Origin of the sequence: Xanthobacter wiegelii, from assembly GCF_043193855.2 — a bacterium.
In the GTDB taxonomy this organism is placed as follows: domain Bacteria; phylum Pseudomonadota; class Alphaproteobacteria; order Rhizobiales; family Xanthobacteraceae; genus Xanthobacter; species Xanthobacter flavus_A.
Map to the genome: position 1 here is coordinate 57,672 of NZ_CM195529.1, position 55,017 is coordinate 112,688.

General features: G+C 68.7%; 53 protein-coding genes (2 of these 53 running past the window's edge). 23 read left to right on the forward strand and 30 right to left on the reverse strand.

The annotated features are described in order from the left end of the window. The 4 genes from lnt to trmB all read left to right on the forward strand — a co-directional run. A protein-coding gene (lnt, locus tag V5F63_RS00285) for an apolipoprotein N-acyltransferase (protein WP_394028441.1) crosses the window boundary here: on the forward strand, nt 1-939 show its 3' portion. The gene continues 636 nt to the left of window position 1, outside the view; only the last 939 of its 1,575 coding nucleotides appear in the window; the start codon falls outside the window, past its left edge; the stop codon is at nt 937-939. A gap of 99 nt (nt 940-1,038) precedes the next feature. Beyond that, nucleotides 1,039-1,446, forward strand: coding sequence for a helix-turn-helix domain-containing protein (locus V5F63_RS00290; protein WP_209486970.1), 408 nt, complete (start codon nt 1,039-1,041; stop codon nt 1,444-1,446). A gap of 107 nt (nt 1,447-1,553) precedes the next feature. Further along, nucleotides 1,554-2,747: a methionine adenosyltransferase gene (gene metK, locus V5F63_RS00295; RefSeq protein ID WP_209486972.1), complete on the forward strand. Its 1,194-nt coding sequence runs from the start codon at nt 1,554-1,556 to the stop codon at nt 2,745-2,747. A gap of 99 nt (nt 2,748-2,846) precedes the next feature. Then, nucleotides 2,847-3,602 carry a tRNA (guanine(46)-N(7))-methyltransferase TrmB gene (gene trmB, locus V5F63_RS00300; RefSeq protein ID WP_394028440.1) on the forward strand — a complete coding sequence of 252 codons (756 nt, stop codon included), beginning with the start codon at nt 2,847-2,849 and terminating at the stop codon, nt 3,600-3,602. Between the two features lie 23 nt (nt 3,603-3,625). Here the strand turns inward: trmB and V5F63_RS00305 are convergent, their stop codons facing one another. From V5F63_RS00305 to hemE, 9 genes are all read right to left on the reverse strand, one after another. After that, nucleotides 3,626-4,492: an SDR family oxidoreductase gene (locus tag V5F63_RS00305; protein ID WP_394101246.1), complete on the reverse strand. Its 867-nt coding sequence runs from the start codon at nt 4,490-4,492 to the stop codon at nt 3,626-3,628. Continuing rightward, complete coding sequence (gene olsA / locus V5F63_RS00310; protein WP_348634397.1) at nt 4,489-5,451, reverse strand: lyso-ornithine lipid O-acyltransferase; 963 nt, start codon at nt 5,449-5,451, stop codon at nt 4,489-4,491. The genes V5F63_RS00305 and olsA overlap by 4 nt, the downstream gene beginning before the upstream one ends. Further along, nucleotides 5,451-5,834, reverse strand: a complete 384-nt coding sequence (locus tag V5F63_RS00315) for a Fur family transcriptional regulator (protein WP_394028491.1) — start codon at nt 5,832-5,834, stop codon at nt 5,451-5,453. Before V5F63_RS00315 ends, olsA begins: the two co-directional genes overlap by 1 nt. 153 nt (nt 5,835-5,987) lie before the next feature. Next, nucleotides 5,988-6,464 carry a GNAT family N-acetyltransferase gene (locus V5F63_RS00320; RefSeq protein WP_394101247.1) on the reverse strand — a complete coding sequence of 159 codons (477 nt, stop codon included), beginning with the start codon at nt 6,462-6,464 and terminating at the stop codon, nt 5,988-5,990. After that, the gene (tsaB, locus tag V5F63_RS00325; RefSeq protein ID WP_209490074.1) at nt 6,461-7,144 is read right to left on the reverse strand and encodes a tRNA (adenosine(37)-N6)-threonylcarbamoyltransferase complex dimerization subunit type 1 TsaB; all 684 of its coding nucleotides are present in this window, start codon (nt 7,142-7,144) and stop codon (nt 6,461-6,463) included. The genes V5F63_RS00320 and tsaB overlap by 4 nt, the downstream gene beginning before the upstream one ends. A 128-nt stretch (nt 7,145-7,272) precedes the next feature. Beyond that, nucleotides 7,273-7,833, reverse strand: coding sequence for a NifU family protein (locus V5F63_RS00330; RefSeq protein ID WP_209486980.1), 561 nt, complete (start codon nt 7,831-7,833; stop codon nt 7,273-7,275). A gap of 245 nt (nt 7,834-8,078) precedes the next feature. Next, nucleotides 8,079-9,350, reverse strand: a complete 1,272-nt coding sequence (gene rho, locus V5F63_RS00335; protein ID WP_209486985.1) for a transcription termination factor Rho — start codon at nt 9,348-9,350, stop codon at nt 8,079-8,081. 291 nt (nt 9,351-9,641) lie between these two features. Then, nucleotides 9,642-10,064, reverse strand: a complete 423-nt coding sequence (gene hemJ, locus V5F63_RS00340) for a protoporphyrinogen oxidase HemJ (RefSeq protein ID WP_209490076.1) — start codon at nt 10,062-10,064, stop codon at nt 9,642-9,644. A 29-nt stretch (nt 10,065-10,093) separates the two neighbouring features. Next, nucleotides 10,094-11,140, reverse strand: coding sequence for a uroporphyrinogen decarboxylase (gene hemE, locus V5F63_RS00345; RefSeq protein WP_394028437.1), 1,047 nt, complete (start codon nt 11,138-11,140; stop codon nt 10,094-10,096). Nucleotides 11,141-11,477: 337 nt separating this feature from the next. On the opposite strand from hemE, the gene V5F63_RS00350 reads away from it, so the two are divergent. The 5 genes from V5F63_RS00350 (at nt 11,478) to dnaQ (ending at nt 15,230) form a co-directional block, all read left to right on the forward strand. Beyond that, nucleotides 11,478-12,332, forward strand: a complete 855-nt coding sequence (locus V5F63_RS00350) for a pyruvate, water dikinase regulatory protein (protein WP_209486988.1) — start codon at nt 11,478-11,480, stop codon at nt 12,330-12,332. Between the two features lie 105 nt (nt 12,333-12,437). Continuing rightward, complete coding sequence (locus V5F63_RS00355; protein ID WP_209486990.1) at nt 12,438-13,037, forward strand: Maf family protein; 600 nt, start codon at nt 12,438-12,440, stop codon at nt 13,035-13,037. Continuing rightward, a complete protein-coding gene (locus tag V5F63_RS00360) occupies nt 13,034-13,882 on the forward strand; it encodes a shikimate dehydrogenase (protein ID WP_209486992.1) in 849 nt (282 codons plus the stop codon). The genes V5F63_RS00355 and V5F63_RS00360 overlap by 4 nt, the downstream gene beginning before the upstream one ends. Nucleotides 13,883-13,885: 3 nt before the next feature. Then, complete coding sequence (gene coaE, locus V5F63_RS00365) at nt 13,886-14,485, forward strand: dephospho-CoA kinase (protein WP_394101248.1); 600 nt, start codon at nt 13,886-13,888, stop codon at nt 14,483-14,485. Between the two features lie 22 nt (nt 14,486-14,507). Next, entirely contained in the window at nt 14,508-15,230 is a 723-nt protein-coding gene (gene dnaQ, locus V5F63_RS00370; protein WP_394101249.1) for a DNA polymerase III subunit epsilon, read from the forward strand. A gap of 201 nt (nt 15,231-15,431) precedes the next feature. Here dnaQ and V5F63_RS00375 read toward each other — a convergent pair whose 3' ends face one another. Beyond that, nucleotides 15,432-17,444, reverse strand: a complete 2,013-nt coding sequence (locus V5F63_RS00375; protein ID WP_394101250.1) for a thioredoxin domain-containing protein — start codon at nt 17,442-17,444, stop codon at nt 15,432-15,434. Between the two features lie 139 nt (nt 17,445-17,583). Between V5F63_RS00375 and mnmE the strand changes: the two genes are divergently transcribed. The 5 genes from mnmE to V5F63_RS00400 all read left to right on the forward strand — a co-directional run bounded on the left by mnmE (nt 17,584) and on the right by V5F63_RS00400 (nt 23,450). Continuing rightward, complete coding sequence (gene mnmE / locus V5F63_RS00380) at nt 17,584-18,894, forward strand: tRNA uridine-5-carboxymethylaminomethyl(34) synthesis GTPase MnmE (RefSeq protein WP_394101251.1); 1,311 nt, start codon at nt 17,584-17,586, stop codon at nt 18,892-18,894. A gap of 100 nt (nt 18,895-18,994) precedes the next feature. Next, a complete protein-coding gene (gene mnmG / locus V5F63_RS00385; RefSeq protein ID WP_394101252.1) occupies nt 18,995-20,872 on the forward strand; it encodes a tRNA uridine-5-carboxymethylaminomethyl(34) synthesis enzyme MnmG in 1,878 nt (625 codons plus the stop codon). A 43-nt stretch (nt 20,873-20,915) separates the two neighbouring features. Next, nucleotides 20,916-21,572 (forward strand): 16S rRNA (guanine(527)-N(7))-methyltransferase RsmG, encoded by a 657-nt coding sequence (gene rsmG / locus V5F63_RS00390; RefSeq protein WP_394101253.1) that lies wholly within the window; start codon nt 20,916-20,918, stop codon nt 21,570-21,572. A 103-nt stretch (nt 21,573-21,675) separates the two neighbouring features. Next, nucleotides 21,676-22,530: a ParA family protein gene (locus tag V5F63_RS00395; RefSeq protein ID WP_394028429.1), complete on the forward strand. Its 855-nt coding sequence runs from the start codon at nt 21,676-21,678 to the stop codon at nt 22,528-22,530. A 26-nt stretch (nt 22,531-22,556) separates the two neighbouring features. After that, nucleotides 22,557-23,450: a ParB/RepB/Spo0J family partition protein gene (locus tag V5F63_RS00400; RefSeq protein WP_394101254.1), complete on the forward strand. Its 894-nt coding sequence runs from the start codon at nt 22,557-22,559 to the stop codon at nt 23,448-23,450. A 106-nt stretch (nt 23,451-23,556) separates the two neighbouring features. Here V5F63_RS00400 and V5F63_RS00405 read toward each other — a convergent pair whose 3' ends face one another. Continuing rightward, entirely contained in the window at nt 23,557-24,021 is a 465-nt protein-coding gene (locus V5F63_RS00405) for a Ros/MucR family transcriptional regulator (RefSeq protein ID WP_209487016.1), read from the reverse strand. A 692-nt stretch (nt 24,022-24,713) separates the two neighbouring features. Between V5F63_RS00405 and recR the strand changes: the two genes are divergently transcribed. Continuing rightward, the gene (recR, locus tag V5F63_RS00410; protein ID WP_394101255.1) at nt 24,714-25,319 is read left to right on the forward strand and encodes a recombination mediator RecR; all 606 of its coding nucleotides are present in this window, start codon (nt 24,714-24,716) and stop codon (nt 25,317-25,319) included. Nucleotides 25,320-25,347: 28 nt separating this feature from the next. Here recR and V5F63_RS00415 read toward each other — a convergent pair whose 3' ends face one another. The 6 genes from V5F63_RS00415 to murD all read right to left on the reverse strand — a co-directional run bounded on the left by V5F63_RS00415 (nt 25,348) and on the right by murD (nt 33,796). After that, on the reverse strand, nt 25,348-26,151 hold the full coding sequence (locus tag V5F63_RS00415; RefSeq protein WP_245327280.1) for an outer-membrane lipoprotein carrier protein LolA: 804 nt from the start codon (nt 26,149-26,151) through the stop codon (nt 25,348-25,350). A 196-nt stretch (nt 26,152-26,347) separates the two neighbouring features. After that, the gene (locus V5F63_RS00420) at nt 26,348-28,765 is read right to left on the reverse strand and encodes a DNA translocase FtsK (protein WP_245327874.1); all 2,418 of its coding nucleotides are present in this window, start codon (nt 28,763-28,765) and stop codon (nt 26,348-26,350) included. Nucleotides 28,766-28,839: 74 nt separating this feature from the next. After that, nucleotides 28,840-30,090, reverse strand: coding sequence for an aminotransferase class I/II-fold pyridoxal phosphate-dependent enzyme (locus V5F63_RS00425; protein ID WP_394101256.1), 1,251 nt, complete (start codon nt 30,088-30,090; stop codon nt 28,840-28,842). A 56-nt stretch (nt 30,091-30,146) separates the two neighbouring features. Continuing rightward, nucleotides 30,147-31,100: a bifunctional riboflavin kinase/FAD synthetase gene (locus V5F63_RS00430; protein WP_394101257.1), complete on the reverse strand. Its 954-nt coding sequence runs from the start codon at nt 31,098-31,100 to the stop codon at nt 30,147-30,149. Nucleotides 31,101-31,219: 119 nt separating this feature from the next. Then, on the reverse strand, nt 31,220-32,113 hold the full coding sequence (locus V5F63_RS00435; RefSeq protein ID WP_209487024.1) for a TIGR01459 family HAD-type hydrolase: 894 nt from the start codon (nt 32,111-32,113) through the stop codon (nt 31,220-31,222). Nucleotides 32,114-32,224: 111 nt separating this feature from the next. Beyond that, a complete protein-coding gene (gene murD, locus V5F63_RS00440; RefSeq protein WP_394101258.1) occupies nt 32,225-33,796 on the reverse strand; it encodes a UDP-N-acetylmuramoyl-L-alanine--D-glutamate ligase in 1,572 nt (523 codons plus the stop codon). A 202-nt stretch (nt 33,797-33,998) separates the two neighbouring features. On the opposite strand from murD, the gene V5F63_RS00445 reads away from it, so the two are divergent. Next, complete coding sequence (locus V5F63_RS00445) at nt 33,999-34,220, forward strand: YgaP family membrane protein (protein ID WP_209487028.1); 222 nt, start codon at nt 33,999-34,001, stop codon at nt 34,218-34,220. A 75-nt stretch (nt 34,221-34,295) separates the two neighbouring features. Here the strand turns inward: V5F63_RS00445 and mraY are convergent, their stop codons facing one another. The 7 genes from mraY to V5F63_RS00480 all read right to left on the reverse strand — a co-directional run bounded on the left by mraY (nt 34,296) and on the right by V5F63_RS00480 (nt 42,509). After that, nucleotides 34,296-35,381 carry a phospho-N-acetylmuramoyl-pentapeptide-transferase gene (mraY, locus tag V5F63_RS00450; protein WP_209487033.1) on the reverse strand — a complete coding sequence of 362 codons (1,086 nt, stop codon included), beginning with the start codon at nt 35,379-35,381 and terminating at the stop codon, nt 34,296-34,298. Nucleotides 35,382-35,388: 7 nt separating this feature from the next. Continuing rightward, a complete protein-coding gene (locus V5F63_RS00455) occupies nt 35,389-36,849 on the reverse strand; it encodes a UDP-N-acetylmuramoylalanyl-D-glutamyl-2,6-diaminopimelate--D-alanyl-D-alanine ligase (RefSeq protein ID WP_209487035.1) in 1,461 nt (486 codons plus the stop codon). Beyond that, on the reverse strand, nt 36,846-38,342 hold the full coding sequence (locus tag V5F63_RS00460) for a UDP-N-acetylmuramoyl-L-alanyl-D-glutamate--2,6-diaminopimelate ligase (protein ID WP_394101259.1): 1,497 nt from the start codon (nt 38,340-38,342) through the stop codon (nt 36,846-36,848). Before V5F63_RS00460 ends, V5F63_RS00455 begins: the two co-directional genes overlap by 4 nt. A 90-nt stretch (nt 38,343-38,432) precedes the next feature. Further along, on the reverse strand, nt 38,433-40,379 hold the full coding sequence (locus V5F63_RS00465) for a peptidoglycan D,D-transpeptidase FtsI family protein (protein ID WP_394101260.1): 1,947 nt from the start codon (nt 40,377-40,379) through the stop codon (nt 38,433-38,435). An 11-nt stretch (nt 40,380-40,390) separates the two neighbouring features. Further along, complete coding sequence (ftsL, locus tag V5F63_RS00470; RefSeq protein WP_394028420.1) at nt 40,391-40,996, reverse strand: cell division protein FtsL; 606 nt, start codon at nt 40,994-40,996, stop codon at nt 40,391-40,393. A 5-nt stretch (nt 40,997-41,001) separates the two neighbouring features. Further along, a complete protein-coding gene (gene rsmH / locus V5F63_RS00475) occupies nt 41,002-42,039 on the reverse strand; it encodes a 16S rRNA (cytosine(1402)-N(4))-methyltransferase RsmH (RefSeq protein ID WP_394028419.1) in 1,038 nt (345 codons plus the stop codon). Continuing rightward, a complete protein-coding gene (locus V5F63_RS00480) occupies nt 42,036-42,509 on the reverse strand; it encodes a division/cell wall cluster transcriptional repressor MraZ (protein WP_209487041.1) in 474 nt (157 codons plus the stop codon). Before V5F63_RS00480 ends, rsmH begins: the two co-directional genes overlap by 4 nt. 332 nt (nt 42,510-42,841) lie before the next feature. Here V5F63_RS00480 and V5F63_RS00485 point away from each other — a divergent pair, with 332 nt between their 5' ends. Then, nucleotides 42,842-43,834, forward strand: a complete 993-nt coding sequence (locus V5F63_RS00485; protein WP_394028418.1) for an SPFH domain-containing protein — start codon at nt 42,842-42,844, stop codon at nt 43,832-43,834. Nucleotides 43,835-43,840: 6 nt separating this feature from the next. After that, nucleotides 43,841-44,284: an NfeD family protein gene (locus V5F63_RS00490; RefSeq protein WP_394101411.1), complete on the forward strand. Its 444-nt coding sequence runs from the start codon at nt 43,841-43,843 to the stop codon at nt 44,282-44,284. A 19-nt stretch (nt 44,285-44,303) separates the two neighbouring features. Here V5F63_RS00490 and V5F63_RS00495 read toward each other — a convergent pair whose 3' ends face one another. From V5F63_RS00495 to V5F63_RS00505, 3 genes are all read right to left on the reverse strand, one after another. Continuing rightward, nucleotides 44,304-46,961 (reverse strand): TIGR02302 family protein, encoded by a 2,658-nt coding sequence (locus tag V5F63_RS00495; RefSeq protein WP_394101261.1) that lies wholly within the window; start codon nt 46,959-46,961, stop codon nt 44,304-44,306. Nucleotides 46,962-47,052: 91 nt separating this feature from the next. Next, nucleotides 47,053-47,877, reverse strand: a complete 825-nt coding sequence (locus tag V5F63_RS00500; RefSeq protein ID WP_394101262.1) for an RluA family pseudouridine synthase — start codon at nt 47,875-47,877, stop codon at nt 47,053-47,055. Then, on the reverse strand, nt 47,837-48,406 hold the full coding sequence (locus tag V5F63_RS00505) for an O-acetyl-ADP-ribose deacetylase (RefSeq protein ID WP_394101263.1): 570 nt from the start codon (nt 48,404-48,406) through the stop codon (nt 47,837-47,839). Before V5F63_RS00505 ends, V5F63_RS00500 begins: the two co-directional genes overlap by 41 nt. A gap of 83 nt (nt 48,407-48,489) precedes the next feature. Between V5F63_RS00505 and V5F63_RS00510 the strand changes: the two genes are divergently transcribed. Beyond that, nucleotides 48,490-49,017: a hypothetical protein gene (locus V5F63_RS00510; protein ID WP_209487055.1), complete on the forward strand. Its 528-nt coding sequence runs from the start codon at nt 48,490-48,492 to the stop codon at nt 49,015-49,017. Nucleotides 49,018-49,050: 33 nt separating this feature from the next. Here V5F63_RS00510 and V5F63_RS00515 read toward each other — a convergent pair whose 3' ends face one another. Together V5F63_RS00515 and V5F63_RS00520 are read right to left on the reverse strand one after the other, a co-directional pair. Then, nucleotides 49,051-50,091 (reverse strand): patatin-like phospholipase family protein, encoded by a 1,041-nt coding sequence (locus V5F63_RS00515; RefSeq protein WP_209487057.1) that lies wholly within the window; start codon nt 50,089-50,091, stop codon nt 49,051-49,053. 16 nt (nt 50,092-50,107) lie between these two features. After that, nucleotides 50,108-50,890: a 3-hydroxybutyrate dehydrogenase gene (locus tag V5F63_RS00520; protein ID WP_209487063.1), complete on the reverse strand. Its 783-nt coding sequence runs from the start codon at nt 50,888-50,890 to the stop codon at nt 50,108-50,110. A 279-nt stretch (nt 50,891-51,169) separates the two neighbouring features. Here V5F63_RS00520 and V5F63_RS00525 point away from each other — a divergent pair, with 279 nt between their 5' ends. The 4 genes from V5F63_RS00525 to V5F63_RS00540 all read left to right on the forward strand — a co-directional run bounded on the left by V5F63_RS00525 (nt 51,170) and on the right by V5F63_RS00540 (nt 54,645). After that, entirely contained in the window at nt 51,170-51,634 is a 465-nt protein-coding gene (locus V5F63_RS00525; protein WP_209490089.1) for a Fur family transcriptional regulator, read from the forward strand. 116 nt (nt 51,635-51,750) lie between these two features. After that, on the forward strand, nt 51,751-53,079 hold the full coding sequence (gene ispG / locus V5F63_RS00530; RefSeq protein ID WP_245327285.1) for a flavodoxin-dependent (E)-4-hydroxy-3-methylbut-2-enyl-diphosphate synthase: 1,329 nt from the start codon (nt 51,751-51,753) through the stop codon (nt 53,077-53,079). Between the two features lie 100 nt (nt 53,080-53,179). Next, nucleotides 53,180-54,100 (forward strand): DUF2076 domain-containing protein, encoded by a 921-nt coding sequence (locus V5F63_RS00535; RefSeq protein ID WP_394101264.1) that lies wholly within the window; start codon nt 53,180-53,182, stop codon nt 54,098-54,100. A 179-nt stretch (nt 54,101-54,279) separates the two neighbouring features. Further along, nucleotides 54,280-54,645, forward strand: coding sequence for a helix-turn-helix domain-containing protein (locus V5F63_RS00540; protein ID WP_209487067.1), 366 nt, complete (start codon nt 54,280-54,282; stop codon nt 54,643-54,645). A 73-nt stretch (nt 54,646-54,718) separates the two neighbouring features. Here V5F63_RS00540 and V5F63_RS00545 read toward each other — a convergent pair whose 3' ends face one another. Next, nucleotides 54,719-55,017: the 3' portion of a hypothetical protein gene (locus V5F63_RS00545; protein WP_245327286.1), read on the reverse strand. 142 nt of this gene lie beyond the right edge of the window; 299 of the gene's 441 nt are visible here — the last part of the coding sequence; its start codon lies off the right edge, out of view; it ends in the stop codon at nt 54,719-54,721.

Genomic DNA, 55,017 nt, shown 5'->3' on the forward strand with positions numbered 1-55,017 from the left:
GGCAGCTGGCGGCTCGCGACGACGCCGGTTGAGACCGTTCCCGGGGTGGCGCTGCGGGTGATGCAGCCGAACCTCTCGCAGGACAAGAAATTCGCCTACGACCGGCGCGAACAGATTGTGAAAGACTATCTCGCGCTCAGCGCCAGGAAGAGCGACACCTATCCTGCCGGGCTCGCCGACGTGACCGCGCTGATCTGGCCGGAATCTTCGTTTCCTTTCATCTATGAGCGCGAACCTTGGGCTGCCGAGGCCATTGCCGCCGTTTTGCCGCCCAACGTGACGCTGGTGACGGGGGCGGTGCGCTACGACCTGCCGCCGCCCGGCCAGCGATCGCCTTTCTTCAATTCCATCAGGGTGATGGACCACAGGGGGCGGGTGCTGGAGAACACCGATAAGGTGCATCTCGTGCCGTTCGGGGAGTATCTGCCGTTTCAGGCTGAGCTTGAGGCGCTGGGGTTGGAGCAACTTACGCGTGTGCGCGGCGGTTTCTCCTCCGGTCCGGAGCTGGTCCCCCTCAGGATACCGGGACTACCCCTCGCCGCGCCGCTTGTCTGTTACGAAATTATCTTTCCCGGAAAGGTAGTTCCGCGGGGTCCGCGGCCGGACTGGATGCTCAACCTGACCAATGATGCGTGGTTCGGCCTGACGCCTGGCCCGTACCAGCATTTCGCTCAGGCCCGCATGCGCGCGGTCGAGGAGGGACTGCCGCTGGTGCGGGCGGCGAACACGGGCATCTCAGCCATCATTGATCCCGTGGGGCGTATTGTCGCATCACTTGGTCTCGGCCGGGAGGGCTTGGTGGACGGTCCCCTGCCAAAGGCGCTGGAAACGGTTTCTCTCGCTGCCAAGCTTGGCGGTATAATTCTTTTTGCTCTTCTGGCCGCGGCCCTCATTTTAGCGGCCATACCGCTTTGCGGTTGCATTACACGCAAAGGTTGATCGACGCATACCGATTGTATGCCTATGTTCGCCGGCAATCAGGGCAGCCTTCGCGATGCGAAGTATCGAGTAATCTTTTCCGACATAGCCGGAGAGACCATGGTCAAGAAGGCGCCGAACCCTATTGATAAGCACGTTGGCTCGCGTGTCCGCATGAGGCGGATGATGGTGGGAATGAGCCAGGAAAAGCTGGGCGAGCATCTGGGCATCACCTTCCAGCAGATCCAGAAGTACGAGAAGGGCACGAATCGCATCGGCGCGAGCCGCCTCCAGCAGATTTCCATTGTCCTCGGCGTTCCCGTCGCCTTCTTCTTCGAAGGCGCTCCCACCGTCGGCCCGGAAGGTGAGGGTTTCTCGGAAGAACAGTCCCCCGCCTATGTCTCCGACTTCCTCGCCACGTCCGACGGACTGACGCTCACCCGGAACTTCATGCGGATCTCCGACGCCCGCGTGCGGCGCCGCATCGTCGATCTGGTGATCGCCATCGCCGGCGAAACGGAGGCGTGAAGCGTTCGTTTTGGCGAACGATTTCGCGCTGACGACCTTGACCGCCCGCCGCTGCGTTGCGAAAAAGGGTTGCCGCACCGTGGCGCGGGCGAAACAGGGGCCGTCTTATGGCGCGTCAATCGTATCTTTTCACGAGCGAATCGGTTTCCGAGGGACATCCGGACAAGGTCTGTGACCGGATTTCCGACGAGGTGGTCGACACCTTCTTCCGCACTGCGGAAACGGAAGGCTGGGACCCGAGCCAGATTCGCGTTGCCTGCGAGACGCTGGCCACCACCAACAAGGTGGTGATCGCCGGCGAGACCCGCGGCCCGTCGTCCATCACCAAGGATCTCCTCTCCCACGCCGCGCGCCTTGCCATCAAGGACATCGGCTACGAGCAGGACGGCTTCCATTGGGAAAACGCCGACATCGACGTTCTGCTGCATGCCCAGTCTGCGGACATCGCGCAGGGCGTGGACATCGCCGGCAACAAGGATGAGGGCGCCGGCGACCAGGGCATCATGTTCGGCTATGCCGTGCGCGAGACCCCGGAGCTGATGCCGGCCCCCATCTTTTATGCCCACAAGATCCTGAAGGTGCTGGCGGACGCCCGTCACTCCGGCGAGACCCATGCGCTTGGCCCCGACGCCAAGAGCCAGGTCACCGTGCAGTACGAGAACGGCAAGCCGGTCGGCGTGACGCAGATCGTGCTGTCCACCCAGCACATGGACGAGCACCTCACGTCCCACGACGTGAAGTCCATCGTCGAGCCCTACATCAAGAAGACCCTGCCGGACGGCTGGGTGACGGACGCCACCGTCTGGCACGTCAACCCCACCGGCAAGTTCGTCATCGGCGGTCCCGACGGCGACTGCGGCCTCACCGGCCGCAAGATCATCGTGGACACCTACGGCGGTGCCGCACCGCACGGCGGTGGCGCCTTCTCCGGCAAGGACCCGACCAAGGTGGACCGTTCGGCCGCCTATGCCGCGCGCTACCTCGCCAAGAACGTGGTCGCCGCCGACCTCGCCGACCGCGCCACCATCCAGCTCGCCTATGCCATCGGCGTGTCCGACCCGCTGGCGGTCTATGTAGACCTCCACGGCACCGGCAAGGTGGACGAGGCGAAGCTTGAGAAGGTGCTGCGCGAGGTGATGAACCTGCGCCCCCGCGGCATCCGCGAGCATCTCGGCCTCACCAAGCCGATCTACGCCCGCACCGCCGCCTACGGCCATTTCGGCCGCGCGCCGGAAGCGGACGGCGGCTTCTCCTGGGAGAAGACCGATCTCGTCGACGCGCTCAAGTCGGCCGTGGCCTGAGCCTCAAGGGCTGCCACGTCGCATCTTGATGGCACCTGAGTTGACCCGCCGGCCGGATTGCCCCGCAGTCCGGCCGGTGCCTTTTTCAGCATGACGCCCATGAGCCCAGACCCGACCCAGCACCGCGCAGACCCCGACGATCGAGGCGGACCCACGGACCTCCTCGCCGGAGCCGAGGCTGCGGAGGCGCGCGGCGCCTTCTACGGCCGGCGCATCGGCAAGACGCTGCGCGGCCTGCAACAGGATGCGCTCGCGCATCTTCTGCCGCGCTACAGGCTCGACCTGGATGCGGCCGTCGCACCGGCCGACCTCTTCACCGCGCCAAGGCAAGGGTACTGGCTGGAGATCGGCTGCGGCTGCGGCGAGCACCTGATCGACCACGCGGCGCGGCGGCCCGACATGGGCTTCATCGGCGTCGAGCCGTTCCTCAACGGCCTCGCGCGGATGCTGGTCGATCTCGATGCCCAGGCCCTCGCGAACGTAAGGGTCTTCGACCTCGACGCGGCACTGCTGCTCGACCGGCTGCCCACGGGAAGCCTCGATGGGGTGGACCTCTTCTATCCCGATCCCTGGCCGAAGAAGCGGCATTGGAAGCGGCGCTTCGTGCGCCCGGACAATCTCGACCGGTTCGCCCGGGTCATCCGCCCCGGCGGCGTGTTCCGCTTCGCTTCCGACGTTCCCCATTATGTCGGCTGGACGCTCGCCCATACCCGCGCGCACGGCGCATTCACATGGCAGGCGGAGCGCGCCGACGACTGGCGCACGCCTTATCCGTTCTGGCCGGGTACGCGTTACGAGGCGAAGGCCGTGGCGCACGGCCGCGTGCCGACTTACCTCACCTTCGTGCGGCGCTAGTTCGTGCGGCGCTTGGCAGGCGCTCACTCACCGGCGGTGTGAAGCGCGGACAGGCCTTCGCGATAGGTCGGATGGCGCAGAATGACGCCGAGCTCTTCCTTGAGCCGGGCGTTGCCGACGCGCTTGTTGCCGGCCCAGAAGGAGAGCGCCATGGGGCTCATCTCCCGCGCTGCCTGATCAAACGGAATGGCCGGCGGCGGCTCCATGCCCAACAGGCTCGCGGCGTAGACGATGGGATCGCCGGGCGGGGCGGGCAGGTCGTCGGTGACGTTGATGACCCCGTCATAGCGGTGGGCGATGGCCGCGCGGATGGCGCAGACGATGTCGTCCACATGGATACGGTTGAACACCTGCCCGGGCTTGTCGATGCGCCGCGCCTCACCGGCCCGCAGCTGGACCAGCGCATTGCGGCCCGGACCATAGATGCCGGCCAGACGCAGCACCGCCACGCGGATGCCGTGCCGCAGGCCGAAAGCCTGCCAGTCGGCTTCCGCCCTCAGCCGGCGTTCGAGGCGCGCGCTGCCGGCGCGTGGCGGCGTGGTCTCATCGACCCAGGCGCCATCGTGGTTGCCGTACACCCCGAGCGTGGTGAGATAGATCACCTGCTTCAGCCGGCCGGCGGCAAGAATTTCCGCACCGCAGCACAGGATCGGGTCGCCGGTTTCGTCCGGAGGAGCGGACGCGAGAAGGATCCGCGCATCGCCAAGAGCGGCGGCCAGCTCCGGGCCGAGCGTCTTCCCGTCGAAGACGAACGCCTCCACATCCCGCGGAAAGGCGGACAGGCGCGCCGCATCCCGCGCGGTTCCGATGACGCGGCCGAAGGCGGCCCGATCCTCGGCCAAGAGGTGCCGGGCGCAATAGCCGAAGCCGATGGCGGCAAGCGAGATCATGACCCGTTGATGCCGGAGGTGGGCGTATCGGGCAAGAGCTGCTGCACTGGCTGAGGCGTTGCCTGATCGTCCGCCCGCCCGGCGAGGGCGCTGGCGCACAGCCGGCGTACCGTCGCCTCGCTCTCGCGCGTGACGCTCTTGCGGTCATGGGCGGCATCGAGCCGCACCGGAGCGCCGAAGCTCACCTCCACGTCGATGGCACCGTGGCGCAGAACGTCCATCAGGTGAGGGGCAAGCTCCATGTCGCCGAACCAGGCCGCCACTGGCCTGTGGCTGCGGCCCATCGGCAGGCCCTGAAGGCGCACGTAGGAGACGGCCAGGGGCTGAACCACCACCTCCGTCCCGGCGGCGAAGGCCTCGCGCGCGGCACCCACCAGAGCCGTGCGGAACGGCAGCACGCGGTTGCCGTCGCTCGACGTTCCCTCCGCGAAGAGCACCACGGGGTCACCGTCGGCGAGGCGGCCGGCGATCTCCCGGTTCACCGCGCCCGTGGCGTGGCGGCGCTGGCGATCAACGAAGACGGTCCGCTGGAATTTCGCGAGAAGGCCGATGAGAGGCCAGCCCGCCACTTCGCTCTTCGCCACGAAGAACAGGGGCGTCAGGGAGCCGACCACCGGAATGTCGAGCCAGGAGGCGTGGTTGGCGAGGATCAGTAGCGGCCGGTCGGCGGCCGGCGTCCCGCGCACATGCACGCGCACGCCGATCATCCGCAGCAGGATGCGGTGATAGAGCCGCGGGATGTGGCGGCGGGCATCGAGGCCGAGCTTGAGCGAGATCCATTGCGCGGGAATGCCCGCCAGGGTCACCGCGCCGACGACCGACAGCACACCGGCGAGCCGGAGGCGGTCCATCAGGCGCGAGACGCCGGGCTGTTCCGGACCGAGGGGCGCGAGTCCCGCCGGCGGATGGGACTGACCGTCGCTGGGAGCGGGCGCCGCGGGCGGCCCGCCGGGGGACATCACGGCTTCTCGTCCTCGTCGAGGGGCACCGCGTAAAGCTCGAGGCGGTGGCCCCGCAGCTTGAAGCCCAGCTCGCGGGCGATCTGCTCCTGCAACGCCTCGATCTGTTCGGAGCGGAATTCGATGACCTGGCCGGACCTGAGATCGATCAGATGGTCATGGTGCTCGTCGGGCATCTGTTCGTAGCGGGCGCGGCCGTCGCCGAAGTCGTGCCGTTCTATGATGCCGGCATCCTCCAGCATCTTCACGGTGCGATAGACCGTGGAGATGGAGATGTTGTCGTCGATGGCCACGGCGCGGCGGTGCAGTTCCTCCACGTCGGGATGATCCTGCGCGCCCGACAGCACGCGGGCGATGACCCGGCGCTGCTCGGTCATCCGCATGCCCTTGGCGAGGCAGGCTTCCTCAATGAGGCTGATCTTTCCGCTCAAGCGGACCTCCGCGACGACCCGGGGACTTTCCCCTGCCTTATCGCGCCGCCGCTTCAGCGCCGCAAGGGGGCGGACAAAGGCTCGCCGATGCTCGGTTGCCGCAACTCAGAAGTCACGACGCAGCAACAGCGCGTCGGCCCCGCCCGCATAATAACCGCGCCGGCGGCCGACCTCTGTATAGCCAAGGCGGGCGTAGAGCGTGCGGGCGGCGGCGTTGCCCGCCTCCACCTCCAGGAAGGAGGTTGAGATGCCTTCCACGGCGAGGCGCGCGAGATGGAAGGACACCAGCGCCCGTCCGATCCCGCGGCGGCGGCGGTCGGTGACCACGGCAACGGTGAGGATTTCCGATTCGGGCGGCACGGCATGGGAGAGGATAAAGCCCACCGGCGGCTTGCGGGGGCCGAGCGTCGCCACATGGGCGCGCACCGCGCGGTCGGCGAGGAGACGCTCGAACTCGTCGGCATCCCAGCCCCGGGCGAAGGCGCGGGCGTGGATTGCGGTGAGCTGGGGAATGTCTGCCGCCGTGGCGACCCGCAGCAGCGGCGGGCGGGGCGGAAACAGACGGTCGAGCAGGCGCTTCATCGGCGGGCGATGCGGGCCTTGTCCTGCGGTTTGGCATCCGGTGGCCGCAGGTAGAGCGGGCGCGGCTCGGCCGCTTCGGGATCGGCCACCGAGCCCAGCCGGGCGACCCACGCCACGTCGGGCGCCGGCGTGTCGTCGACCAGCTCCGGCAGCTTTTCGGCCGGCGGCCAGGCATCGGCCACGAGATTCGCCCCCGAGCCGACGATGCGCACCGCGCCGATGGCCACGGACCGCGCTGCCTCCCGCACGCTGGTGATGCGCGGGGCGATCAGCGTACGCCCGCCGACGCCGAACATCTGCAGGAAGACATGGCCATGGCGGGCATCGATGGCCGAGACCACGGGCACCGCATCGTCATGGGCGAGATAGGGCGCTGCGAGCGCGGCCAGCGTCGTCACGCCCAGCACCGGCCGATTGGCGGTGAGGCCGAAGCCACGGGCGGCCGACAGGCCCACCCGCAGCCCGGTGAAGCTGCCGGGACCTACCGTCACCGCGATGCGGGCGAGATGCTCGAAATCGATGCCGGCGGCGCTCATCACCTGCTCGACGAGCGGGATGAGCGTTTCCGCATGTCCCCGCTCCATGAGCAGCGAATCGCCCGAGACGATGCTGTCCGTCTCGGTGTCGAGCACCGCGGCGGAGCAGGCGGCAAGCGCCGTGTCTATGGCGAGGACATACATGAACGCGGGCACCCCGATCGCCGCCACGATCAACCGAAACCGTGGCGGGGGGAAGCGGCCCGGCACGCTCACTTTCGGGAAAGGTTAACGCTACCGTTCCCAAATACCACTGATCCGCCTCGCGGGGTTCAGACGGCGCGGACTTCCGCCACTTCCGGCACGAAATGCTTCAGCAGGTTCTCGATGCCGTTCTTGAGCGTGGCGGTGGAGGAGGGGCAGCCCGAGCAGGAGCCCTTCATGTTGAGGAATACCACGCCATCCTCGAAGCCGCGGAAGGTGATGTCGCCGCCGTCATTGGCGACCGCCGGGCGCACCCGCGTCTCCAGCAGTTCCTTGATGGTGGCGACGATCTCGCCATCCTTCGCGTCGAAGAACTCCTCGCCGTCGCCCACCTCCGGCTTCACCCCCTCCGACAGCACCGGGGCGCCGGACATGAAGTGCTCCATGATGGCGCCGAGGATGGCGGGCTTGAGCTGCGGCCATTCGCTGTCGGCCTTGGTCACGGTCACGAAGTCCGAGCCCAGCATCACCGCCGATACGCCGCGCACATCGAAGAGCCGCTGGGCGAGCGGGGAGAGATCGGCGTCCTCGGCCGAGCGCAGGTCGAGAACACCCTCGCCGAGCACCGAACGGCCGGGCAGGAACTTCAGGGTCGCCGGGTTCGGCGTGGTTTCCGTCTGGATGAACATGGCCAATCCTCAAAAGAAACGGCGCGGGGAAAACCCGCCGGTTTCTTCCAAGATAGGGAGGACGCCGCCAAACGGGAAGGGAGCGATCCGGGATCGTCCCGAATTGACACGCCCTGCCTGAGCGTCGCCGAACGGGAGCGGAACGAAGGGGGCGCGAATCACGCGCCGGGTCTCGTTGCCTGTTCGTTCCTGACCAACCGGGCCGGGACAGGCCCGGCCCGTCGAGTGAGGGCGCGGAAGCGCCCTCAGGTATTCATGGAATCGAAGAAGTCCTGATTTTTCTTCGTCTGCCGCAGCTTGTCGAGCAGGAACTCGATGGCGTCGACCGTGCCCATCGGGTTGAGGATGCGGCGCAGGACGTACATCTTCTTGAGCGTGTCGGCGGGGACCAGAAGCTCTTCCTTGCGGGTGCCGGACCGGGTGATGTCGATGGCCGGGAACACGCGCTTGTCGGAGACCTTGCGGTCGAGAATGACTTCCGAATTGCCGGTACCCTTGAACTCCTCGAAGATCACCTCATCCATGCGCGAGCCGGTCTCGATGAGGGCGGTCGCGATGATGGTGAGGGAGCCGCCTTCCTCAATGTTTCGCGCCGCGCCGAAGAAGCGCTTCGGCCGCTGGAGGGCGTTGGCGTCCACGCCGCCGGTCAGCACCTTGCCGGAGGACGGCACCACGGTGTTGTAGGCGCGGCCGAGGCGGGTGATGGAATCGAGGAGAATCACCACGTCGCGGCCATGCTCGACAAGGCGCTTGGCCTTCTCGATCACCATCTCGGCCACCTGCACATGGCGCACGGCCGGCTCGTCGAAGGTGGAGGAGACCACCTCGCCCTTCACCGAGCGCTGCATGTCGGTGACTTCCTCGGGCCGCTCGTCGATGAGCAGCACGATCAGGAAGCATTCCGGATGGTTGGCGGTGATGGACTTGGCGATGTTCTGCAGCAGCACCGTCTTGCCGGTGCGGGGCGGCGCGACGATGAGGCCGCGCTGGCCTTTGCCGATGGGCGCCACGATGTCGATGATGCGCGGCGAGAAGTCTTTCTTGCTGCCCGCGGGCTCATCGTGTTCGAGCTTGAGCCGCTCGTCGGGATAGAGCGGCGTGAGATTGTCGAAATTGATCTTGTGCCGCGACTTCTCAGGGTCCTCGAAATTGATCGTGTTGACCTTGAGCAGCGCGAAATAGCGTTCGCCCTCCTTGGGAGAGCGGATCTGCCCCTCCACGGTGTCGCCGGTGCGCAGGCCGAAGCGGCGGATCTGGGAGGGGGAGACATAGATGTCGTCGGGGCCGGGCAGATAATTGGCCTCGGGGGAGCGCAGGAAGGCGAAGCCATCCTGCAGCACCTCGACGACGCCCTCGCCAATGATCTCCGTCTCGGTGGCAGCCAGCTGCTTGAGGATGGCGAACATCAGCTCCTGCTTGCGGAGCGTGCTGGCGTTTTCCACCTCATTCTCCTCGGCGAAGGCGAGGAGCTCGACGGGGGTCTTGGACTTGAGGTCTTGAAGTTTCACTTCCCGCATAAGGGAAAGCCTCGATGGGTATTGGGGGGCCGGGAGCCGATCGGTCAGGATCGGGGTCGGCTGGTGGAGGGAAGGACGGGATCGCAGGTCTTCAGGGGAAGCCGGGGCACGCAGCTCGCCGCCTGACGCGCCGGACGGACCAAGACGGCTCCACCAGGACAGCGTCTTCAAGACGACGCCAAGAGCGGATGCCGGACCGAAAGGAAGCGCGTTCGCCTGCGTTTGGGAAAGCACGCGCAAGATAGGCGCGCCGTGAAGGCCGCGCAAGTCCCCCTTAAGGCGAGGGTCGTATCAAAACGGTTTGACCACAACCAGGATGACGATGCCGATCATCAGCACCGTCGGCACCTCATTGGCGATCCGGTAGAAGCGCGCCGGCCGGACGTTGCGGTCTTCAGCGAAGTCGCGCACCCAGCGCACCAGGAAACCGTGCATCGCGGACATGGCCAGGACCAGCGCGAACTTGGCGTGAAACCAGCCGGCCCTGTACCAGCCGCCCTCATAGACCAGCCACAGACCGGCGAGCCAGGTGACGATCATCGCCGGGTTGATGATGGCCTTGAGCAGCCGGCGCTCCATGACCTTGAAGGTCTCCGACTGCACCGATCCGACCTCGGCCGCGCAGTGGTAGACCATCAGGCGCGGCAGATAGAGCATCCCCGCCATCCAGGCGATGACGGCGATGATATGCAGCGCCTTGATCCACTCATACAGCATTGAAACCAAAGCCTTATCTGTTTCGTTCAGCGAACGCGGCGCACCAGCTCGACGAACTTTTCCACATGCTCCAGCGGCGTCTCGGGACGGATGCCATGGCCGAGGTTGAAGATGTGGCGCACCCCGTCGAAATCGGCGCGGATGCGCTCCACCTCTTCCTCCAGCGCGGCACCGCCGGCGATCAGCCGCAGCGGATCGAGATTGCCTTGCAGGGCCACGTCATCAGAGAGCCTTTGCCGCGCCGCGCGGCGATCGGCGGACCAGTCGAGACCGATGCCGTCGATCCCGACATCGGCGATCTGTTCCAGCGCCTCCAGCGTCGCCCCCTTGGGGAAGGCGATGATCCGCACATAGGGATGGCGCTCCCTCAGCCCCGCGACGATGCGGCGCAGGGGCTCGGCGCACCAGCGCTCGAACGAGGCAGGATCAAGCACGCCGGCCCAGGTGTCGAAGATCTGCACCGCGTCGGCGCCGGCTTCGACCTGTCCGGACAGATGGGTAATGGAGGCATCCACCAGACGGTCGATCAGTTCCTGGAACAGCTCCGGCTCGCGCAAGGCGAGGAGCCGCGCGGGGGCCTGATCGTCCGTGCCCTGGCCCGCCACCATGTAGGTCGCCACCGTCCATGGCGCCCCGCAGAAGCCGATGAGCGCCGTCTCCGGGGAGAGCTGCGCCCGCACGTCGGCGATGGCCTCATAGACCGGGCCCACCTTGGCGGGATCGAGCGTTTGCGAAAGCGCCGAGAGCGCAGCCCGGTCCGCCACCGGCGTCAGGCGCGGACCCTCGCCGACCTCGAACCGCAAGCCGGTGCCGAGCGCGTGGGGGATGACGAGGATGTCCGAGAAGATGATGGCCGCATCGAAGCCATAGCGGCGGATGGGCTGGAGCGTCACCTCGGCGGCGAGGCGAGGGGTGTAGCAAAGGGTCAGGAAGTCGCCGGCCTCAGCCCGCACGGCGCGGTACTCCGGCAGATAGCGGCCGGCCTGGCGCATCATCCAGAGCGGAGGCGGGTCCTGGATCGTGCCGTCGAGAACCGAGAGAAAGCGCGATCGCGTGGCAGGAGAGCGGTCCATCCCGTCCCTTCAATCAAAGAGAGATATTTTTAAAAGAGAGAGTCTTTGTTGTCTTAACGGTTGATTAACCAGTTGCCGGCTCGCCGACAACCGATCCACAGCGGAACCCATAGCCGACACGCGACTTGCCGCGGATGCGAAGCCGGCGAAAGGCAGGTTAACAAAGGATTAACGCACCCCCTGCGAAAGGCCGTCCACATCGACGCACAGGGCGGGACGGGAATCTCTCCCGCAAGGTGATCGTGTGGATGGATTTCGCACTTATCCAGAGGCCGCCCTTGCACGGGGCTAAAGCGCGTGCCTTCCTCAACAGCCTTCCACAGGAGCGGTGGACAAAGTGACTCAGTCGAAGCCGGGCGAGGCCTATTTCCACCTCCACCTCGTGTCGGACGCCACGGGCGAAACCCTCATCAACGTGGGCCGGGCGGCCAGCGCGCAATATGCGAACGTGCTGCCCATCGAACACGTCTATCCGCTGGTTCGTTCCATGAAGCAGCTGGAACGGGTGCTGAGCGAGGTGGAGTCCAATCCGGGCATCGTCCTCTTCACCCTCGTGGACAAGGACATCCGCGCCCGGCTGCGGCAGCGCTGCGAGGAACTGGGCCTGCCGCATCTGTCCGTGATGGCGCCGGTGGTGCGGCTGTTCCAGTCCTATCTCGGTGGAGAGCCGACGCCGCGGGTGGGCGGGCAGCACGCTCTCGATGCGAGCTATTTCAAGCGCATCGACGCGCTCAACTTCACCGTCATGCACGATGACGGGCATCTCACCGACGACCTCGAGCATGCGGACGTGGTGCTGCTCGGCGTCTCACGTACGTCCAAGACGCCGACCTCCATCTATCTCGCCAATCGCGGGATCAAGGCGGCGAACATCCCGCTTGTGCCCAACGTGCCGCTGCCGCCGAACATCGAGAAGCTGAAAAAACCGCTGGTGGTGGGCCTCGTCGCCAGCCCCGAGCGCATCGTCGAGATCCGTCAGAACCGGCTCCTCGGGCTCAATGCCGTCGAGACGGGTTCATCCACCTACACGGACCGCGAGGCCGTCTCCGAGGAACTCGCCTTCTCCCGCCGCCTGTGCGCGCGCAACGGCTGGCCGCTGATCGACGTGACCCGGCGGTCCATCGAGGAGACGGCGGCCAACATTCTCAGCCTCTACAGCGACCACAGGCGCCGTTCCATCGCCGAAACCTGAGGCGGCACCTTATCGGGCGGCCTCAAGGTTTGCATCGCGGGCGCAGGCGTGAGATCAGCGCAGTGCGTCATTTTCTGACGGCAGCGCAACAGAGGAGAGACGATCGTGTGGCGTGGCGAACAGCCGCTCGTGCTCGCGTCCAAGAGCGCGACCCGGTTGACCCTTCTCGTGCATGCGGGCGTGCCCGTGGAAACCGTGGCTGCCGACGTGGACGAGCGCGCCCTTCAGGACGCTGCCGGTGACACCGATCCGGCCGGGATCGCCCTTCTCCTCGCGCGGGCCAAGGCGTTGTCCGGCTCAAAGGCGGCGCCGGGACGCCTGGTTCTGGGCGCCGACCAGACCCTGGCGCTGGGGCCGAAGATCTACCACAAGCCGGTGTCGGTGGAGGCCGCGCGCAAGCAGCTCCTGGAACTCGCCGGCCAGACCCACGCGCTGCATTCGGCGGTCGCGGTGGCGTTCGACGGCGAGGTCTTGTTCGATACCGTGGTGAGCGCCTTCCTCACCATGCGCCCCATGACCGATGAGACCCTCTCCGCCTATCTCGCCGCTGCGGGTCCGCGCGTGCTGACCTCGGTGGGTGCCTATCAGCTGGAATCAGTGGGCGTGCATCTGTTCACCCGTGTCGACGGGGATCACTTCACCATCCTCGGCTTGCCCCTGCTGCAGCTTCTGCCCTTCTTCCGGGAACAGGGGCTGCTGCCATGACGATCCGGGCCTGTGTCACCGGCCAGCCCGTCACCTATTCCCGCTCGCCGCTGCTGCATGGCTACTGGCTCAAGGCCTATGGCATCGACGGCGCCTATGAGCGCGAGGAGGTGCCTCCCGAGACAGCGGCGGACTTCTACCGGAACCTCGCCGCGCGGGGCTATGCCGGCTGCAACGTGACACTGCCCAACAAGGAGATCGCCTTTTCCGTGCTCGACGAGGCGGACGAGAGCGCGGCGGCGCTGGGCGCGGCCAACACCCTCTGGCTGGAGGGCGGCAAGCTGCATGGCGCCAGCACCGACGGCTATGGTTTCATCGCCAATCTCGACGCGTCCGCTCCGGGCTGGGACGGCGCGCGCAATTGTGCCCTCGTGATCGGCGCCGGCGGTGCGTCTCGCGCCGTAGTCCATGCGCTGGTCGGCCGGGGCTTCGACCGGGTTGTGCTCGCCAACCGCACGCTGGAGCGGGCGGAAACGGTGGCGGCGCTGTTCGGTCCGACCGTGCGTCCCCTCGCTTTCGATCGGATCGCCGAGGTGATGGGCGAGGCGGATATCCTCGTGAACTGCACCTCGCTGGGGATGAAGGGCTCGGAGCCGCTCACGCTCGATCTCAAGAAGCTCCGAGGCGAGGCGGTGGTGAGCGACATCGTCTACGTGCCGCTGATGACGCCGCTCCTGAAGGCGGCCTCTGCGGCCGGCTTCCGCACCGTGGACGGGCTCGGCATGCTGCTGCACCAGGGCGTGCCCGGCTTCCGGCGCTGGTTCGGCGTGACGCCGGAGGTGACGCCGGAGTTGCGCGCCGTTTTGGTGGAAGACCTGCGCGCCAAGGGGCAGCTGGAGGCCTGAGGAATGTGGGTTCTCGGCCTTACCGGCTCCATCGGCATGGGCAAGTCGGCCACCGCACGCATGTTTCGCGCGCTGGGTGTGCCGGTGCATGACGCCGATGCCGCCGTCCACGCGCTCTACCGTGGCGCGGCAGTGGGACCGGTGGAGGCAGAATTTCCGGGCGTGACCCGAGATGGCGCCATCGACCGCGCGGCGCTGGGCGCCCGCGTGCTCGGCGATGCCGCGGCCATGAAGCGGCTGGAGGCGATCGTGCACCCCCTGGTCCGCGCGGCCGAGACGGAGTTTCTGTCACAGGCCCGGGCGAGCGGGGCGCGCCTCGTGGTGCTGGACATCCCTCTCCTCTTCGAGACGGGCGGCGACGGGCGCGTCGATGCCGTGGCTGTGGTCAGCGCGCCGAAAGCTGTGCAACGCGAGCGGGTGCTCGCCCGCGAGGGCATGACGGACGAGAAATTCGCGACCATTCTCGCAAAGCAGATGCCGGACGCGGAGAAGCGCCGCCGCGCCCATTTCGTCATCGATACCGGGCGCGGCTTTGCCGCCGCCTCGCATCAGGTGGAGGGCATCGTGCGCGCGCTGTCCGGGCCGGGTCGGCGGCAGGGTTGAGGGGAAGGGCTGAGAGGAAGTCATGCGCGAGATCGTTCTCGACACCGAGACCACGGGCCTTGAGGCCTATGGCGGCGACCGGCTGGTGGAGATCGGCTGCGTCGAGATGGTCAACCGCATCCTCACCGGCAATGTCTTCCACGTCTATATCAACCCCCAGCGGGACATGCCGCAGGAGGCGTTCAACGTGCACGGCCTGTCGTCGGAATTTCTATCCGACAAGCCGATTTTCTCGCAGGTTGCCGATGAATTCCTGGAGTTCATCCAGAACGATACTTTGGTCATCCATAACGCGGCGTTCGACATCGGCTTCCTGAACGCAGAGCTGGAGCGTCTCGGCCGCCCAACCATCGCCCGCGACCGGGTCATCGATACGCTGGCGCTCGCCCGCCGCAAGCATCCCGGCGGCGGCAATCGCCTTGATGATCTGATGAACCGCTACGGCATCGATTCGTCCCGCCGTGTGAAGCATGGGGCGCTCCTCGATGCGGAGCTGCTGGCCGAGGTCTACAGCGAGCTGCTCGGCGGGCGGCAGGCGAGCCTGATCGGCCTGGTGGAGGAGACGACGGAAGCGCCCCGCCTCGTGGTGGAGGCCCGCGCGGCGCATCCGCGTCCCGTTCCCCTGCCCCCGCGCATCAGTGCCGCCGAATCAGAAGCCCATGCCGCCTTCGTCGCGGCGCTCGGCGACAAGGCGATCTGGCTGAAGTACGCCGAGGTGCCCGCGGCTGAGAAAACGGCAAGCTGATTTGTCGACCGGTCGGCGCTGCATCCCATGATTACGATTACAACTGAAATTCAATTAAAAGTTGATCGATTAGGAAGGCCGCTGACGGCGAAATGATGTCGGGTCCGGCTCATCGGTCATCCGATTTTGATTGGCCGCCAGTCGCCCTCTGAAGTGATTTGAAAGGGCACCATCTCACTCCGCGTGCTCACGAGAACCATTTCAGGCCAAAATCACCGACACTGCCGCCGCCAGCCCGTCCGGCTCGGTCACGGGAAGCGAACAGCGCTCTCCGACGCACACGAAGGCCGCTCCGCCGTCCGGCGCCGACGCGATCCGGGCCGCCATGACGCTGCCGGCGACCGCCGTGACGCCTTCGGCGCGGACCACCACCCGAAGCGGGAACGGCACCTTGAGCGCAGCCTTCGCCAAGGCCTCCCCTTTCGCGCCGGTGGTGACGATCTCGGCGAGGCCCAGCCGCGTTGCGATGGCGTTCAGAGTCGCGCCATGGGCGAGCACATTGCGCGCCGCCGCACCCGACAGGCCGGCGAGGATGCGGTCGGCGCGCGTGCGCAGGCTGTCGTCGCCGGTGAGCGCCGCGAGGCGGATGAGAGCGTCGGCGGCCACGGCATTGTAGTTCGGCACGGCCTCGTCATGGGTCGCCGAGGGCCGGACGATGAGGCTGTCTCCGTCATCGGCGGTGAGGAAATAGGTGCCGGTCGCCGGATCGAGATGGTGCTTTTCCAGCGTGTCGAGGAACACGCCAGCCAGCCGGAAAGGTGCCTTGTCGCCGGTGGCCTCGGCCAGCGCGATGCCCGCCCGCGCCATGGCCGCGAGGTCGGAGGCAAGGCCAGGCACCACCATCTTGTCGCCGCACCACGAATGGGCGAGCCGCCCACCCTCCACCATATGCGCCGTCACAGCGCCGAAGGCTGTGCGTGCGGTATCGACCCACTCGTCCTCGCCCAGGAAGGCGCCGGCGCGGGCGAGCGCGGCGATCATGAGGCCATTCCAGTCCGCCAGAACCTTGTCGTCCCGCCCCGGCCGCACCCGCTCCGCGCGGCGCGCAAGCAGCTTTTCACGCAGGGGGAGCAGCCGCGCCTCGTCCGCGGCGGAGACGACCCCGGCATCGGTCCGGTTGAGGATGTTGCCCGCCTCCCAGTTGCCGGCCTTGGTCACGTCGTAGATGCGCGCGAAGAAGGCAGCGTCCTCTGCCCCCAGCACCTCCTCGATCTCCGCCAGCGACCAGACGTAGAAGCGCCCCTCATGCCCTTCGGAATCGGCATCGAGGCTGGCGGTGAAGGCGCCGGAGCGGGCGAGCATCTCCCGCTTGAGCCAGCCGACCGTCTCGCGGGCGCGCTGGAGAAAGAGCGCGTCGCCGGTGTCGGCATGGGCGAGCGCCAGCAGCTCCAGCAGCAGCGCGTTATCGTAGAGCATCTTTTCGAAGTGCGGGACGAACCAGATCTCGTCGACGGAATAGCGCGCGAAACCGCCGCCCAGATGATCATAGATGCCGCCCTCGCACATGCGGTTGAGGGTAAGGGCGACGAGCGCCTTCATGGCGTCGTCGCGATTGCGGGTGCCGGCCCTCCAGAGAAGTTCGAGCAGCCCCGATTGCGGAAACTTCGGCGCGCCCTTCAGGCCGCCGTGCACGGGATCGATCAGCGGCACGAGGCGCCGGGCGGCATCGTCCAGATCGTCGATGCCGATGGCGGCACCCTTCGTCGGCTGGCCCGCCGTCTTCAGCCGCGCGAGGATGGCCTGGGCGTTCTTCTCCACCTTCTCCGGGCTCTCGGTGAAGACGGCCGAGACCTGCCGGAGGACGTCGACAAAGCCGGGCCGTCCATAGCTCGCCTTGGGCGGAAAATAGGTGCCGCCCCAGAACGGCCGGCCAGCCGGATCGAGAAACATGGTGAGCGGCCAGCCGCCGCTCTGCCCCAGCTGCTGGAGCGCGGACATGTAGATCTGGTCCACGTCCGGCCGCTCCTCCCGATCCACCTTGATGTTCACGAACAGCGCATTCATCACCGCCGCTGTTTCGGCATTCTCGAAGCTCTCGTGGGCCATCACATGGCACCAGTGGCAGGCGGCGTAGCCCACGGACAGGAGGATGGGCTTGCCCGTGGCGCGCGCCTCTGCAAACGCCTCGTCCCCCCACGCCCACCAATGCACCGGATTGTCACGATGCTGGAGCAGGTAGGGGCTCGTCTCGCGGGAGAGGCGATTGAGGCTCATGTCGGGAATCCTTCGGCTTCGGACCGGCTTTGAAGGCAACGGGTTGGCGGGATAATGGTTCGGGCAATGAAACACACGACGCATGGCGGCTTTGGCTGCACCGTGCAAATCCGCAGCCATCCGCCCGGAGGATCAGGCCATGCCCGGTGACGCCACGAGTGACACCATCTTCGCTTTGTCCTCCGGGCGCCTGCCTGCCGGCGTCGCCGTGGTGCGCGTCTCCGGGCCTGAGGCTGCGGCGGCCGCGCTGGCCCTGTCCAGTACCCTGCCCCCGCCCCGCGTGGCTCGCTATTGCGCCCTCCATCATCCCGCGAGCGGTGAGCCGCTCGATCGCGGTCTGGTGCTCTTCTTCCCCGGCCCCGCCAGCGCGACGGGGGAAGATGTGGTGGAGCTTCATCTTCACGGCGGGCGGGCCGTGGTGGCGGCGGTGCTGCGCGCCCTCGGCATGCTTCCCGGCCTGCGTCCGGCCGGGGCGGGCGAGTTCACACGGCGCTCTCACCAGAATGGAAAGCTCGACCTCGCCGAGGTGGAGGGGCTCGCCGACCTCATCGCCGCCGAGACGGAGGCCCAGCGCCGGCAGGCCCTGGCGCTGGCCTCCGGCGTGCTTTCCGGCCGCGTGGCGGCCTGGCGGGGTAAGCTCGTCTCCGCCCTCGCCCTGCTGGAAGCGGGCATCGATTTTTCCGACGAGGCGGACGTGGCGGAGGATGTGGCCCGGCCCGCGCTGGATATCCTCCGCGCCATGGGAAACGAACTTGGCGCCGCGCTGGCCGATGCCGAGCGCGGGGAGCGGGTGCGGGATGGCCTCGTCGTCGCCATAGCGGGGCCGCCCAATGCGGGGAAATCGACCCTGCTGAATCGCCTCGCAGGGCGGGAGGCGGCCATCGTTTCCCCCATTCCGGGAACGACGCGTGATGTGCTGGAGGTGCATCTGGAACTCGCCGGACAGGCTGTGACCCTCCTCGACACCGCCGGCCTGCGCGAGACGGCGGACGCCGTGGAGGCCGAAGGCGTGCGCCGCGCGCTCGCCCGGGCCGAGGCCGCCGACGCCGTGCTGTGGCTGAGCGAAACGGGAGAAAACCCGCCCGCCGCCTTCGCCTCCGCCATCCGGGTGCGGACGAAGATCGACCGGGGCGGGCCGGTGCCGGAAGGCTTCATCGGCCTGTCGGTCGCCACCGATCGCGGCCTCGAAGACATCGTGGAAGCTCTCGCGGCACGCGCCGAGGCCTTGTGCGGACGCGAACCGGCGCTGGTGACGCGGGAGCGCCAGCGGCTCGCTCTGGAGCGGGCCGCGCACCATCTGGCGCGTGCGACGGGCGACTTCGGCGGCCACGAGGAATTGCGGGCAGAAGATGTGCGGCTCGCGGTCCGGGCGCTGGACGAGACCATCGGCCGGGTGGATGTGGAGCACGTGCTGGACGCCCTTTTCAGCACCTTCTGCATCGGGAAATAGCGACGCCCGAGGGTGTTTCACGTGAAACATTCACCCCCGCCTTGACGCCGCCCCAGAACCGGCGTTTCCAGAGGGCACGTCTCTTCTCTCGCGGACCGCCATGACCGAAACGCCCCCGCCGCTCGCCTTCGATGTCATTGTCGTTGGTGGCGGACACGCCGGATGCGAAGCCGCCGCTGCCGCGGCGCGGGTCGGCGCGCGCACGGCGCTGGTCACCCATGCCTTCGCCACCATCGGCGCCATGTCGTGCAATCCCGCCATCGGAGGGCTCGGCAAGGGCCATCTGGTCCGCGAGATCGATGCGCTGGATGGGTTGATGGGCCGCGTGGCGGATCAGGGCGGTATCCAGTTTCGCGTTCTCAACCGCCGCAAGGGTCCGGCCGTGCGCGGGCCGCGCGCCCAGGCCGATCGCAAGCTCTATGCGCGGGCCATGCAGCAGGCGCTCACCGAGCAGCCGGGGCTCGTGGTGATCGAAGGTGAGGCGGACGACCTTCTGGTCAAGGAAGGCCGCGTGGCCGGACTTCGCCTCGCCGATGGCCGGGCGCTCACATGCGGCGCAGTGGTGCTCACCACGGGCACTTTCCTCAATGGGCTGATCCATCTCGGCGAGGAGAGCACTCCCGCCGGCCGCATGGGCGAGAAGCCGGCGCTTGGCCTCTCCCCTGCCCTCGCGCGCCTCGGCCTCGCCCTCGGCCGGCTTAAGACCGGCACGCCGGCCCGGCTTGATGGCCGCACCATCGATTGGGCCAGCCTGGAGATGCAGGCGGGCGATGATCCGCCCGAGCCTTTTTCGGCGCTGACCACCCGCCTGCCGAACCCTCAAGTCGAGTGCGGCATCACCCGCACGACGGACGCAACGCATGCGCTGATCCGGGAGAACCTCTCCCGCTCGGCCATGTATTCCGGTCGCATCGGCAGCACCGGGCCGCGCTACTGCCCCTCCATCGAAGACAAGATCGTCCGCTTCGGCGATCGCGACGGCCACCAGATCTTCCTGGAACCGGAGGGGCTGGACGATCCCACGGTTTATCCGAACGGCCTGTCCACCTCCCTGCCCGCCGATGTGCAGATCGCCTTCCTGCGCACCATCCCCGGCCTGGAGCGGGTCGAGGTGATGCGGCCGGGCTATGCCATCGAATACGATCATGTGGACCCGCGCGAGCTTGGCCCGACGCTCGAGACGAAGCGCGTCGCCGGGCTTTTCCTCGCCGGGCAGATCAACGGGACAACGGGCTACGAGGAAGCCGCCGCGCAGGGTCTGCTGGCCGGTGTCAATGCGGCGCGTCGGGCCGGCGGGTCAGACGGCACCGTATTCGACCGCGCCGAGGCCTATCTGGGCGTGATGGTGGATGATCTCGTCACGCGCGGCGTCAGCGAGCCGTATCGCATGTTCACCTCGCGCGCCGAGTATCGGCTCACGCTGCGGGCTGACAATGCCGACCAGCGCCTGACCGCCCGTGGCGCCGCACTGGGGCTGGTCGGGGGCGAACGGCTGACGCATTTCGACGGGCGCACCCAGGCGCTGGAGGCGGCGCGTGCGCTCACCCGCAGCCTCGCCTTGACACCGTCGGAGGGTGCGCGGCACGGGTTGGCCCTGAACCGAGACGGCCAGCGCCGGTCGGCCTTCGACCTTCTCGCCTATCCCGACATCGACATGGACCGCCTCGCGGCGATCTGGCCCGAGCTGAAGGCTCTGCCCCAGGCCATCGCCGAACAGGTGGAGATCGATGCGAAGTACGCGGTCTATCTGGAGCGGCAGGCGGCCGACATCCAGACCTTGCGCAAGGACGAGGCGCTCGCTCTTCCGGAGGAGCTGTCCTATATCGACCTGCCTGGTCTCTCCAACGAGCTGAAGCAGAAGCTGGAGCGCGTGCGGCCAAGGACTGTCGGTCAGGCCGGGCGGATGGAGGGGATGACCCCGGCAGCCCTCGCCCTCATTGCCACCCACGCGCGTCGGGCGGGCGGACGCTCCGCATGAACGTCTCGCGCGTGCTGTGGATCATGGGGATGGAGGCACGTGCATGAAGCCGACCGGGGCAGTCGCAGACGATGCCGCGCGCGCGGCTGTCGAGGCGGCGGTTTCACGTGAAACATTCCGCCGTCTCGGCCTCATCGTGGAGCTGCTGCGCAAATGGCAGAAGACCATCAATCTCGTTGCCCCGGCGACGTTGTCCGAGGTGTGGAGCCGCCACATCGCCGATTCGCTGCAATTGATTAACCATGTTGCAGCCGATTCGACACGGTGGGTGGACCTCGGTTCGGGCGGCGGATTTCCCGGGCTCGTGGTGGCGGCCGCGCTCTCGGAGCGGCCGGGGGCCGATGTTCATCTGGTGGAGAGCGACACGCGCAAGTCGGCCTTCCTGCGCGAGGTGGCGCGGGTGGCGGAACTGCCGGTGACGGTTCATGCCCACCGAATCGAGCAGGTGGCTCAAATGCTTGCGCCGGGCACCGAGGTGGTGTCCGCCCGTGCGCTGGCGCCCCTGCCCAAGCTTCTGGAGCTGGCTGAGCCTTTCCTCACCGCCGGCGCCCTCGGGGTATTTCCCAAGGGGCGCGACGCTGAACGCGAATTGACCGAGGCCCGTAAAGGCTGGACACTCGATTGCGATCTTCGCGCCAGCGTCAGCGACCGAGAGGCGCGGGTTCTTCTCGTCCGAAGCGCCCGGCGCAACAGCAAGTAGCCGCCCCACCGGGAAGGCGCGCCCATAGGGCCGGCGCCGCTCAGTGGACGTTCGACACCGCTGGCCCGCGCTCGCGGGATCAGATCCTAGGGGACCATGGGCCATGAGCCAGGCTGACCATTCCGCGAAAGCCGATCTTTCCAAGCCGGCGGGCGCCCCGCGCGTGCTGGCGCTGGCCAACCAGAAGGGCGGCGTCGGCAAGACCACGACGGCGATCAACCTCGGCACCGCCCTCGCGGCCATCGGCGAGACCGTGCTCGTGGTGGACCTCGACCCTCAGGGCAATGCCTCCACCGGTCTTGGCATCGACCGCCGCTCGCGCAACCTCTCCACCTATGACGTGCTGGTGGGCGAAGCCTCCATGCAGGAGACGGTGATGCCCACGGGCGTGCCGCAACTGTATGTGGCTCCCTCCACTCTCGACCTTTCCGGCCTTGAGCTGGAGATCGCCGCGGAGCGCGACCGTGCCTTTCGCCTGCGGGACGCGCTCAGGGCGCTCGCGTCGGATCCACAGGCGCCGCGCTTCACCTATGTCCTGGTGGATTGCCCCCCGTCGCTCTCGCTGCTCACCGTGAACGCCATGGCGGCGGCGGACGCGATCGTCGTGCCGCTGCAATGCGAATTCTTCGCGCTGGAGGGCCTCTCCCAGCTGATGAAGACGGTGGAGCAGGTGCGGGTGGGGCTCAACCCCAGCCTCACCATCCACGGCATCGTGCTGACCATGTATGACGGCCGCAACAATCTGTCGGAACAGGTGGTGCAGGACGTGCGGCAATTCATGGGCGACAAGGTCTATGAGACCATCATTCCCCGCAATGTCCGCGTGTCCGAGGCACCGTCCTATGGCAAGCCGGTTTTGCTCTATGATCTCAAGTGCCTGGGATCTCAGGCCTATTTGCGGCTCGCCTCGGAAGTGATCCAGCGCGAGCGGGCGGCGCGCGCGGCGGCTGCGGCCTGACGGAAGACCAGAGGGACAGGACCAAGATGGCGGACGAACAGCGCTCCCGGCTCGGGCGGGGGCTTGCCGCGTTGATCGGCGAGATGGGGGAGCCGCAGGCCGCTCCGGCCCGCAGCTCCGGCCCGCGCGGGGGGCCGCGCCGCGTGCCCATCGAGCAGGTGAAGGCCAACCCGCGCAATCCGCGCCGCGCCTTCCTGGAGGAGGGGCTGGAAGACCTCACCGCCTCCATCCGCGAGAAGGGCATCATCCAGCCCATCGTGGTGCGGCCCCTGAAGGGATCGGACAGCTTCGAGATCGTGGCCGGCGAACGCCGCTGGCGCGCGGCCCAGCGGGCGAGCCTGCACGAGGTTCCCGTGGTGGTGCTGGAGCTCACCGATCGCGAGGCGCTGGAAATCGCCATCATCGAGAACGTCCAGCGCGCCGACCTCAACGCCGTCGAAGAGGCGCAGGGCTATGAAGCCCTGATGGACGAGTTCGAATACAACCAGAACGAGCTTTCCAAGGTCATCGGCAAAAGCCGCAGCCACATCGCCAACACGCTGCGCCTGCTGAAACTGCCCGATTCGGTGAAGGGGCACCTGGCGGAGGGGCGGCTCAGCGCCGGCCACGCGCGCGCGCTCCTCTCCGTGGCCGACCCGGAGAAGGTGGCCCGCGAGGTGATCTCCAAGGGGCTCACGGTGCGGGATGTGGAGGCGCTCTCCAGGGCCAAGCCGCCGGTGGTGCCGGAGAAGGGCCGTGGCGTCCCTGCGCCAGCCTCCGAACGGAAGAGCGCGGATACGCGGGCGCTGGAGAAACGGCTTACCGATGCGCTCGGTCTGTCCGTCAGCCTTGACGGCAAGGGCGAGGCCGGCGAGCTGCGCATCCGCTATGCCAGCCTCGACCAGCTCGACGAGATCTGCCGCCGCCTTGGGCTGGATTGAAGTTCAACGCAGCTGACAAAGAAAAGGCCGGGCGTGTTGCCCGGCCTTTTTTGCGTTCCAAGATGAGGCCCGCGTCTTCTTGCGCAGGCGCGGCCTTATCTTGAAATCAGGCGGCGGCCTTGCGGCGGGTCGTCTTCTTCGCGGGGGCGACGGGTGCCTTCTTGCGGGTCTGGCCGAGGCCCATGTTCTTGGCGAGTTCCGAGCGGGCCGCAGCATAGGCCGGGGCGACCATGGGATAATCCTTGGGCAGGCCCCACTTCTCGCGGTAAGCCTCGGGGGTCATGCCGTAGCTGGTGCGCAGGTGCCGCTTCAGAGACTTGAACTTCTTCCCGTCTTCCAGGCAGATGATGTATTCGGGCGTCACCGACTTCTTGAGCGGGACGGCCGGCTTCTGCTCCTCCACCTGCGGCGCGGCGGGGGTGCCGAGCTGGCCGAGGGCGCGGTAGACGGACTCGATGAGACCGGGAAGCTCGGCGGCCGCGACGCTGTTGTTGCTCACATACGCGGCGACGATGTCCGCGGTGAAGTCGATGAAGGTCGGCGACGGAGTATTGGACGCGGAGTCGCTCACGGGAGTCCCTTTCTGTTCTTCGCTAAAGCGAGCTGGCAATGCGGGGAGCGGTTGGAATGCGACCGGGCTCGGTATGGCTTCGGCCACATGCTCCGCCGAGGCAGACGCCGCATCGGCTGATTAAGTTACGCGGTTTATCTATAGCACCTCGTCCTATAAATACAATCGGCTGCCAAAAACTCTTGGAAAGTGAGCAATAGAGCCAGTTTGCGGCGGTCGATGAGGGGCCCTGCCCGGCTCCGTCGAACGAAATGATCCATGCCAGATCAGCGAATCGCAGCCTCGACAGATGAAAACATCGGCCATGGGAAGTGTTCCCGGTGCATGGTCCGCGAAGCCAGTGCGTCCATAGCCGGGGAGATACTAGCCCGATGGCTTCGCGCGCTGTTTTTCTGTGCCGGCGACAACAAGTACATGCCCCGATTTGTACAACTTCCAGATGCGGCAGACGGTCGAGGCTTCCGTCACGTCGGCGCCCCGGCGCCGTCCTGATTTGACGGAACGCATCACGCGCCTGAGCTTGCCGCTGGCGTAGCCGAGACTTCCGGACCCGGCCACTGGTGTGGCGCGCAGAACCGGGTTAGGTGGGGTCGTTCCGCCCTGGCCGGGGCGGCCACCGTTCAAGGGTCGATGCGGTTCCCGAAGCGGCATCGGCCGTGCAATGTCGCCCGCCCGGCGGGGACGAGGATGCCATGCCACGCGCCGTCGCCGGACCCGAGATCGAGCGTCTGATCCAGCTTCTGGCCCGCCTGCCCGGCCTTGGGCCGCGTTCGGCGCGCCGCGTGGCCCTGCACCTCATCAAGAAGCGCGAGGCGCTCATGGCGCCGCTGGCGACGGCGCTGGGCGATGCCATCGGCAAGATCGTCACCTGCCGGACGTGCGGCAACGTGGACGTGACGGATCCCTGCACGGTCTGCACCGACCCCTCGCGCGACGGGCGCACGCTGGTGGTGGTGGCGGACGTGGGCGATCTCTGGGCCCTGGAACGCGCTGGCGTTCTCAATGCCCGTTATCATGTGCTGGGGGGCGTTCTCTCGCCGCTGGACGGCGTGGGGCCGGACGACCTGAATATCGCCAGCCTCGTCACCCGCGTGCACGCACAGGAGGTCTCGGAAGTCATCCTGGCGCTCGGCGCCACGGTGGACGGGCAGACGACGGCCCATTACCTCACCGATGTCCTGCGCGACACCGGCGCCCGTATCACCCGCCTCGCGCAGGGCGTTCCCGTGGGCGGCGAACTCGATTATCTGGACGAAGGCACCCTCTCCGCCGCCATCCGCGCACGCACGCAGATGTGATCGGCGGAGTGTCAGTCTTCCCCAGCTTTCACTGCAGCATCCGCTCGAAATTGATGACGAACAGCTTGGGGTCCGGGCGCTTGTTCACCTGCACGTTCGACAGCGAGACCTGCGTGTCGTAGCCCTGCGGATCGGTCACGACCCACTGCTTCAGCGCCGAGGTCTTGGCGTCGAACAGGATCAGCAGACGATAGGTGCCGAACATGGGCACGGTTTCCTGCATCACCACAGTCACGAAGCGGTCGTCCTGGAAGATGCCGGTCACATGCGGCTCGGTGCCGAGGTCGATGCGCTCCGCCAGCAGGAAGCGCAGCGGCGTCTGCGACAGGGGCGTGATGTCCTGGGTGTTGAGATTGCGGTCGCGCACGGCCACCGACTGGCCGTTGGAGATCAGCTCCACCGGGCTCGGCGCATCGTATTCGAAACGCACGCGTCCGGGCTTCTGCATGTAGAAGTCGCCGGTGCGCTTGGAGCCGTCCGGGTCGATCTGGGTGAAGGTGCCGGTCATGGACTGCACCGAATTGAAGTAGCTGGTGATGCGCTCCACGGTCGCCTTCGGCGCGCGGCCATCGGCCGGCTGCGCCACGGCAACGGGAGCCGCACCCTTCGCCTGGCCCTGGGGTCGCATGAGGTCGCCGGGGGGCTGCACCGTCTGGGCGACGGCAGGAACAGCCGCGACCAGCCCCAGCGCCAGCAGCAGGCCGGCGGCGCCGGCGCGGCGCGTCTTCGCCGACGGGACGCGGGCCTCGCGGGGGGTGAAGCGGGTGGCGGCGGAGCGGATGAGCATCATGGGCATCTCTGGCGCAGGGCGTGTCGCGGGCAGGAAGGTCATTCCCGACGCTCCGATCCCGCCCCGCGCGGGCTGATCGGATGGACAGGGGTCTAATACGCAACTTGCGGCCGGGCTATGGCGAACCTGTGGCCTTGCCGACGCCCGGGAAAACCGCCCAGCGCCGCTTGTGTTCCGGTTCGGCCGAAGCTGCAACCGGAACCGGGAACCGCTCACGCGGGAATGTGACGCAACGCGCCTACTCGGCTGCCTGCTCGGGCAGCAGGATCTCCCGCTTGCCGGCGTGATTGGGCGAGCCGACAAGGCCCTCCTTCTCCATGCGCTCGACCAGCGAAGCCGCGCGATTGTAGCCGATCTGAAGCCGGCGCTGGATATAGGAGGTGGAGCATTTGCGGTCGCGCATCACCACCGCCACCGCCTGGGAATAGAGGTCCATGCCCTCGTCGCCCATGCCGCCCTTGTCGAACACGGCGCCGTCGCCGTCCTCATCCTCCGCATCCTCGGCGGTCACCGCCTCCACGTAGGAGGGCGCGCCCTGGGCCTTGAGGTGCTTCACCACGCTCTCCACCTCCTCGTCGGAGACGAAGGGGCCGTGCACGCGGCTGATGCGGCCGCCGCCGGCCATGTAGAGCATGTCGCCCTGGCCCAGCAGCTGCTCGGCGCCCATCTCGCCGAGGATGGTGCGGCTGTCGATCTTCGAGGTCACCTGGAAGGAGATGCGGGTGGGGAAGTTCGCCTTGATGGTGCCGGTGATGACGTCCACGGACGGGCGCTGCGTGGCCATCACCAGATGGATGCCCGCCGCGCGGGCCATCTGGGCAAGGCGCTGGATGGCGCCCTCGATGTCCTTGCCGGCGACCAGCATCAGGTCGGCCATCTCGTCGACGATGACGACGATGTAGGGCAGGGGCTCGAGGTTCATCTCCTCGCTCTCGTAGATGGCTTCGCCGGTCTCGTGGTCGAAGCCGGTCTGCACCGTGCGGGCGATGGATTCGCCCTTCTCGCTGGCGTCCTTCACCCGGGCGTTGAAGCCGTCGATGTTGCGCACGCCCAGCTTCGACATCTTCTTGTAGCGGTCCTCCATCTCCTTCACCGCCCACTTCAGCGCCACCACCGCCTTCTTCGGATCGGTGACGACGGGGGCAAGAAGATGGGGGATGCCGTCATAGACGGACAGCTCCAGCATCTTGGGATCGACCATGATGAGCCGGCACTGTTCCGGCTTCAGCCGGTAAAGCAGGCTCAGGATCATGGTATTGATGGCCACCGACTTGCCCGAGCCGGTGGTGCCGGCCACCAGCAGGTGCGGCATGCGGGCGAGGTCGACGATCACCGGATCGCCGCCGATGGTCTTGCCCAGCGCGATGGCGAGCTTGTGCCCGGTATCGCCGAAATCCTTGGTGGCGATCAGCTCGCGCAGCAGCACCTTGTCGCGCTTCTGGTTGGGCAGCTCGATGCCGATGGCATTGCGGCCCGGCACCACCGCGACGCGGGCGGACACGGCGCTCATGGAGCGTGCGATATCGTCGGCGAGGCCGATGACGCGGGACGACTTGATGCCGGGCGCGGGCTCCAGCTCATAGAGCGTCACCACCGGGCCGGGGCGCACCTGGCCGATCTCGCCGCGCACGCCGAAGTCCTGCAACGTCGCCTCCAGCTCGCGCGCGGTCCCGGAGAGGGCCTCCGGGCTCATGGCGGGGGCCTTGGCGGGGGGCGCGGGCGTCAGCAGATCGAGGGAGGGATGCTGGTAGCCGGCGCGGCGGCCGCCACGACGGGCGGCCCGGCGGCGGGCGGCGGCGCCTTCGGGCGGGGCCTCCAGCGGGGCATCGGGGAGATCGTGGGGCGCGGGCGCGATGGCACCCTCCAGGCGCGGCTCCTGCCGCTGGCCCGGCCTTTCGGCGGGCGCGGCCGAGGTGGCGGCGGGCAGGGGCCGGCGGGCGAGGCCGGCGCCGGAGAGGCGCGCCTTCCACGACAGGAAGGTATGGGTGAGGGCGCCGAGGGAAACGGCGGTGCCGTCGTCCTCCTCGTCCTCGTCGCCCACCTCGCCCGGCAGCTCGGAGGCGGGAGCGAGCTTCAGCGGCGTGCGCCGGCCGCCGCTCAGGGCGAAGAACAGGCCGGCGGCCCCGATCGCGAGGCCGGCGGCCCCGATGAGCATGGAATCGAGGCCGGCGAGCGCGCCGCCCCGCATCACGCCGAAGGCGCGTGGAAAGAGATCGCCCAAAGCGCCGCCGAGACCGGTGAGGCCCGGCCAATGCTCGGGCTGGGGGATGGCGCCGAGGAATGCGGTGGTGCCCAGCACGCCGATGAGCCAGCAGGTGATGCGCAGCCGCTCGCGAGCGAAGGGTCGGTGGGTCACGAGCCGCCAGCCGGCATAGAGCGGCGGCAGCAGCACGGCCAGCGCCGCGAGCCCGAACAGCTGGACCAGCAGATCGGCGATGATCGCGCCAGGCCGGCCCAGCAGGTTTGTCACCGGGGCATGGGTGGCGTTGGAGAGGCTCGGGTCGGTCGCGGACCAGGTGCCGAGCGCCACGAAGGAGGTCAGCGTCGCGAGGATGAGGCCGGTGCCGACGATCTCCCGCCCGCGCCGGCGCACCACCAGCCGGATGCTCTCCGGGATCAGTTCGAGCCGGTGCGCATGGTGATGAGGCGCATCCATCCGGCTGTTGATGACGGCATCGGCGGTGGCTGCCTTCGGGCGTCGGCGGGCCATGGGCATCGGCGCGGCTCCCTTCAGAGGGCTGCGACGAGGCGCTTCAGCACCTCCTCGCAGGTGGGCAGATCCTGGACCAGCGCGACGCGCAGGAACCCGGCGGAGGGGTTGGCGCCGGTGAGGTCGCGACGGGCGAGATAGCCGCCGGGCACCGTGCGCAGGCCCTGCTCGCGCCACAGCTTCACCGCCGCCGCCTCGCCGCCGGTCAGGTGGTCGTCGGCAAGGTGGGACACGTCGAGCCACAGGAAGAAGCCGCCGCCCGGGCGCTCATAGCCGAAGCGGCCGGCGAGCATGCGGTCGGCGAGGTCGAACTTCGCGGCATAGAGGTCGCGGGAGCGGGCGACGTGGGCCTCGTCCTCCAGCGCGGCCACGGCCACCGCCTGCAACGGCTCCGGCACCTGCGGCGCTGCGACCCAGCGGAAGGCGAGAAAGTCCTTCAGAAACGCCGGATCACCGGCGCAGAAGCCGCAGCGCAGGCCGGGCAGGGAGGAGCGCTTGGACAGGGAGTTGAAGGCCACGACGCGGGAGAGATCCGTGCCGGCCACTTCAAGGATGCCGGCCGGCCTTTCCGCGCCGAGGTAGATTTCCGAATAGCACTCGTCCGAGAACAGAAACGCCCCGTTGCGCCGTGCCAGCTCCAGCGCCTTGCCGAGATACTCGGCCGAGGCGATGGCGCCCTGCGGATTGGCGGGGGAGGCGATGTAGAGGGCGACCGTCCGCTTCAGCAGGTCCGGATCGAGGGCGTCGAGGTCGGGCAGCCAGCCGCTTTCCTTGGTGGTCGGCATCACCACCGCCTCGCAGCCGGCGGCTTCCGCGCCCGCGGCATAAGCGGCATAGAAGGGGTTGGGCAGCAGCATGGCCGGCTTGCCATTGGCGCCCTTCGCGGGATCGGCCAGGCGCTGGGCGACGATGGCGGCGGAGAACAGGCCCTCGCGGGAGCCATTCAGCGCCAGCACTTCGCGGTCGGCATCGAGCGGCTTCGCCAGCCTGTAGCGCTGCGCCAGCCAGCTGGCGGCCGCGGCGCGGAAGGTCGGCGTGCCCTCGGCACGCGGATAGCGGCCGAAGCCGGCGAGATTGCTGTTGAGGACCGGACCGACGAAATCCGGCATGGCGTGCTGCGGCTCGCCCACGGCGGCGCTCAGCGGCTGGCGCCCCGGCTCGATCCCCGCGAGGAGGTCGGCAAGCCGGATGAAGGGCGAGCGGCGGTCTTCCGGGGGAGCAGCGGGGGCGGGTGGCACGGCTTTGCGGTCTTTTCTGGCGGACTTCGTCATCCGCTCCAGAATGGGACCAGCCGGTTAAGGTGTGGCTAACTTAACCCGGCGATCCGTCAGACTTTATGCCCCAGCACCTCGCGCGCCTGTCGCGCATCGGCCTTGATCTGCGCGACAAGCGCGTCGATGCCGTCGAACTTCAGCTCCGGCCGGATATAGGCGTGGAATTCCACCTCCAGCGACTGGCCGTAGAGGTCGCCGGAATAATCGAACAGGTGGACTTCCAGAAGCGCCCGGCCGTTGTCGAAGGTGGGGCGCCGCCCGTAGTTCGCCACGCCGTCGAACCGGCCGGCCGGCGTGACGGCGCGCACGGCGTAGATGCCGAACGCCAGTTCCAGATCCTGCGGCAAGGCGAGGTTGGCGGTGGGAAAGCCGATGGTGCGGCCGCGCTTGTCGCCGTGGATCACCTCGGCCGTCACCGCGAAGGGCCGCCCCAGCATGTGGGCAGCGTGGCCCACCTGCCCCGCCGCCAGCGCCTTGCGCACGGCGGTGGATGAAATCGCGTCGTTCTCGTCGCGCATGGGCTCGACCACGGTCACCGCAAAGCCGTGTCGTTCGCCGGCCTCCTTCAGGAAGGCGGGCGAGCCGGCGCGATGACGGCCGAAATGGAAATCGAAACCCACTGCGATCCCGGCGACGCCGTAGCGGCCCACCAGCACCGCGCGCACGAAATCCTCCGCCTCCATGGCGGCAAGGGCGGCGTCAAATTCGAGCACGATCGCCCCGTCGAGGCCGCTGTCGGCGATGTAGCGCAGTTTTTCCGCCGCCGGAGTCAGGCGGAAGGGGGCGGCGGCGGGATTGAAGAAGGTGCGCGGGTGGGGCTCGAAGGTCAGCGCCAGCGCCGGCCCGCCCGCCTCGGCCGCCATGGTTCGCGCTGCCGCGAATACCGCCTGATGTCCACGATGCACGCCGTCGAAATTGCCGATGGCGATGACGGGGCGCGCCAGCGCCGGCGGCAGGTGTTCGCCGCCACGCACCAGCACGAAATCAGGGGGAAGAGACACGGTCATCGGCGGGCGCAAGCCTTGCCTTGGTGTTCTGCGGAATGCCCGGAACCTCGGCGGCACCGGGACAGGATATTCGGCCTTCGGGATCGGTCAAACCGCACGCCGGTACAAGAAACGCACTGCTACCACGCGAGGCGGGGCATGACGCCGCGCGGATGGGCGTGGCCGGTGAAGAGATCGGCGAGGGATTCGGTGTCTGGAATGGCGCCGTCGATGGATTTCAGCTCCTGCGCATGGATGCCGCCGGAGATGAAGAGGCTGTCGAAGCCGGCGTCGTTGGCGCCGGCGATGTCTGTGCGCAGCGCGTCGCCGATGCCGAGCACGCGGTTGCGCTCCACCGCCTCGCCGCGGATCACCTCGGCGCGCGCGAAGGCGGTGTCGTAGATGGGCCGGTAGGGTTTGCCGCACCAATAGGCCTTGCCGCCGATCTGCTCATAGGCCTGGGCAATGGCGCCGGCACAGAAGATGAGCTTGTCGCCGCGCTCCACCACGAGATCGGGATTGGCGCAGATGAACGGCAGCTCCCGCGCCTTCATGGCGGCGAGGGCATCGGCATAATCCTCCGGCGTCTCCACGTCGTCGTCGAGGAGGCCGGTGCAGACCACGAGGTCCGCGTCCTCAAGGGAGGCGAGGGTGAGGTCCAGCCCGTCGAACGTGCCCACGTCCCGCGCGGGGCCGAGGTGATAGACGCGGGCGCCGGGGCGCGCCTCAAGCATGTCGCGCGTCACGTCGCCGGAGGTGACGATGGCGTCATAGGCGGTGCGCGGCACGCCGAGGCCGTCGAGCATGCCCATGATGAAGCGGTTGGGCCGCGGCGCGTTGGAGACCAGCACCACGGTCGCGCCGCCGGCCCGCGCCTTCGTCAGCGCCTCGCAGGCGGCGGGAAAGGCCGCGACGCCATTGTGCAGCACGCCCCAGACATCGCAGAGGATCAGGTCGTAGTCACCGGAGAATGCGGAGAGGCCCTCCACCAGCGGCGGGGCGTGCAGGGGGTGGCGGGTGCCGGTCTCGGCCATCGGTCTCTCCATTGTGCGGCGCACAGGTGCCATGGAAGGCCTTGAATCACAAGGCCGGGGCGCCCGGCGGGTCCGCGCTCTGCGCAGGTCGGCGGTGAAGCGCGGGCCGGATCAGGGATGCCCTTTGCCGGGGTGACCACCGGGATGGCCGCCCGGATGCCCGCCGTGCTGCCCACCATGACCCCCCATGCCATGGGGATGCCCGCCGCCTCCCCCATGGGGATTTCCGTGCGGATGGCCGCCGCCCTTTGGCGGCTCCTTCTGCGCCACCGGCGTGGTGGAGCGGGTCCGGGCCTCGATGCCGGGCAGCGCCTGCACCAGCGTGCGGAAGGCGTCGCCCCGCACCTCGAAATTGGGATACTGGTCGAAGCTGGCGCAGGCGGGGGAGAGCAGCACCACCGCATCCGCGCGGCCGGAGGCCTCCGCATCCCGCGCGGCGGCTTCCACCGCCTTGTCGAGGGTGCCGACGATCTCGTGGGGCACCGCGTCCCCCAGCGTCGCGGCGAAGTCCTGCGCCGCCTCACCGATGAGATAGGCCTTGGCGACACGATCGAAGAACGGCGCGAGCGGTTCGATGCCGCCGGCCTTGGGCTTGCCGCCGGCAATCCAGAAGATGTCGGTGAAGCTGGTCAGCGCCCGCTCGGCGGCGTCCGCATTGGTCGCCTTGGAATCATTGACGAACAGCACCTTGCCCTTGTTGCCCACCTCTTCCATGCGGTGGGCGAGGCCGGGAAAGCGCTTCATCGCCACAGCGATCACCTCGGGCGCGACCCCCAGTGCGCGGCAGGTGGCATAGGCGGCGGCGGCGTTCTGGGCATTGTGGGTTCCCCGCAGGGAGCCGATGCCGCCGAGGGGCAGGCGGAACACCTCGGCGCCGCCTTCGGACACCACCAGCGTCTCGCCCTCGCGCCAGATGCCGTCGGGCAGGGGACGCCTGACCGAGATGCGCACCACGTGCTTGCCGGCGCGCTCCGTGCGGTCGGCCATGGCGGCGGAGAAATCGTCGTCCACGCCGACCACGGCGGTGCCGGTCTGCTCGACGCCGGTGACGAGGCGTTCCTTCACCGCCGCGTAGTTCTCGATGGTGCCGTGGCGGTCGAGATGGTCCGGGGTGATGTTGAGCATCACGCCCACGGAGGGGTCGAGGCCGGGGGCAAGGTCGATCTGGTAGGAGGAGCACTCCACCACATGCACGCGGCCGGGCTTCGGCGGGGCGAGGGAGAGGATGGCGGTGCCGATATTGCCGCCCATCTGCACGTCGCGACCGGCGACGCGCAGGATGTGGGTGATGAGCGCCGTGGTCGTCGACTTCCCGTTGGTGCCGGTGATGGCGACGAACGGCGAACGGCGCGCGATGGCCTGCCGCTCGCGGCAGAACAGCTCGATGTCGCCGATGATCTCGACGCCCGCCGCCTGCGCGAGCTTCACCGACCAGTGCGGCTCGGGGTGGGTCAGCGGCACGCCGGGCGCCAGCACGAGGGCCTGGACGATGGTCCAGTCGATGTCGTGCAGATCCTGGACGGGGATGCCGGCCTCTCCGGCCTTGCGGCGCGAGGCTTCTGAATCGTCATAGGCGACGACGGTGGCGCCGCCGGCCTTGAGCGCCTCTGCTGTGGCAAGGCCCGAGCCACCCAGCCCGAAAAGGGCGATGGTGGCATCCTTGAAGACGGTGACGGGGATCATGGCGGTAAAATCGTCCGTTGTGGCAATGCACTCCGGGCTTTCGTCTAGAGCATGATGCGGAAAAGTGCGAACCCCTTTCGTAGGCAGACGGCCGGCGGGGCGCGCCCTAAGGGAAATCCCCTGCTTGCCGTGGATGACATTCATACTATTGAATGTAGGAGACGGACACGCGGGATTGCCGCGCCAACCTTGGGAGAACGAGATGGTCGCAAACGTGGGTGGATTTGATCGCGTGCTGCGTTTCGTCGCCGGGATCGTGCTGATCCTGGTGCCGTTCGTGGCCCCCTCCGTGCCGGCGCTGGGCGGGCTCGGCAACTGGACCTGGCTGATCGGCGCCGTGGGCGTGGTGATGCTGCTCACCGCCGCCTTCCGCTTCTGCCCGGCCTATCCGCTGCTGGGCATCAATACGTGTGGGCGGGGGTGAAGGCGCCCGACGACTGATTGAAAAAAGCCCGCGGGAGGCGCTCCCACGGGCCTTTTTGTTCGTCGATACCGCCCTTCACCGCAGCTTCAGCGTCGCGAGGCCCGCCAGCGCCAGCACCACGGCGACGATCCAGAAGCGGATCACCACCTGCGGCTCGGTCCAGCCGAGCTGCTCGAAATGGTGGTGGATGGGCGCCATCTTGAACACCCGCTTGCCGGTGAGCTTGAACGAGGCCACCTGCACGATCACCGAGACGGCCTCCAGCACGAACAGGCCGCCCACCACGGCGAGGACGATCTCGTGCTTGGTGGCCACCGCCACCGTGCCGAGCAGGCCGCCCAGCGCCAGCGAGCCGGTGTCGCCCATGAAGACCTGGGCGGGTGGGGCGTTGAACCACAGGAAGCCGAGGCCGGCCCCCATCACCGCGCCGCAGACCACCGCCAGCTCGCCGACGCCGGCGACGTAATGGATCTGCAGATAGTCGGCGAAGCGCACGTTGCCGGAGAGATAGGCGATGAGGCCGAAGGTGCCGGCCGCGATCATCACCGGCACGATGGCGAGGCCGTCGAGACCATCGGTGAGGTTCACCGCATTGCCGGCCGCGACGATGACGAACATGCCGAAGATGGCGAAGAAGACGCCGAGATTGAGCAGCAGGTCCTTGAAGAAGGGGAAGGCTACCGAGGTGGAGAGGCCCGACTTGCCCATGGTCATGATGATGACCACGGCGACGCCGGAGATCACCGCCTCGATGGCGAGGCGCGTCTTGCCGGAGAGGCCGTTGTGGGTCTGCTTCGTCACCTTCAGGTAGTCGTCATAGAAGCCGATCATGCCGAAGCCGAGCATCACCAGCAGCACGGCCCAGATGTAGATATTGAAGAGGTTCGCCCACAGCAGCGTCGCCACCGCGATGCCGGCGAGGATCATCAGCCCGCCCATGGTGGGCGTGCCCTTCTTGGTGAGCAGATGCGACTGCGGCCCGTCGGTGCGGATGGGCTGGCCCTTGCCCTGCTTCAGCCGCAGCATGGAGATCATCGCCGGGCCGAACAGGAACACGAACAGCAGCGCCGTCATCACCGCGCCGCCGGTGCGGAAGGTGATGTAGCGGAAGACGTTGAAGGCCGTGAAGGACTGGTGGAGATCGGCAAGCCACTGGAGCATCTGAATTCTATCCTTCGAGCAGCGCATCCTCCCCGGCGCGGAAGCGCTCGGCGAGGCTCTTGACCAGCGGTCCCATGCGGCTGCCGTTGGAACCCTTGACCATCAACGTGTCACCGGCCCGGATGGCGGAGGCCACCATGGGCTCGAGGTGGGAGGCGTGGATCGCGTAGCCGCCCCGCCGCTCGGAGGGCAGGGCCTGCCAGAGCGCGTGCATGTGCGGCCCGCAGCAGAAGACCTGATCGATCTTCGCCGCGCGCACGGCCTCCGCCAATTCCGCATGGTGGGCGTCGCCGTCGTCGCCGAGCTCCAGCATGTCGCCCAGCACCGCGATGCGGCGGCCGCGCGGGCCGACGGGGGTGCGGCTGAGCACGTCGAGGGCGGCGCGCATGGAGGCGGGATTGGCGTTGTAGCTTTCATCCAGCAGCGTCGCCTGCCCGCCCTTTACCTGAAGGCGCAGCGCGACGCCGCGTCCGGCCGGCGCCTTCATGCGGGAGAGCGCGAGGCCGGCCAGAGCGAGGTCGGCGCCCACCAGCTTCGCCGCAGCGAGCACCGCCAGCATGTTCTGCACGATATGGCGCCCGGGCATACCGACCTTGAAGGTCACCGGCGTGCCCATCACGTCGGCGACGCCCACCGAGCAATAGGATTGCAGCGCCGCCTCCTTCAGCCGCACGTCGGCGCCGGCCGTCTCGCCGAAGGTGACGATGCGGGCGATGCCCTGCGCCTCGGCGGCCGCCTTGAGGCGGGGAAACAGCGGGTTGTCGAGATTCAGCACCACCGCACCGCCCGGCTCCACGCCCTGGAAGATCTCCGCCTTGGCGTCGGCGATCTCCTCGATGCCGGAGAAGTGCGCGATATGCACCGCCTCCACCGTGGTGATGATGGCCACCTGCGGGCGCACCAGCTGCACCAGTGGCGTGATCTCGCCGGGATGGTTCATGCCGATCTCGAACACGCCGTAGCGCGCCTCGCGCGGCAGCCGGGCGAGGGAGAGGGGCACGCCCCAGTGATTGTTGTAGGAGGCGGCGGAGGCGTGGGTCTCGCCGTCGGCGCCGAGGGCGATGCGCAGCGCCTCCTTGGTGGTGGTCTTGCCCACCGATCCCGTCACGGCAACGATACCGGCGTTGGAACGCGCGCGGCTGGCGCGGGCAAGGTCGGTCAAGGCGGCGAGCACGTCGTCCACCACGAGGAGGGGGGCGTCGGACGGGAACTGATCCGCCTTGTCGCGCGCCACCACGCAGGCGGAGGCGCCGGCCTCCAGCGCCTTGATCACATAGGCATGGCCGTCGCTGTTCTCACCGGCGATGGCGAAGAAGACGTCGCCGCGGGCGAGCGACCGGCTGTCGATGGAGATGCCGGTGGCATCGCGCGGCGCGCCGCGCACCTCCGCCCCCATGGCCGCCACCATCTCGGCGACGCTGTGGAGGATGCGGCCCTTCTGTTCTGCCGTACCCGCGTCCGCACTCATGCCGCGACCTCCTTGAGGGCGGCGAGGACTTCCGCCGCGTCCGAGAATGGATATGTCCGGTCGCCGATGATTTGGCCGGTTTCGTGACCCTTGCCGGCAACGAGCAGTGCATCCCCGGCTTCCAGCAGCGCGACGCCGGCCCGGATCGCCTCAGACCGGTCGCCGATCTCCCGCACGTCGCCCCGGCCGGCGCCGCGCGCGCCTTCCAATACCTCCGCGCGAATCGCCGCCGGCTCTTCGCTGCGCGGGTTGTCGTCGGTGACGATCACCACGTCCGCCTTCATCGCGGCGATGGCGCCCATGATCGGACGCTTGCCCCGGTCGCGGTCGCCCCCGCAGCCGACCACCACCACCAGCCGGCCGGGGATGGCGGCGCGCAGCGTGTCGAGAACGGTCGCGAGCGCTTCCGGCTTGTGGGCATAGTCCACGAACACCGGCCGGCGCGGGTCATCGCCGATACGCTCCAGCCGGCCGGGAACGCCCGTGAGGTGGGCGAGGGCGGCGAAGGCCTCCGCCCGGTCCGCCCCGCAGGCGATGGCGAGGCCGGCCGCGAGCAGCGCATTGTCCAGCTGGAAGCGCCCCACCAGCGGCACCACGGCGCTGGAGCCGTCCGCGAACATCACTTTCTGTCCGGCGGGCGAACCCGTCGCGGCGGCGATGTCGATGCCGTCCGACCGGCCCTCGCCGATGGGCAGGAGCCTGAGCCCGCGCGTCTCAGCCCACGCGAGCGCCGTCGCGGCGAAGGGGGCGGAGGTGACGGCGACGGCGCCGGCGTCCTGCGGCATCACCTCGGTGAAGAGGCGGAGCTTGGCGCGGAAATAGGCGTCCATCGTCGGGTGATAGTCGAGATGGTCGCGGCCGAGATTGGTGAAGCCGCCGGCGGATAGGCGCACACCGTCGAGCCGTTTCTGGTCCAGGCCGTGGGAGGAGGCTTCGAGCGCCATGTGGGTGACGCCCTCGCCCGCGAGCGCGTCGAGGGTGGCGTGCAGCTCCACCGGGTCGGGCGTGGTGAGGCTGCCATAGGTGGCGCCGTCCGGCTTCACCAGGCCGATGGTGCCGAGATACGCCGCGCGATGGCCGAGCCGCTCCCAGATCTGCCGCAGGAAGAAGGCGACGGAGGTCTTGCCGGCGGTGCCGGTGACGGCGGCGATGGTCTGCGGCTGGCGCGGATAGACGCGTGCGGCGGCCAGCGACAGCGAGCGCCGGGCATCCAGCGTGAAGGCGAGGGCGACCTGCGGCGGCAATCTCGGGGCGGGGGCGGTCGGCTCCATCAGCACGGCGGCGGCCCCGCGCGCGATGGCGTCGGCGATGAAGCGCGTGCCGTCCGCATGGGTGCCGGGGATGGCGACGAACAGATCGCCGGGCGTGATGCGCCGGCTGTCGGAGGACAGGCCGGTGATGGGCTCCTGCGCGCCGTCCGGCGTCAGGATGCGGGCGTGGCCGTCCAGAATCTGTCCGAGGGGAAGGAGCTGTCCGAGGGAATGCATGGTCATCGGACCCCTTTCTGGCATTCGCCCGCCCCGGTTGTCACCCCGCGCGGGCTGCCGCTGCGGTGGCGGTAACGTGATCCCGCACCGGTGACGTTAATTGCGGTCGGCGACCTTGAGCGGCATGCGCAGCAGCTGCTCCGCGTCAGGCAGGTTCTGGCGCGGCGCGATGTTGAGCATGGGCGCGATGCGCTCGACGATCTTGCCCGCCGTGGGCGCGGCGTTCCATCCCGAGGTGGCGTAGCCATAGGTCTCGGGCGTCGCCTTGGGCTCGTCCAGCATCACCAGAACGAGGTAGCGCGGCTTGTCCATGGGGAAGACCGCGGTGAAGGACGTGAGCAGCTTGTTCTTGGCGTAGCGCCCGTTCACCACCTTCTCGGCGGTGCCGGTCTTGCCGCCGACGAGGAAGCCGGGCACCTCGGCCTTCTTGGCTGAGCCCTTCTCGGCATTGAGGCGCATGACGTAGCGCATCTTGTCCGACGTCTCGGGCTTGAGCACGCGCACCGCCACCTTCTGCGCTTCTTCCGGCGTGCGCTTGATGAAGGTGGGCGGAATGAGGAAGCCGCCGTTGACCATGGAATTCACCGCCATCACCGCCTGCAGCGGGGCGACGGAGAGGCCGTGGCCGAAGGCGATGGTGGCCGAGTTCAGCTCGCCCCAGCGCTTCGGCACGATGGGCTCTGAGCTTTCCGGCAGCTCGGTCTTGAGCCGGTCGAGCTGGCCCATCTTCTTCAGGAACGCCTTGTGCGCCTCCACGCCCAGGGAGAGCACCATCTTCGCCGTGCCCACGTTGGACGAGACGAGGAAGATTTCCGGCACGGTGAGCACGCGGTTCTCGGCGTGGTAGTCGTGGATGGCGAACTTGCCGAAATGCAGCGCGCCGCGGGCATCGAAGCTCGAATTCAGGCCGATCTTGCCCGAATCCAGCGCCATGGCGAACGACAGCGCCTTGAAGGTCGAGCCCATCTCATAGACGCCGGTGGTGAGGCGGTTGAGATAGGCGTCGTCCTTGGGGTTGCCGGACATGTTGGGGTCGAAGTCCGGGATCGACACCATCGAGATGATCTCGCCGGTATTCACATCGGTGACCATTCCCATGGCGTGCAGCGCCTGGAACTTGGTCTTGGCCTTCACCAGTTCGTCGCGCACGGCGTGCTGCACGCGCACGTCCATGGAGAGCTGGACCGGCTCCTGCTGCCGGTCGGTGGCGAAGCCGGCGAGATGCAGCTCGGCGAGGCCCCGGCTGTCGATCCACTTCTCGATGCCGGAAATGCCCTGGTTGTCCACGTTCACGCCGCCCATCACGTGGGAGATGATGGGACCGTCGGGATAGATGCGGCGGTTTTCCTTGAGGAAGCCGATGCCGGGAATCCCGAGCCGGTGGATGGCGCGCATCTGCGCCGGCGTGATCTCGCGCTTCAGCCAGGCGAAGCCCTTGCCGGAATTCAGGCGCTTGCGCGCCTCCTCGACATCGAGGTCGGGCAGCACCTTGAGCAGGCCTTCCAGCGCCTCGTCGGGGTCGATGAGGCGGCGCGGCTCGGCGAACAGGGACGGGGACTTCACGTCGATGGCGACGATATCGCCGTTGCGGTCGATGATGTCCGGGCGGGCGGAGGCCACCGCATCCGAGCCGCGCCCGCGCCCGCCGCCGCCGTCCGCGGTCATGGCGAGGTGGGAGAGCTGAACCGCGATGGCCACGAACAGGCAGCAGAACGCGAACATCACCAGCTTGATGCGTCCGCGCGCCACGGTATCTGGATCGCCCCGGTCGAGGCCGAACAGGCCACGCACGACGTGGCGGACACCGCGCCAGGCGAGGTGTCCGAGATGCACCGCGAACGGCCATACCACGTTCCAGCTCGCGACGGCGGCCCGCGCGGAGGCGCGCGCCGTGGCGCGACCGGCGGCCTTGCTGCCGGCACCAAGGCGATCGAGCAGGACCGCGCAGGAGGCATCGGCGTCCCGCAGCGCGGGGCCGACGGCGGCGACGATGCCGGCCCACATGCGGGCGAGGCGGGCGGAGATGGAAGACAGATCAGCCATTTCGGACCTCGTCAGCGGAAACCGGCCAGGAATCCGGAGAGCTTTTCGAGGGGATTGGTCGGCTCCGGGGGCGGGGCCGGTGCGGCGGCGACCGGCGCCGGCTGCATGGGGGGCAGGGGCCGCGGCGCGGCTGGGGGACGGGGCGTCGCCGACGCGCTCGGTACCGGCTTCGCCACCGGCGCGTTCGCCGGGCGCAGCGCCGATGTCGCCGGAACGGTGGCGCCGCCGGAGCTGGTGGGCGCGGTGGTGGAGGCTGTCGGCTTGGAGCCGGCCGAGGACGTGACGAGAGGTGCGTCCACCAGTGCCTCGATCATGCCGCCGATGCCGTCGCCGCCGGAGGCGGGCTTGGCGGGCAGATCGTCGAGGCTGGAAATCGAATCGACATCGAGCCGCTTCATGTCGAGATGCCGCTCGGCGAGGCCCTGGATATAGATGGGCGACGTGCGGCGGGCCCATTCCGCGCGCAGCAGCGCGATCGAATCGCGCTCCTTGCGGATCTGGGTGCGCAGGGTGGCGAGCCGCTCGGCCTCGGCGGTGGACGAGACCTTGAGCTGGTAGACCACCGCGGCGGTCACCAGAAGCGCGACGACCATCACGACATTGGCGACCCGAAACATCTCGACTAGCGTCTCCGCCCTGCGCGTTGCGGTGATGGAGGCGGAAGCAGCCCCATCAGGTCACCGCCCGGATGCGCCGGGGCGTCCGTGCGCTCGGCCGCGCGAAGTTTCGCGGACCTGGAGCGCGGGTTGCCTGCCACTTCGTCGGGACCGGGCTCTACCGCTCCCTTCGCCACGAGGCGGAAGGAGGGCTCCGGCCCTTCCGCTTGCGGCTGGTGGCGCGAGGCGGACGGTGCCTTTGACCGGTGTGACAGAAAAGTCTTAACGATCCTGTCCTCCAGCGAATGGAAGGTGACGACCACCAGCCGCCCGCCCGGCCTGAGCGCCCGCTCGGCGGCGGCCAGCGCCTCCACAAGCTCCGACAATTCCTCGTTCACGGCGATCCGCAGGGCCTGGAAGGTGCGGGTGGCCGGATGCATCTCGCCGGGCTTCGCCCACACCACGCGGGACACGATTTCCGCCAACTGAGACGTGCGGGTGATGGGCGCTTCCTCCCGCGCCTTCACGATGGCCTTGGCGATGGCGCGTGAATGCCGCTCCTCGCCGAAGGTCCAGATGATATGGGCGAGGCGCACTTCATCGAGCGTGGCGCAGAGGTCGGCGGCCGAGAGCCCGTCCGCGCCCATGCGCATGTCCAGAGGCCCGTCGCGGCGGAAGGAGAAGCCGCGCTCGGCCTCGTCGAGCTGCATGGAGGAGACGCCGATGTCCAGCACCACGCCGTCGAGCGGGGCGAAATCCTGCTCGGCGGCGATCTCGTCGAGCCGGGAGAAGCGGTCCTGCACGAGGAGGAGGCGCTTGCCGGAGGCTTCCACCAGCGTCTGCCCGGCGGCGATCGCCGTGGGGTCGCGGTCGATGGCGAGCACCTGGCAGTCGGCCGCGGCGAGGATGGCGGAGGTATAACCTCCCGCGCCGAAGGTGCCGTCCACATAATGGCCGGCGTCCTTCGGCGCGAGGTGCGCGAGAACCTCGCGGAGCATCACCGGCAGATGACGGGCCGGTCCGCCAGCGGCGTCGGCGGGGCCGACCCCGTGGCCCGTCGTCATGTCCGTTCGCCCCTCGGGTTCTCCGCTCGGGAGCCGATGGCCTGGCGCAGCTCGCGCACCCGTCGGGTGGCCTCCGCGAGATGTGCCTTCAGCCGCTCCGGTTCCCAGATCCGGAACTTGTGTCCTAGCCCGACGAACGCCACCTGGTCGGTGATCGCCGCATGGGCCTTCAATGTCTCCGTCAGCACCACCCGGCCCTCCGGGTCGATGCGCAGCGTCTCGCTGGTGCCATAGAGGGCGGCAGCCAGCTCCTCGCGCGCCTCGGAATAGGGCGGGTAGCTGCCGATCAGCGCGTCGATCTCGCCGACCAGACGGTTGCCGCCGGCATCCAGCGCCGGTTCCGCGAGGCTCGGATGGCAATAGAGGCCGTCCGCGCCGTCCTTCATCAGCACCGTCCGGTAGGGCGCGGGGATGGAGACCCGGCCCTTGGCGTCAAGGCGCATCGTGTAGGTGGACACGAAGCGGTCCATGGCGCCCGGGTGCCCTCGTGTTGCGGCGGGCGCCGCTCAAGGCCGCCCGCATGACGGCGACGGCCGTCCATCCTGTTCATGGGTGCTTATGGGTTATCATGGGCTGGCATGGGCCGTCAACGAAACGGCATGGGCAGAGCCGTCCCGAAACGGGACGGTCGCCCGGCTCAAGGGGAACATCGCGCGAACGAATCGCGCGCGAATCGGAGTGAGTCCCGTCTTCCCCTTCCGTTCCGTCGCGTTCCGCCCCTCCTGCGCGCGCCTTGCCCCTGCCCCCTTGCCCATGGCCATATGCGCCACCGGCCGCAGGGGGCCGGCCGAAGGGGCGCCCCATGATCGAGATCGGTCCCAATCTGTTCGTGCTGGTGCTGCTGGTGCTGGCCGTGGCGGTGGTCTTCTCCGGCGTGAAGACGGTGCCGCAGGGCTACCAGTACACGGTGGAGCGCTTCCGCCGGTACACCAAGACGCTGATGCCCGGCCTCAACCTCATCGTTCCGTTCATCGATCGCATCGGCAACCGCGTGAACGTGATGGAGCAGGTGATCGACGTTCCGAGCCAGGAGGTCATCACCAAGGACAATGCCACCGTGACGGTGGACGGCGTGGTGTTCTTCCAGGTCTTCGACGCCGCCCGCGCCTCCTATGAGGTCGCGCGGCTCGACACCGCCATCCTCGCGCTGACCATGACCAACATCCGCACGGTCATGGGCTCCATGGACCTCGACCAGCTTTTGTCCCACCGCGACGAGATCAACGTGCGCCTGCTGACGGTGGTGGATGCAGCGGCCTCGCCGTGGGGCATCAAGATGACCCGCATCGAGATCAAGGACATCGTGCCGCCCGCCGACCTCGTGAACGCCATGGGCCGCCAGATGAAGGCGGAACGCGAGAAGCGCGCCGTGATCCTCGAGGCCGAGGGCCAGCGCCAGTCGGAGATTCTCAAGGCGGAGGGCCAGAAGCAGGGCCAGATCCTGCAGGCCGAGGGCCGCCGCGAGGCCGCGTTCCGGGACGCCGAAGCCCGCGAGCGGCTCGCGCAGGCCGATGCCAAGGCCACGGAGATGCTGTCCGTCGCGGTGGCGAGCGGCGATCCGGCCGCGCTCAACTATTACATCGCCGAGAAATACGTGAAGGCGTTCGAGACCATGGGCGCGGCGCCCAACCAGAAGGTGGTGCTCATGCCCTATGAGGGCACGGCGCTGCTCTCTTCCCTCGCCGGCATCGGCGAGATCGCCAAGGGCGCTTTCGGGGCGGAGGGCGTATCCGCTCCGCGTCCGTCTGGCCGCCGGCCCACCGGCCCCGCGACCGTGCCGCCCCGGGAGGACTGAGCCGTGATGCTCCTCACCCATCTCGGCCCCTGGGCCTGGTTCGTCCTCGGCGGCGTGCTGCTGGTTGCGGAGATCGCGGCGCCGGGGGCGTTCCTGCTGTGGCTCGGGCTCGCGGCGCTGGTCACCGGCGCGATTGCCTATGGGATCGCGCTCGCGTGGCAAGTGGAAGTGCTGGTGTTCGCCGCGCTGGCGGTGGTCGCCGTCCTCATCGGCCGGCGCATCAGCCCGGCGCCGGGCAAGGCCTCCGACCGACCCTTTCTCAACCGGCGGGCAGAGGAATTCGTCGGCCGGGTGTTCACGCTCGATGCTCCCATCATGGGTGGCACCGGGCGGGTGCGCATCGGCGACACGGTGTGGCGCGTGGAAGGCCCCGATGTCGCCGCAGGCCGAGACGTGCGCGTGACCGGCGCCGACGGCGCGACGCTGAAGGTTGAGCCGGTGGAGGGCTGACGCCTCCCCACCGTTCGCCTCAGTTCAGCCCGCGCAGCAGACGTTCGAGATAGTCGAGCTCGATCTGCGGGCGCTCCGGCTGTTCCAGCCGGCGGCGCAGCTCTTCCAGCACGCGACGGGCGCGCTGGGCGTCCACCTCGTCCGGCACCTTCACGGTGAAATCGTCGCCATAGTCCTGGCTGCGCAGCGGGCGGCCGAGGGGGTCGGTGCGCTGGGCGCTCTCCTCGCCGGGACCTCCGGGACCCTGACCCTCCTGCTGGCCGCGCTGCGCCTCGGCCATGGCCTGCGCGCCCTGCCGGAGCGACTGGAGGGCGCGGCCCTCGGCATCAAGCGCGCCCTGGCCCTCGCCGCGCCCGAGGGCTTCCTCCGCCTCGCGCATGGCCTGCTCCGCGCGGCCCATGGCCTCGCCGGCCCGGCCCATGGCGTCGCCTTCGCCGCCTTCGCCGTTCTGGCCTTGCTGCCCCTGACCCTGCTGGCCTTGTCCCTGTTGGCCTTGCCCCTGGCCCTCTTGCATCCGGCGCATCTGGTCGAGCATGCGGCCGAGGCGCTTGCGCAGCTCCTGCTGGCCCTGCTGCAACTCCGAGAAGCCGTTCTCGCCCGGCTGCTGTCCCTGACCCTGTTGACCTTGCTGCCCCTGCTGGCCGCGCTGTCCTTGCTGACCCTGTTGCCCCTGCTGGCCTTCGCGGTTCTGACGCCAGGTGCGGTCGCGCAGGCGCTGCTGCTCCTGGATCATCTTGCCGATTTCGCTCTGCTGCTGCTGGCCCTGCTGCTGGCGGCCGGCCTGCCGGCTGCCGGGGCGCATGTTCTCCATCATGGCCTGGAGCTGGTCGAGCAGTTCGCGGGCCGCGTCCTTGTTGCCGGAGCGGGCGAGATTCTCGATGCGGTCCAGCATCTTCTGCAGGTCCTGCGGGCGAACGATGCGGGCGTTGGGATCGAGCGGGCGGGCGTCCGTGCCGCTGTCGCGGCGCGCCTCCTCGGCCAGCTGGCGCATCATCTTTTCCATGGCCGCGCGAAGATCCTGCGTGAGGCGCTTGATCTCCTCGTCGCTGGCGCCGCGCTCCAGCGCCTCGCGCAGCGCCTCCTGGGCGGCGCGCAGCTCGCGCTCGGCATCCGAGAGGGTGCCGTCCTCGATCAGGACCGCGACTTCCCAGAGATAGTCCACCAGCGATCGCAGATCGTCGTCGTTGCGGGCGTTCTTCGCCCGGGCGAGCGCCGTGCGCAGGCCGAGATATTCGCCGGCACCGGGGGTGAACTGCGCCGGCGCGATGGTGAGGCCTTCCAGCACCGTGACCAGCCGGCGCCGGTTGCTGGCGTCGAAGGCAAGGCGGCGGCGTTCGTCGATCAGCGCCTTGGCGACGGGCTTCGAGAAGGCGCGGGCGGGCAGGCGGACGGTCTTCGTCTCGCTCACGCCCTCGTTGCCGGCGTCGTCGCGGGCCTTGAGATGAACCTCCACGCGGGCACCGGCCCAGGGATGCGCCACCAGATCCTTGGAGGTCTGCGCCGCGCCGGTGCGCCCGCCGGCCGGCAGGGTCAGCTTGAACTCGGGCGGAGGCACCAGCGGCTGCGCCATCTTGCGCGGCGTCGAACCGGGGCGGGGGAAGAGGGGCGGCTCGGGCGGCAAAGGCGCGAACAGCGCCTCGGCCTCCTTCACCCCGTAATCGTCCTCCATCCGGTAGGCGAGCACCAGAGTGTTGCGCTGGCCGGGCTGCGGATCCTTGGCGAAGCTGATGGTGGGCTTCTGGTCGGCCAGCACCTTGAAGTGCCAGGAGAGGCGGCGCTGGTCGGGACCGAGGAAGCTGACATCGGAATCCTCGCGGATCACGTAGCGCTTCTCGCCGGCCGGCGCAGGTGTATCGCCCTCGGGCTTCGTCTCGGTTATGCCGCCTTCGAGCTTGAGGGCGGCCGTGTCGATGCCGGAGCCGCGCACCACCAGCGTGCTGCCCGCCGGCACCTGGAGGGCGGCGGCGTTGAGCGAGGTGGGGTCGTCCGAGCGCAGGCCCGGCAGCACCACGGGCGGGCGGCCGGTATAAGCGGGCGGATCAATCCAGGCATCCAGCCGGTAGGGCGGGGGCGGGACGATGGTTTTCCAGTCGAAGGCCGCGCCGATGCGCGACAGATGCTGCCCCGGTGCCATGAAGACCGTGGCCGCCAGCGCCAGAACCGCCAGCGCGCGGAAGGCGCGAGGATCGAGACGGGCGAGCCCGGGGGCGGGCGTGCCGGCCTTCAGCGTCCGCGCGGCGGCGAGCGCGCGGTTCAGGTGCGCGCGCCACAGCGCCGCGCCGACCGGATCGTCCGGGCGGGTGGCGAGGCTGTCGGAAATGGCGGTGGCGGGGCGGTGGGCGAGGGCGCTCCTGGCGTCCAGCCGCGCCACCGCCTCCTCCCGGCTGGGCCAGCGCAGGGCCAGCAGCGGGCGGGCGGCGAACAAGATGGCGAGCGCGAACAGGAGGACGCCGGCGATGCGCGCCCAGATCGGCGCCGAAAGCCAGACGCCGGCGAAGGAAACCGCGAGAAACAGCGCCAGCGGCACACCGGCGCGGGCCAAGGCGGGCCAGGCCCGTTCCCAGAACAGAGCGTAGCGAGCGCGGCCGATGGCGCGGTCAAGAAGCTCGCGCGCGTGGTCTTCCGGGGTGCGGTCCTCGGGCCTGCGCGGGAGCTTTCCGTCGCGAGATGCGCTCACACCCTCTCCCTTTCCTGTCCCGTCGCCGGCAGCTTAACACGCAGCAAGTCCCGAGCCAGATTGCCCTTGCGGAACCGTCTTCACAAATTGGTCACGCACCGTGACCTGTCTCGTGATCCGCCCGCGCGGGCCGGATGTGCCCGGCGACCTTGGCGAAGGCGACCTGATCGGCGGCCAAGCCCACGGCGGCCGGATCGAGGCCGAGGAGGGAAAGCGTCTCGCACATATGCGGCGGCAAAGGGGCGCTCACGTCCACCGGCGGCGCGCCCGCCTTGAGCGGCACCACCACGCGGCGCGAATGCAGGTGCAGCTTCGGCCCGCCCGGCAGGCGCGAGGCGCCGCCATAGATCGCATCGCCAAGGATGGGTGTCCCAAGATGGGAGAGGTGCGCGCGCAGCTGGTGAGTGCGCCCCGTGACCGGCGAGAGGGCGATCACGGCAAGATCGCCCGCCCGGTGCAGCACCTGGAAATCGGTGATCGCTTCCTGTGCACCGGGCGAGCCCTTGGGCACCGCCTGCATCCACCAGCCGCGATGCGGCGAGCGCTTGGCCAGGGGCTGGTCGATGCGGCCGGAGTCCGCCGTCGGCGCACCGAGGGTGACGGCGACATAAGTCTTCCCCACGGCCCCGCTGGCGAACAGCTTTCCAAGCTGGGCCAGCGCCTTGGTATGGCGGCCGAGCACGAGGCAGCCGGACGTGTCCTTGTCCAGCCGGTGGGCGAGCTCCGGCGCGCGGGGCAGGCCGAAGCGCAAAGCGTCGAGATGATCGGCCAGCGTCTCCCCACCCTTCGGCCCGGCGTGGACGGGCAGGCCGTAGGGCTTGTCGATGATGAGCATCAGCCCGTCGCGGTGGAGGAGGGGGAGATCGCGCCCGGTGTCAGGAGCGGGCTGGGATGCCGTGGGCGCGGAGGGCGTCATGATGGAGGTCGGCGGAGCCTTGCGAGAAGCAGCAGAAGACCACGCGGGTCACGCTGCCGGGGCGACCAAGATGGTCGAGGACGGCGCCGACCGCCAGTGGGGCGGCGCGCTCCGGCGGGAATCCATAGATGCCCGTGGAGATGGCGGGGAAGGCGAGGGAGGCAAGGCCCGCTTCGTCCGCCAGCCGGAGGCTTTCCCGGTAGCAGGAAGCGAGCAGCGCATCCTCATCCGCGCCGCCGCCCCGCCAGACCGGACCGACGGTATGGATCACATGGCGCGCCGGCAGCCGGAAGCCGGGGGTGAGCCGTGCCTCACCGGTGAGGCAACCGCCCAGCGTTCGGCAATGGGCCACGAGCTCCGGCCCGGCTGCCCGATGGATGGCGCCGTCCACGCCGCCGCCGCCGAGCAGGGAGGCGTTGGCAGCGTTCACGATGGCGTCAGTGGCAAGGCGGGTGATATCGGCGACGATCACCTCGCAGGCCGCGGGGCCGCGGGGTGCCGCGCCATCGGGGGCCATTGATCGGCTCATGGTCGAAGCTCCCTGACGTCTCACAATCCTCACAATCGGTGGCGTAGCCATAGGGGTCGGAAAACAAGAAGGAGATCCGCCCCATGGCCCATCCCCGCAAGACGGAACGCCGCCTTCTCACGGAATCGGAAGTGGAGCTGGTGGAAAAGTCCCGCCAGCCCGTGGTGACCGCCCTCGGCGACGGCGAGGTCAACGACCTCGTTGCCCAATTGCGCGAGCGCCGGGATCGCGCCCTCACCATCGCCAACAACCAGCGGCGCGCGTTGCGCGGCAAGGGTGGTCGCGGTGAGGTGACGTTCGACAAGGCCGATTCCGGCAACCGCCAGAAGGCCTCCGTTCTCACCGATGCCCTTACCCGCGCCCGCCGCGAGCAGACCCGCCGCCGCACCCAGGCGGCCCGGGTAGAGCTGGTGGAAAATGCCCACAAGGCGCTGGAGCTGAAGCGGGATTCCAAGCGCGCCAAGCGCCCCGCCAACCTGCCGCGCCCCAACACGGGGATGAATCCGAAGGAGCGCACGCGCCTTCAGCGCATCGGCTCCGCCTCCGGCGAGGCCGGGCGCGTCACCAAGTTCGTGGCGGTGGCGCAGGCCAAAAAGGATTCTCGCGGCTGATGAACCTGGCAGGTCCGCTCCGGCGGGCCTGCCTCAATCTGCCAGTTCCAGCCTGAGATCGAGCGTCGAGCGGCGGCCGAGGTCGTCGAAATGCTCGGTGAGGAAGCTTTCTGCCGCTGCCCGGCCGAGGTCGCGCAGATGCTGGAGGAAGGACCATTCCGCGTTGAGCTTGGAGGTGGCGTCGAGCGCCGCCAATTGATGCTCGCCGCCGATGCGGTGCAGCCGCACCCGGCGGAAGGGCGAGCCGCCCAGGGTCCAGCGGCTGATGAGCCCCTGCTCGATCAGCTTCGCCGCATTGTCGATCGCCCTAAGCTGCGCAAGCAGCGAGGCGTTGAAGGTGATCTCGTTGATCCGGTTCTGGATTTCGCTGGCGGTGCGGGGCGTCGTGTCGCGCACAACCGGGTTGATCTGGACCAGCAGGATGTCGTCAGCGTCCGCCATCTCATAGAGCGGGAAGAGCGGCGGGTTGCCCATGTAGCCGCCGTCCCAATAGGGCACGCCGTCGATCTCCACCGCCTGGAACAGGAAGGGCAGGCAGGCGGAGGCCATCACCGCGTCCGCCGTCATCTCCTCGTGCCCGAAGATGCGGGCACGGCCGGTATGGACGTTGGTGGCGGAGATGAACACCTTCACCTGCGACGTGCGGATGGCCTCGAAGTCCACATGGGCCTCGAGAATCTCGCGCAGCGGATTGATGTTCAGCGGATTGAAGTCGTAGGGCGACAGGAAGCGCGAGGCCACCTCAAAGGCGAGATAGACGGGGTTGTTCGCCAGCGACCAGTTGCCCATGAGCCGGTCGAACGCCGACCGCTGGATGGGCGACATGCGCCCGTCCCGCGACACGTCCTTCCAGAACTGGGAGAGGGCGTGGCGCGCCTCCCCGGGGTCGCCCTTGGCGAGGCCGGCCGCAAGCACCACCGCGTTCATCGCGCCCGCGCTGGTGCCGGTGATGCCGGCGATGGCGATGCGCTCGTCCTGCAGCAGGCGATCCAGCACACCCCAGGTGAAGGCGCCGTGGGCGCCTCCCCCCTGGAGCGCGAGGCTGAGCGGCTTGACGCCGTCGCGCCGGGTCACGGCACCAGCCCCGGCGTCACTCCGCCACCCAGCCGCCGTCGATCTGCTGCATGGAGCCGGTGATGGACCGGGCGTTGTCGGAGCACAGGAACACCGCCAGCGCCGCCACTTCCTCCACCGTCACGAATTCCTTCGTGGGCTGGGCGGCGAGAAGCACGTTCTTCTTCACCTCTTCCTCGGTCATGCCGCGCGCCTTGGCGGTATCCGGAATCTGCTTCTCCACCAGGGGGGTCCAGACGTAGCCGGGGCAGATGGCGTTGCAGGTGATGCCGAAGGTCGCGGTCTCGAGCGCGGCGGTCTTGGTGAGGCCGGCGATGCCGTGCTTGGCCGAGACGTAGGCGGACTTGAAGGGCGAGGCCACCAGCGCATGGGCCGAGGCAGTGTTGATGATGCGGCCCCACTTCTTCGCCTTCATGCCGGGAATGGCCGCGCGCATGGCGAAGAAGGCCGCCGACAGGTTGATGGCGATGATCATGTTCCAGGTGTCGATCGGGAATTCCTCGATCGGCGCCACGTGCTGGATGCCGGCGTTGTTGACCAGGATGTCGCAGGCGCCGAGCTCGGTCTCGGCGAGCTTCACCATGCCTTCGATCTCGTCCGCCTTCAGCATGTTGGCCGCCGAATAGAGCGCCTTCACGCCGAAATCGCTCTCGATGGCGGCGCGCTCCTTCTCGATGGCGGCGGCGTCGCCGAGGCCGTTGATGACGACGTTCGCGCCTTCCTTGGCGAAGGCCCGCGCATAGGCGAGGCCGATTCCGCTGGTGGACCCGGTGACGACGGCGACCTTCCCCTTGAGCATGGCTTATCCCCGAAAAAGCGGCACGGCCCCTGTGGGACCGGCGGCACGGTGTAGCGGAACGGTGTGACGCTGCTGTCACGCGCAGGCATCCCCGAGGACGCCTGCCGACGGCAGATTGCAACGCCGTCCGGTGCGGTGCAATGCGGCGGGCCGGTCTTCCCCTTCCCTTCGTTCGCCCGACCCGTGGCGGAAACGGGGGACATCCACTAGATTTGCAGGGTGACCCGCACCGACGCCCATACCAAGGACCACGACCACGGCCAATGCGTGGCAGGCGCCATGTCGCGCGTGGAGGAGTGCTGCGCGCGCAAGGGCCTGCGCATGACGCCCCTGCGGCGCAACGTCATGAAGGCGCTGGCGGAGAGCCATGTGCCACTGGGCGCCTACGAGATCGTGCAGAAGCTGTCCGACGCCGGCGACCCGGCGCCGCCCATGTCGGTCTATCGGGTGCTGGATTTCCTTGTGGCGGAGGGGCTGGCCCACCGCATCGAGAGCCGCAACGCCTATCTCGCTTGCGCCCATACTCACGATGATACCGACGTGGTGGTCTTCCTCATCTGCGAGCACTGCGGCCTGACGCGGGAGGTGGGCTCCCATGCCATCGGCCGCGATCTCGCCTGGGCGGCGCGGGCTGCGGGATTTGAGCCGCGACAGCGTGTGCTGGAGGTGGCGGGCTCATGCGCCCATTGCCGCGAGGCGGCAGCCGCGCTCCCGCCGGTCACCCCCGAAACGGCCGGCGGTTGATTCTTTCCAGCCCCCGGCCTACTCGAAGCCCGACCGCATCCTCCGCTTGCCTCGCGGTCCACGCCTGCCCCGGCGCCGTACACCCACGGATCGCCCGTCGTTCGAGGACCTGACCCATGACCAGCGCCGACACCCTCTCCAGCGCCGCGCCCGTGGTTCCCGTCGATCTGCTTGAGGCCGGCCCGGCCCGGCGGCATGTGACTGTGGGCGTCCCGGTCGGCCGGGTGATGGTCGGCGGCGGGGCGCCGGTGGTGGTCCAGTCCATGACCAACACCGACACGGCCGACATCGCCGGTACAGTGCGGCAGGTGGCGGCGCTGGCCCGCGCCGGATCCGAGATCGTGCGCATCACCGTGGACCGCGACGAGGCGGCCGCCGCCGTCCCGCATATCCACGAGAAGCTGCTGGCGATGGGCATCGACGTGCCGCTGGTGGGCGATTTCCATTACATCGGCCACAAGCTGCTGGCCGATCACCCAGCCTGTGCGGAAGCGCTGGCGAAATACCGCATCAATCCCGGCAATGTCGGCTTCGGCGACAAGAAGGACCGGCAGTTCGCCGCCATCGTCGAGACCGCCATCCGGCACGACAAGCCGGTGCGCATCGGCGCCAACTGGGGCTCGCTGGACGGCGAATTGCTGACCCGCCTCATGGACGAGAACGCGGCCCTGCCGCAGCCCGCCGAGGCGCGGGCGGTCACCCGCGAGGCGCTGGTGCGCTCGGCGCTGCTGTCTGCGGCGCTGGCGGAGGAGATCGGCCTCGGCCGCAACCGCATCATCCTCTCCGCCAAGGTCTCGGCGGTGCAGGATCTGATCGCGGTCTATTCCGAGCTGGCGCGCCGCTCGGACTATGCCCTGCACCTCGGTCTTACCGAGGCGGGCATGGGATCGAAGGGCATCGTCGCCTCCACCGCCGCCATGGGCGTGGTGCTCCAGCAGGGCATCGGCGATACCATCCGCGTGTCGCTGACCCCCGAGCCCAACGGCGACCGCACCCGCGAGGTGCAGGTGGCGCAGGAAATCCTGCAGACCATGGGCCTGCGCACCTTCGTGCCGCTGGTGGCCGCCTGCCCCGGCTGCGGGCGCACCACCTCCACCGTGTTCCAGGAGCTGGCGCAGAGCGTGCAGGACATGATCCGCACCCGGATGCCGGTGTGGAAGGCGCAATATCCCGGCGTCGAGACGCTCAACGTGGCCGTGATGGGCTGCATCGTGAACGGGCCGGGCGAGAGCAAGCATGCCGATATCGGCATCTCGCTGCCCGGGACCGGCGAGACCCCCTCCGCCCCCGTCTTCATCGACGGGAAGAAGGCCGTGACCCTGCGCGGCGCCAACATCCAGGAGGAATTCCGCCAGTTGGTGGAAGCCTATGTGGAGAAGCGCTTCGGCATCGGCGGCGGGACGAGCGCGGTAGAGAGTGGCACCCCGGCCGACGCGGCGGAGTGATCGGGCCGCGCCCCGCGCGTTACAAAAATTTCATCCGGGAGGCCCTTTCCCGGCCACGGTGGCCTGCTCATATCCCCGCCATCTCTTACCGGAGGCGGAAATGACCCCCGAGGAACGTGCCCTGATCGACGGCCTGTTCGATCGCATGCGCAGTGTTGCCAGCCAGCCGCGCGATGCGGAGGCCGAGGCGCTCATCGCGCGCCGCGTCGCCGAGGCACCCCACGCGACCTACGCCCTTGCCCAGAGCGTGCTGGTGCAGGAGCACGCCTTGCAGCAGGCCTATGGTCACATCCAGGATCTGGAAGCCCAGCTCGCCGATGCCGAGGCCCGCGCGGCCGAGGCGCAGCAGCGCCAGTCGGGCTCCGGCGGTTTCCTCGGCGGCCTGTTCGGCGGCGGGCGCTCGTCCGTTCCGTCCGCTGGCGCGCGCGATGGCGGCCAGTATGCCAGCCAGCCCTCCGGTCAGGCCGCTGGTCAGGTCGCTGGTCAGGCTTGGGGCCAGCCCGCCGGCCAGCAGCCCGGTCAGCCCATGGGGCTTCCGACGGGCTACGGCCAGCAGGGATACGCCCAGCAGGGCGGGTATCCGCAGCAGGGTTATGGCCAGCAGGGCGGCTACTCCCAGCAAGGCGGGTACTCCCCGCAAGGCGGGCCTTGGGCCCAGCAGGCCGCGCCCCAGCGCAGCGGCGGCGGGTTCCTCCAGGGCGCGCTCGCCACGGCAGCGGGCGTCGCCGGTGGCGCGCTCCTCTATGACGGCATCAAGAACATGATGACCGGCGGTGGTGGCGCGGTGGCCCAGGCTGCTGCGGCGGAACTCGGCAAGCCGGAGACCCCCGGTACTGGCAACCTCGGACAGGATGCGCAGGCGGCGCTGGGCGGCCAGAATGCCGGCACCGACAATTTCTGGAACGGCGCCAGCCAGCAGGATGCCGGCGAGACCGAGGCCGGCCCGGAAGACACCGGCTATGACGACATCGGCGATGAGGCCGGCTGGGACGACGGCGGCGACGACAGCAACTGGGCCTGACATCCCCCGACAGACCGATCAATGACGACGGCGGCGCTCTGCGTCGCCGTTTTCGTTTGCCGGGCAGGGTTCGTCATGGACTCGCAGGCGCCGATGGGGCTATCCGGATCGGGCGCGCGGGCCGGCTTCCAAGCCTTCCCGCGGCCCACGAAAAGACCGGAAGCCACAAGGACCTCGGCATGACGCCCTTCGGACGCCGGGTGCGCGACCTGCGCGCCGAGCGCGGCGTGACCCTCACGGAAATGGCGCGGGCCATCGGCGTCACGCCCACCTATCTCTCGGCGCTGGAGACCGGCAAGCGCGGCAAGCCGACCTGGGCGCTGACCCAGCGCATCATCGCCTATTTCAATGTGATCTGGGACGAGGCGGAGGATCTCCAGCGCCTCGCTGAACTGTCGCAGCCGCGGGTGGTGGTGGACACCGCCGATCTGTCGCCGCAGGCGACCGAGCTTGCCAACCTGCTCGCCCGCGAGATCGGCCACCTGCCGCAGGAGGCGGTGGCCGAGCTGCTGGGGCGGCTCAAGATCCTGCGCCGCCGCGGCTAGAGCGCAATTCGGGCGGATTGAATCAATCCGCCCGGCAAAGCGCCCTCTCACTCTCGGCGGGCGAGACTGCCGCCTAGGGCTTGAGGCAGACCGCCACCACCTGCTTCACCGGATGCAGACATTCCACCTCGGTCTTGTCGCCGCGCGCCGAGAACACCGCGATGTGCTGCAGGCCGCGATCGGTGTTCACGCAATAGCCGCCGATCACGCTTTCGCCGGTCTCGCACGAGGCAAGGCAGCCGGCCTCCGGGCAGGCCGCGGCGCGCAGCGTGATGTTGGCCGCGCCCGCCGCACCGGCGGCTCCGGCCGGGCCGGCCGGACCCTGGGCGCCCTGCGGACCGGCCGGGCCAGCGGGACCGGCGGGGCCTGCCG

Excerpts from the sequence above, each read along its gene's own strand:
- V5F63_RS00505 (WP_394101263.1), bottom strand. The coding sequence starts at position 48,406 with ATGAGCCGATCAATGGCCCCCGATGGCGCGGCACCCCGCGGCCCCGCG.
- V5F63_RS00510 (WP_209487055.1), top strand. The coding sequence starts at position 48,490 with ATGGCCCATCCCCGCAAGACGGAACGCCGCCTTCTCACGGAATCGGAA.
- V5F63_RS00445 (WP_209487028.1), top strand. The coding sequence starts at position 33,999 with ATGGTCGCAAACGTGGGTGGATTTGATCGCGTGCTGCGTTTCGTCGCC.
- V5F63_RS00455 (WP_209487035.1), bottom strand. The coding sequence starts at position 36,849 with ATGAGTGCGGACGCGGGTACGGCAGAACAGAAGGGCCGCATCCTCCAC.
- V5F63_RS00330 (WP_209486980.1), bottom strand. The coding sequence starts at position 7,833 with ATGTTCATCCAGACGGAAACCACGCCGAACCCGGCGACCCTGAAGTTC.
- rsmH (WP_394028419.1), bottom strand. The coding sequence starts at position 42,039 with ATGACGACGGGCCACGGGGTCGGCCCCGCCGACGCCGCTGGCGGACCG.
- V5F63_RS00375 (WP_394101250.1), bottom strand. The coding sequence starts at position 17,444 with ATGAGCCTCAATCGCCTCTCCCGCGAGACGAGCCCCTACCTGCTCCAG.
- V5F63_RS00315 (WP_394028491.1), bottom strand. The coding sequence starts at position 5,834 with ATGCGGATGACCGAGCAGCGCCGGGTCATCGCCCGCGTGCTGTCGGGC.
- mnmG (WP_394101252.1), top strand. The coding sequence starts at position 18,995 with ATGACCGAAACGCCCCCGCCGCTCGCCTTCGATGTCATTGTCGTTGGT.
- V5F63_RS00490 (WP_394101411.1), top strand. The coding sequence starts at position 43,841 with ATGCTCCTCACCCATCTCGGCCCCTGGGCCTGGTTCGTCCTCGGCGGC.
- mnmE (WP_394101251.1), top strand. The coding sequence starts at position 17,584 with ATGCCCGGTGACGCCACGAGTGACACCATCTTCGCTTTGTCCTCCGGG.
- V5F63_RS00305 (WP_394101246.1), bottom strand. The coding sequence starts at position 4,492 with ATGATCTCGCTTGCCGCCATCGGCTTCGGCTATTGCGCCCGGCACCTC.
- dnaQ (WP_394101249.1), top strand. The coding sequence starts at position 14,508 with ATGCGCGAGATCGTTCTCGACACCGAGACCACGGGCCTTGAGGCCTAT.
- tsaB (WP_209490074.1), bottom strand. The coding sequence starts at position 7,144 with ATGTATGTCCTCGCCATAGACACGGCGCTTGCCGCCTGCTCCGCCGCG.
- V5F63_RS00525 (WP_209490089.1), top strand. The coding sequence starts at position 51,170 with ATGTCGCGCGTGGAGGAGTGCTGCGCGCGCAAGGGCCTGCGCATGACG.
- V5F63_RS00520 (WP_209487063.1), bottom strand. The coding sequence starts at position 50,890 with ATGCTCAAGGGGAAGGTCGCCGTCGTCACCGGGTCCACCAGCGGAATC.
- V5F63_RS00540 (WP_209487067.1), top strand. The coding sequence starts at position 54,280 with ATGACGCCCTTCGGACGCCGGGTGCGCGACCTGCGCGCCGAGCGCGGC.
- V5F63_RS00420 (WP_245327874.1), bottom strand. The coding sequence starts at position 28,765 with ATGGATGCGCCTCATCACCATGCGCACCGGCTCGAACTGATCCCGGAG.
- V5F63_RS00500 (WP_394101262.1), bottom strand. The coding sequence starts at position 47,877 with ATGACGCCCTCCGCGCCCACGGCATCCCAGCCCGCTCCTGACACCGGG.
- murD (WP_394101258.1), bottom strand. The coding sequence starts at position 33,796 with ATGATCCCCGTCACCGTCTTCAAGGATGCCACCATCGCCCTTTTCGGG.
- rsmG (WP_394101253.1), top strand. The coding sequence starts at position 20,916 with ATGAAGCCGACCGGGGCAGTCGCAGACGATGCCGCGCGCGCGGCTGTC.
- olsA (WP_348634397.1), bottom strand. The coding sequence starts at position 5,451 with ATGTCCCCCGGCGGGCCGCCCGCGGCGCCCGCTCCCAGCGACGGTCAG.
- V5F63_RS00430 (WP_394101257.1), bottom strand. The coding sequence starts at position 31,100 with ATGACCGTGTCTCTTCCCCCTGATTTCGTGCTGGTGCGTGGCGGCGAA.
- V5F63_RS00290 (WP_209486970.1), top strand. The coding sequence starts at position 1,039 with ATGGTCAAGAAGGCGCCGAACCCTATTGATAAGCACGTTGGCTCGCGT.
- rho (WP_209486985.1), bottom strand. The coding sequence starts at position 9,350 with ATGCGGGAAGTGAAACTTCAAGACCTCAAGTCCAAGACCCCCGTCGAG.
- coaE (WP_394101248.1), top strand. The coding sequence starts at position 13,886 with ATGTGGGTTCTCGGCCTTACCGGCTCCATCGGCATGGGCAAGTCGGCC.
- V5F63_RS00425 (WP_394101256.1), bottom strand. The coding sequence starts at position 30,090 with ATGACGAAGTCCGCCAGAAAAGACCGCAAAGCCGTGCCACCCGCCCCC.
- metK (WP_209486972.1), top strand. The coding sequence starts at position 1,554 with ATGGCGCGTCAATCGTATCTTTTCACGAGCGAATCGGTTTCCGAGGGA.
- V5F63_RS00435 (WP_209487024.1), bottom strand. The coding sequence starts at position 32,113 with ATGGCCGAGACCGGCACCCGCCACCCCCTGCACGCCCCGCCGCTGGTG.
- V5F63_RS00535 (WP_394101264.1), top strand. The coding sequence starts at position 53,180 with ATGACCCCCGAGGAACGTGCCCTGATCGACGGCCTGTTCGATCGCATG.
- V5F63_RS00415 (WP_245327280.1), bottom strand. The coding sequence starts at position 26,151 with ATGACCTTCCTGCCCGCGACACGCCCTGCGCCAGAGATGCCCATGATG.
- V5F63_RS00360 (WP_209486992.1), top strand. The coding sequence starts at position 13,034 with ATGACGATCCGGGCCTGTGTCACCGGCCAGCCCGTCACCTATTCCCGC.
- V5F63_RS00320 (WP_394101247.1), bottom strand. The coding sequence starts at position 6,464 with ATGAAGCGCCTGCTCGACCGTCTGTTTCCGCCCCGCCCGCCGCTGCTG.
- V5F63_RS00400 (WP_394101254.1), top strand. The coding sequence starts at position 22,557 with ATGGCGGACGAACAGCGCTCCCGGCTCGGGCGGGGGCTTGCCGCGTTG.
- recR (WP_394101255.1), top strand. The coding sequence starts at position 24,714 with ATGCCACGCGCCGTCGCCGGACCCGAGATCGAGCGTCTGATCCAGCTT.
- ftsL (WP_394028420.1), bottom strand. The coding sequence starts at position 40,996 with ATGTTTCGGGTCGCCAATGTCGTGATGGTCGTCGCGCTTCTGGTGACC.
- V5F63_RS00485 (WP_394028418.1), top strand. The coding sequence starts at position 42,842 with ATGATCGAGATCGGTCCCAATCTGTTCGTGCTGGTGCTGCTGGTGCTG.
- V5F63_RS00465 (WP_394101260.1), bottom strand. The coding sequence starts at position 40,379 with ATGGCTGATCTGTCTTCCATCTCCGCCCGCCTCGCCCGCATGTGGGCC.
- ispG (WP_245327285.1), top strand. The coding sequence starts at position 51,751 with ATGACCAGCGCCGACACCCTCTCCAGCGCCGCGCCCGTGGTTCCCGTC.
- V5F63_RS00460 (WP_394101259.1), bottom strand. The coding sequence starts at position 38,342 with ATGACCATGCATTCCCTCGGACAGCTCCTTCCCCTCGGACAGATTCTG.
- hemE (WP_394028437.1), bottom strand. The coding sequence starts at position 11,140 with ATGGACCGCTCTCCTGCCACGCGATCGCGCTTTCTCTCGGTTCTCGAC.
- V5F63_RS00480 (WP_209487041.1), bottom strand. The coding sequence starts at position 42,509 with ATGGACCGCTTCGTGTCCACCTACACGATGCGCCTTGACGCCAAGGGC.
- trmB (WP_394028440.1), top strand. The coding sequence starts at position 2,847 with ATGAGCCCAGACCCGACCCAGCACCGCGCAGACCCCGACGATCGAGGC.
- V5F63_RS00395 (WP_394028429.1), top strand. The coding sequence starts at position 21,676 with ATGAGCCAGGCTGACCATTCCGCGAAAGCCGATCTTTCCAAGCCGGCG.
- mraY (WP_209487033.1), bottom strand. The coding sequence starts at position 35,381 with ATGCTCCAGTGGCTTGCCGATCTCCACCAGTCCTTCACGGCCTTCAAC.